Source organism: Pseudomonas sp. Sample_20, assembly GCF_004307585.1.
GTDB lineage: Bacteria > Pseudomonadota > Gammaproteobacteria > Pseudomonadales > Pseudomonadaceae > Aquipseudomonas > Aquipseudomonas atacamensis.
On record NZ_RCOA01000024.1, the window covers coordinates 1 to 56,328 of the forward strand.

At 60.5% G+C, this 56,328-nt stretch carries 53 protein-coding genes and 2 pseudogenes (1 of these 55 only partly in view); 31 read left to right on the forward strand and 24 right to left on the reverse strand.

Translation table 11 applies throughout. The features are described from left to right. The first annotated feature begins 101 nt into the window (after positions 1-101). Positions 102-1,421: an MFS transporter gene (locus D8U70_RS06545; protein WP_024014128.1), complete on the forward strand. Its 1,320-nt coding sequence runs from the start codon at positions 102-104 to the stop codon at positions 1,419-1,421. A 135-nt stretch (positions 1,422-1,556) separates the two neighbouring features. Continuing rightward, entirely contained in the window at positions 1,557-2,186 is a 630-nt protein-coding gene (locus D8U70_RS06550) for a flavin reductase family protein (protein ID WP_071173402.1), read from the forward strand. Here the strand turns inward: D8U70_RS06550 and D8U70_RS06555 are convergent, their stop codons facing one another. Next, positions 2,187-2,429 (reverse strand): hypothetical protein, encoded by a 243-nt coding sequence (locus tag D8U70_RS06555; protein WP_041479831.1) that lies wholly within the window; start codon positions 2,427-2,429, stop codon positions 2,187-2,189. Positions 2,430-2,472: 43 nt separating this feature from the next. Next, positions 2,473-2,826, reverse strand: a complete 354-nt coding sequence (locus D8U70_RS06560) for an antibiotic biosynthesis monooxygenase family protein (protein WP_016773446.1) — start codon at positions 2,824-2,826, stop codon at positions 2,473-2,475. Between the two features lie 396 nt (positions 2,827-3,222). Between D8U70_RS06560 and D8U70_RS06565 the strand changes: the two genes are divergently transcribed. Then, positions 3,223-4,152, forward strand: a complete 930-nt coding sequence (locus tag D8U70_RS06565; RefSeq protein ID WP_016773445.1) for an AraC family transcriptional regulator — start codon at positions 3,223-3,225, stop codon at positions 4,150-4,152. 124 nt (positions 4,153-4,276) lie between these two features. Here the strand turns inward: D8U70_RS06565 and D8U70_RS06570 are convergent, their stop codons facing one another. Both D8U70_RS06570 and D8U70_RS06575 read right to left on the reverse strand, forming a co-directional pair. Further along, the gene (locus D8U70_RS06570; RefSeq protein ID WP_177433951.1) at positions 4,277-5,725 is read right to left on the reverse strand and encodes an aldehyde dehydrogenase family protein; all 1,449 of its coding nucleotides are present in this window, start codon (positions 5,723-5,725) and stop codon (positions 4,277-4,279) included. Continuing rightward, positions 5,725-7,362 carry a 5-guanidino-2-oxopentanoate decarboxylase gene (locus D8U70_RS06575; RefSeq protein WP_130928529.1) on the reverse strand — a complete coding sequence of 546 codons (1,638 nt, stop codon included), beginning with the start codon at positions 7,360-7,362 and terminating at the stop codon, positions 5,725-5,727. Before D8U70_RS06575 ends, D8U70_RS06570 begins: the two co-directional genes overlap by 1 nt. Positions 7,363-7,580: 218 nt before the next feature. Here D8U70_RS06575 and D8U70_RS06580 point away from each other — a divergent pair, with 218 nt between their 5' ends. Beyond that, positions 7,581-8,462 carry a LysR substrate-binding domain-containing protein gene (locus D8U70_RS06580; protein WP_073471919.1) on the forward strand — a complete coding sequence of 294 codons (882 nt, stop codon included), beginning with the start codon at positions 7,581-7,583 and terminating at the stop codon, positions 8,460-8,462. A 194-nt stretch (positions 8,463-8,656) separates the two neighbouring features. On the opposite strand, the gene D8U70_RS06585 is transcribed toward D8U70_RS06580, so the two are convergent. Next, on the reverse strand, positions 8,657-9,271 hold the full coding sequence (locus D8U70_RS06585) for an NAD(P)-dependent oxidoreductase (RefSeq protein ID WP_122706474.1): 615 nt from the start codon (positions 9,269-9,271) through the stop codon (positions 8,657-8,659). Positions 9,272-9,316: 45 nt separating this feature from the next. Then, positions 9,317-10,195 (reverse strand): MBL fold metallo-hydrolase, encoded by an 879-nt coding sequence (locus D8U70_RS06590; RefSeq protein ID WP_073471915.1) that lies wholly within the window; start codon positions 10,193-10,195, stop codon positions 9,317-9,319. Positions 10,196-10,308: 113 nt separating this feature from the next. Here D8U70_RS06590 and D8U70_RS06595 point away from each other — a divergent pair, with 113 nt between their 5' ends. The 3 genes and pseudogenes from D8U70_RS06595 to D8U70_RS27940 form a co-directional block, all read left to right on the forward strand. Then, positions 10,309-11,214, forward strand: a complete 906-nt coding sequence (locus tag D8U70_RS06595) for a LysR family transcriptional regulator (protein WP_206663044.1) — start codon at positions 10,309-10,311, stop codon at positions 11,212-11,214. Positions 11,215-11,354: 140 nt separating this feature from the next. Next, positions 11,355-11,531, forward strand: coding sequence for a hypothetical protein (locus D8U70_RS27710; protein ID WP_016773438.1), 177 nt, complete (start codon positions 11,355-11,357; stop codon positions 11,529-11,531). Between the two features lie 10 nt (positions 11,532-11,541). Then, a pseudogene (locus tag D8U70_RS27940) lies at positions 11,542-11,655 on the forward strand (metal ABC transporter ATP-binding protein); the annotation flags it as partial. A 7-nt stretch (positions 11,656-11,662) separates the two neighbouring features. Here the strand turns inward: D8U70_RS27940 and D8U70_RS06605 are convergent. After that, positions 11,663-12,553 (reverse strand): helix-turn-helix domain-containing protein, encoded by an 891-nt coding sequence (locus D8U70_RS06605; RefSeq protein WP_071173409.1) that lies wholly within the window; start codon positions 12,551-12,553, stop codon positions 11,663-11,665. Between the two features lie 175 nt (positions 12,554-12,728). Here D8U70_RS06605 and pobA point away from each other — a divergent pair, with 175 nt between their 5' ends. Further along, the gene (pobA, locus tag D8U70_RS06610) at positions 12,729-13,922 is read left to right on the forward strand and encodes a 4-hydroxybenzoate 3-monooxygenase (RefSeq protein ID WP_130928513.1); all 1,194 of its coding nucleotides are present in this window, start codon (positions 12,729-12,731) and stop codon (positions 13,920-13,922) included. A 78-nt stretch (positions 13,923-14,000) separates the two neighbouring features. Continuing rightward, positions 14,001-15,518 carry an MDR family MFS transporter gene (locus D8U70_RS06615; RefSeq protein ID WP_071173411.1) on the forward strand — a complete coding sequence of 506 codons (1,518 nt, stop codon included), beginning with the start codon at positions 14,001-14,003 and terminating at the stop codon, positions 15,516-15,518. A gap of 132 nt (positions 15,519-15,650) precedes the next feature. Here D8U70_RS06615 and D8U70_RS06620 read toward each other — a convergent pair whose 3' ends face one another. The 4 genes from D8U70_RS06620 to D8U70_RS06635 all read right to left on the reverse strand — a co-directional run bounded on the left by D8U70_RS06620 (position 15,651) and on the right by D8U70_RS06635 (position 19,702). Continuing rightward, positions 15,651-16,499 carry a cache domain-containing protein gene (locus D8U70_RS06620; RefSeq protein WP_122706482.1) on the reverse strand — a complete coding sequence of 283 codons (849 nt, stop codon included), beginning with the start codon at positions 16,497-16,499 and terminating at the stop codon, positions 15,651-15,653. Positions 16,500-16,748: 249 nt separating this feature from the next. Then, positions 16,749-17,606, reverse strand: a complete 858-nt coding sequence (locus D8U70_RS06625) for an ATPase (protein WP_076563987.1) — start codon at positions 17,604-17,606, stop codon at positions 16,749-16,751. A gap of 116 nt (positions 17,607-17,722) precedes the next feature. Next, positions 17,723-18,715 carry an NAD-dependent epimerase/dehydratase family protein gene (locus D8U70_RS06630; RefSeq protein ID WP_073471899.1) on the reverse strand — a complete coding sequence of 331 codons (993 nt, stop codon included), beginning with the start codon at positions 18,713-18,715 and terminating at the stop codon, positions 17,723-17,725. A 99-nt stretch (positions 18,716-18,814) separates the two neighbouring features. Next, positions 18,815-19,702 (reverse strand): LysR family transcriptional regulator ArgP, encoded by an 888-nt coding sequence (locus D8U70_RS06635; RefSeq protein WP_076563989.1) that lies wholly within the window; start codon positions 19,700-19,702, stop codon positions 18,815-18,817. Positions 19,703-19,798: 96 nt separating this feature from the next. Between D8U70_RS06635 and D8U70_RS06640 the strand changes: the two genes are divergently transcribed. The 9 genes from D8U70_RS06640 to D8U70_RS06680 all read left to right on the forward strand — a co-directional run bounded on the left by D8U70_RS06640 (position 19,799) and on the right by D8U70_RS06680 (position 33,410). Then, the gene (locus D8U70_RS06640) at positions 19,799-20,401 is read left to right on the forward strand and encodes a LysE/ArgO family amino acid transporter (RefSeq protein WP_016773432.1); all 603 of its coding nucleotides are present in this window, start codon (positions 19,799-19,801) and stop codon (positions 20,399-20,401) included. A gap of 176 nt (positions 20,402-20,577) precedes the next feature. Continuing rightward, positions 20,578-21,174, forward strand: a complete 597-nt coding sequence (locus D8U70_RS06645) for a Fe-Mn family superoxide dismutase (protein WP_016773431.1) — start codon at positions 20,578-20,580, stop codon at positions 21,172-21,174. A gap of 329 nt (positions 21,175-21,503) precedes the next feature. Then, complete coding sequence (locus D8U70_RS06650; RefSeq protein ID WP_073473122.1) at positions 21,504-23,555, forward strand: bifunctional diguanylate cyclase/phosphodiesterase; 2,052 nt, start codon at positions 21,504-21,506, stop codon at positions 23,553-23,555. 146 nt (positions 23,556-23,701) lie between these two features. Next, positions 23,702-25,054: an imelysin family protein gene (locus tag D8U70_RS06655; protein ID WP_130928514.1), complete on the forward strand. Its 1,353-nt coding sequence runs from the start codon at positions 23,702-23,704 to the stop codon at positions 25,052-25,054. Positions 25,055-25,330: 276 nt separating this feature from the next. Beyond that, positions 25,331-26,758: a di-heme oxidoredictase family protein gene (locus D8U70_RS06660; RefSeq protein WP_130928515.1), complete on the forward strand. Its 1,428-nt coding sequence runs from the start codon at positions 25,331-25,333 to the stop codon at positions 26,756-26,758. A 27-nt stretch (positions 26,759-26,785) separates the two neighbouring features. Continuing rightward, a complete protein-coding gene (locus tag D8U70_RS06665) occupies positions 26,786-27,850 on the forward strand; it encodes an imelysin family protein (protein WP_122507745.1) in 1,065 nt (354 codons plus the stop codon). Positions 27,851-27,864: 14 nt separating this feature from the next. Beyond that, entirely contained in the window at positions 27,865-28,965 is a 1,101-nt protein-coding gene (locus D8U70_RS06670; protein ID WP_071173419.1) for a DUF1513 domain-containing protein, read from the forward strand. A 256-nt stretch (positions 28,966-29,221) separates the two neighbouring features. Beyond that, the gene (locus D8U70_RS06675) at positions 29,222-30,370 is read left to right on the forward strand and encodes an efflux RND transporter periplasmic adaptor subunit (RefSeq protein WP_130928516.1); all 1,149 of its coding nucleotides are present in this window, start codon (positions 29,222-29,224) and stop codon (positions 30,368-30,370) included. A 13-nt stretch (positions 30,371-30,383) separates the two neighbouring features. After that, entirely contained in the window at positions 30,384-33,410 is a 3,027-nt protein-coding gene (locus D8U70_RS06680; protein WP_016773425.1) for a multidrug efflux RND transporter permease subunit, read from the forward strand. Between the two features lie 254 nt (positions 33,411-33,664). On the opposite strand, the gene D8U70_RS06685 is transcribed toward D8U70_RS06680, so the two are convergent. From D8U70_RS06685 to colR, 5 genes are all read right to left on the reverse strand, one after another. After that, entirely contained in the window at positions 33,665-33,892 is a 228-nt protein-coding gene (locus tag D8U70_RS06685; RefSeq protein WP_016773424.1) for a hypothetical protein, read from the reverse strand. 2 nt (positions 33,893-33,894) lie between these two features. Next, positions 33,895-34,611 (reverse strand): lipopolysaccharide kinase InaA family protein, encoded by a 717-nt coding sequence (locus D8U70_RS06690; protein WP_024014147.1) that lies wholly within the window; start codon positions 34,609-34,611, stop codon positions 33,895-33,897. A 3-nt stretch (positions 34,612-34,614) separates the two neighbouring features. Beyond that, the gene (locus tag D8U70_RS06695) at positions 34,615-35,283 is read right to left on the reverse strand and encodes a class I SAM-dependent methyltransferase (RefSeq protein ID WP_110646279.1); all 669 of its coding nucleotides are present in this window, start codon (positions 35,281-35,283) and stop codon (positions 34,615-34,617) included. Between the two features lie 149 nt (positions 35,284-35,432). Beyond that, positions 35,433-36,716, reverse strand: a complete 1,284-nt coding sequence (locus tag D8U70_RS06700) for a HAMP domain-containing sensor histidine kinase (RefSeq protein WP_073473133.1) — start codon at positions 36,714-36,716, stop codon at positions 35,433-35,435. Then, a complete protein-coding gene (colR, locus tag D8U70_RS06705; RefSeq protein WP_016773421.1) occupies positions 36,706-37,389 on the reverse strand; it encodes a two-component system response regulator ColR in 684 nt (227 codons plus the stop codon). The genes D8U70_RS06700 and colR overlap by 11 nt, the downstream gene beginning before the upstream one ends. Before the next feature lie 209 nt (positions 37,390-37,598). Here colR and D8U70_RS06710 point away from each other — a divergent pair, with 209 nt between their 5' ends. Continuing rightward, the gene (locus tag D8U70_RS06710; RefSeq protein ID WP_123443728.1) at positions 37,599-38,342 is read left to right on the forward strand and encodes a phosphatase PAP2 family protein; all 744 of its coding nucleotides are present in this window, start codon (positions 37,599-37,601) and stop codon (positions 38,340-38,342) included. Between the two features lie 189 nt (positions 38,343-38,531). Here the strand turns inward: D8U70_RS06710 and groL are convergent, their stop codons facing one another. The 4 genes from groL to D8U70_RS06730 all read right to left on the reverse strand — a co-directional run bounded on the left by groL (position 38,532) and on the right by D8U70_RS06730 (position 42,055). Then, positions 38,532-40,178 (reverse strand): chaperonin GroEL, encoded by a 1,647-nt coding sequence (gene groL / locus D8U70_RS06715; RefSeq protein ID WP_016773419.1) that lies wholly within the window; start codon positions 40,176-40,178, stop codon positions 38,532-38,534. 50 nt (positions 40,179-40,228) lie between these two features. Next, positions 40,229-40,522 carry a co-chaperone GroES gene (locus D8U70_RS06720; RefSeq protein WP_007916610.1) on the reverse strand — a complete coding sequence of 98 codons (294 nt, stop codon included), beginning with the start codon at positions 40,520-40,522 and terminating at the stop codon, positions 40,229-40,231. 259 nt (positions 40,523-40,781) lie between these two features. After that, entirely contained in the window at positions 40,782-41,258 is a 477-nt protein-coding gene (locus D8U70_RS06725; RefSeq protein WP_016773418.1) for an FxsA family protein, read from the reverse strand. Positions 41,259-41,329: 71 nt separating this feature from the next. Continuing rightward, positions 41,330-42,055 (reverse strand): DUF2470 domain-containing protein, encoded by a 726-nt coding sequence (locus D8U70_RS06730; RefSeq protein WP_130928517.1) that lies wholly within the window; start codon positions 42,053-42,055, stop codon positions 41,330-41,332. A gap of 163 nt (positions 42,056-42,218) precedes the next feature. On the opposite strand from D8U70_RS06730, the gene D8U70_RS06735 reads away from it, so the two are divergent. Continuing rightward, on the forward strand, positions 42,219-42,977 hold the full coding sequence (locus D8U70_RS06735; protein ID WP_041479858.1) for an SDR family oxidoreductase: 759 nt from the start codon (positions 42,219-42,221) through the stop codon (positions 42,975-42,977). Continuing rightward, positions 42,958-43,083 (forward strand): annotated as a pseudogene (locus tag D8U70_RS28170) (metal ABC transporter ATP-binding protein); the annotation flags it as partial. The gene D8U70_RS06735 and the pseudogene D8U70_RS28170, both read left to right, overlap by 20 nt. Positions 43,084-43,102: 19 nt before the next feature. Here D8U70_RS28170 and apbC read toward each other — a convergent pair. Further along, positions 43,103-44,197, reverse strand: a complete 1,095-nt coding sequence (apbC, locus tag D8U70_RS06740; RefSeq protein WP_024014150.1) for an iron-sulfur cluster carrier protein ApbC — start codon at positions 44,195-44,197, stop codon at positions 43,103-43,105. Between the two features lie 320 nt (positions 44,198-44,517). Between apbC and metG the strand changes: the two genes are divergently transcribed. The 8 genes from metG to D8U70_RS06780 all read left to right on the forward strand — a co-directional run bounded on the left by metG (position 44,518) and on the right by D8U70_RS06780 (position 51,317). Beyond that, positions 44,518-46,569 (forward strand): methionine--tRNA ligase, encoded by a 2,052-nt coding sequence (metG, locus tag D8U70_RS06745; protein ID WP_130928518.1) that lies wholly within the window; start codon positions 44,518-44,520, stop codon positions 46,567-46,569. A 114-nt stretch (positions 46,570-46,683) separates the two neighbouring features. Further along, positions 46,684-47,253, forward strand: a complete 570-nt coding sequence (locus D8U70_RS06750; RefSeq protein WP_130928519.1) for an Rnf-Nqr domain containing protein — start codon at positions 46,684-46,686, stop codon at positions 47,251-47,253. Further along, entirely contained in the window at positions 47,250-48,254 is a 1,005-nt protein-coding gene (gene rsxB / locus D8U70_RS06755; protein WP_130928520.1) for an electron transport complex subunit RsxB, read from the forward strand. The genes D8U70_RS06750 and rsxB overlap by 4 nt, the downstream gene beginning before the upstream one ends. Then, positions 48,241-49,224, forward strand: coding sequence for an RnfABCDGE type electron transport complex subunit D (locus D8U70_RS06760; protein WP_130928521.1), 984 nt, complete (start codon positions 48,241-48,243; stop codon positions 49,222-49,224). Before rsxB ends, D8U70_RS06760 begins: the two co-directional genes overlap by 14 nt. Beyond that, positions 49,221-49,826, forward strand: a complete 606-nt coding sequence (locus D8U70_RS06765) for an RnfABCDGE type electron transport complex subunit G (RefSeq protein ID WP_130928522.1) — start codon at positions 49,221-49,223, stop codon at positions 49,824-49,826. The genes D8U70_RS06760 and D8U70_RS06765 overlap by 4 nt, the downstream gene beginning before the upstream one ends. Beyond that, positions 49,823-50,395 (forward strand): Rnf-Nqr domain containing protein, encoded by a 573-nt coding sequence (locus D8U70_RS06770; RefSeq protein WP_130928523.1) that lies wholly within the window; start codon positions 49,823-49,825, stop codon positions 50,393-50,395. Before D8U70_RS06765 ends, D8U70_RS06770 begins: the two co-directional genes overlap by 4 nt. Then, positions 50,392-51,030, forward strand: coding sequence for an endonuclease III (gene nth / locus D8U70_RS06775; protein WP_130928524.1), 639 nt, complete (start codon positions 50,392-50,394; stop codon positions 51,028-51,030). The genes D8U70_RS06770 and nth overlap by 4 nt, the downstream gene beginning before the upstream one ends. 107 nt (positions 51,031-51,137) lie before the next feature. Next, positions 51,138-51,317: a hypothetical protein gene (locus D8U70_RS06780; protein WP_016773409.1), complete on the forward strand. Its 180-nt coding sequence runs from the start codon at positions 51,138-51,140 to the stop codon at positions 51,315-51,317. An 88-nt stretch (positions 51,318-51,405) separates the two neighbouring features. On the opposite strand, the gene D8U70_RS06785 is transcribed toward D8U70_RS06780, so the two are convergent. After that, positions 51,406-52,032 carry a response regulator transcription factor gene (locus D8U70_RS06785; RefSeq protein ID WP_016773408.1) on the reverse strand — a complete coding sequence of 209 codons (627 nt, stop codon included), beginning with the start codon at positions 52,030-52,032 and terminating at the stop codon, positions 51,406-51,408. A gap of 432 nt (positions 52,033-52,464) precedes the next feature. On the opposite strand from D8U70_RS06785, the gene D8U70_RS06790 reads away from it, so the two are divergent. Continuing rightward, positions 52,465-53,178 carry a hypothetical protein gene (locus D8U70_RS06790; protein ID WP_122706510.1) on the forward strand — a complete coding sequence of 238 codons (714 nt, stop codon included), beginning with the start codon at positions 52,465-52,467 and terminating at the stop codon, positions 53,176-53,178. 124 nt (positions 53,179-53,302) lie between these two features. Here D8U70_RS06790 and D8U70_RS06795 read toward each other — a convergent pair whose 3' ends face one another. Both D8U70_RS06795 and D8U70_RS06800 read right to left on the reverse strand, forming a co-directional pair. After that, positions 53,303-54,520: an argininosuccinate synthase gene (locus tag D8U70_RS06795; protein WP_007953201.1), complete on the reverse strand. Its 1,218-nt coding sequence runs from the start codon at positions 54,518-54,520 to the stop codon at positions 53,303-53,305. A gap of 129 nt (positions 54,521-54,649) precedes the next feature. Beyond that, the gene (locus D8U70_RS06800) at positions 54,650-55,564 is read right to left on the reverse strand and encodes an OmpA family protein (RefSeq protein WP_073473165.1); all 915 of its coding nucleotides are present in this window, start codon (positions 55,562-55,564) and stop codon (positions 54,650-54,652) included. Positions 55,565-55,724: 160 nt separating this feature from the next. On the opposite strand from D8U70_RS06800, the gene pyrC reads away from it, so the two are divergent. Further along, a protein-coding gene (gene pyrC / locus D8U70_RS06805) for a dihydroorotase (RefSeq protein ID WP_016773405.1) crosses the window boundary here: on the forward strand, positions 55,725-56,328 show its 5' portion. It continues 443 nt past the right edge of the window; 604 of the gene's 1,047 nt are visible here — the first part of the coding sequence; it begins with the start codon at positions 55,725-55,727; its stop codon lies off the right edge, out of view.

Below are 56,328 nucleotides of genomic sequence, written 5' to 3' on the forward strand. Positions count from 1 at the left end.
CTCTAAACCGGCCCCTCACCCCTTGGCACACCTCCTGCTATAGCCCTGACAGGCTGCGTTCCGACGCGCTCCACAAAAACAATTAAACGAAGGATCCTTCAATGGATAACTCCAACGCCCTGCCCCTTGGGTCGGCTGCCGTGCCGGCCAAACCGAGAACCACCGCCAGCCGGATCAAATCGATCTTCAGCGGCTCTGTCGGCAACATGGTCGAGTGGTACGACTGGTATGTGTATGCCGCCTTCTCCCTGTACTTCGCGAAAACCTTCTTCCCCGCCGGCTCCACCACCGCGCAACTGATGAACACCGCTGCGATCTTCGCCGTGGGCTTCCTGATGCGTCCGATAGGTGGCTGGCTGATGGGCATGTACGCCGACAAGGTCGGGCGCAAGAAAGCGCTGATGGCCTCGGTGTACCTGATGTGCTTCGGCTCGCTGCTGATTGCCCTGAGCCCGAACTATGAAACCATCGGCATCGGCGCGCCGATCCTCTTGGTATTCGCCCGCCTGCTGCAAGGCCTGTCGGTCGGTGGCGAGTACGGCACCTCGGCGACTTATCTGTCCGAGATGGCGACCAAGGAACGTCGCGGCTTCTTCTCCAGCTTCCAGTACGTGACCCTGATCTCCGGCCAGCTCATCGCCCTTGGCGTATTGATCGTGCTGCAAAACATGCTGACCACCGAACAGCTCTACGCGTGGGGCTGGCGTATCCCGTTCGCCATCGGTGCGCTGTGTGCGGTCGTGGCGCTGTACCTGCGTCGCGGCATGGAAGAAACCGAATCGTTCACCAAGAAAGAGAAGTCCAAGGAAAGCGCGATGCGCACCTTGATGCGCCACCCGAAAGAGCTGTTGACCGTGGTCGGCCTGACCATGGGCGGCACCCTGGCGTTCTACACCTACACCACCTACATGCAGAAATACCTGGTGAACACGGTCGGCATGAGCATCTCCGACTCGACCACCATTTCCGCCGCCACGCTGTTCCTGTTCATGTGTCTGCAACCGATCATCGGTGGCCTGTCGGACAAGATCGGCCGGCGTCCGATCCTGATCGCGTTCGGCGTGCTCGGTACGATTTTCACCGTGCCGATCCTGATGACCCTGCACACCATCCAGACATGGTGGGGCGCGTTCTTCCTGATCATGGCGGCGTTGATCATCGTCAGCGGCTACACCTCGATCAATGCGGTGGTCAAAGCCGAATTGTTCCCGACCGAAATCCGCGCCCTGGGCGTTGGCCTGCCGTACGCGTTGACCGTGTCGATCTTCGGCGGCACTGCCGAATACATCGCGCTGTGGTTCAAGAGCATCGGCATGGAAACCGGTTACTACTGGTACGTCACGGCGTGCATTGCCGTGTCGCTGCTGGTGTACATCACCATGAAAGACACCCAGAAGCATTCGCGGATCGTCACTGACTGATAGGGCTACTTCGCTGGCAGGCCACAAAATCTGTGTCCTGCCACGAACCCTACGGGGTCTCGCGTCTGGCTGGAAATATGCGCTGGGTCCTTGCACTATGGCTGCATCCGAATGCAGCTCAGGAATCCGCTCCCCATGCCCGATGACATCCACTTCTACGAACCCGCCAACGGCCACGGCCTGCCTCACGATCCGTTCAACGCCATCGTCGGCCCGCGCCCCATCGGCTGGATTTCCTCCCAGGATGCCGAAGGCCGGCTCAATCTCGCGCCATACAGTTTCTTCAACGCCTTCAACTACGTGCCGCCGATCATTGGTTTTTCCAGTGTCGGGCGCAAAGACAGTCTGAACAACATCGAGCAGACCGGGGAGTTCGTCTGGAACCTCGCCACGCGCCCGTTGGCCGAGCAGATGAACCAGAGCTGCGCGATGGTCGCGCCTGAGGTCAATGAGTTTGAACTGGCAGGGCTTACGACCGTGGCGTCAAAGGTGATTTCGGTGCCACGGGTCGCCGAGAGTCCGGTGTCCTTCGAGTGCAAGGTCACACAGATCATCCAGCTGCAACGCGCCGATGGCGAAACCGTGCCGAGCTGGCTGATCCTCGGCGAGGTGGTCGCGGTGCACATCGCCAAATGGCTGCTGAAGGATGGCATCTACGACACCGCCGCCGCACAACCGATTTTGCGCGGCGGCGGGCCGGCGGATTATTTCCAGCTGGGGCCTGAGGCGCTGTTCAAAATGTGGCGCCCGGGCGCACAGAAGTAATTACCAGATCAGCTCGGCGTCGTCAGTGACGCCCTTGAGCTTGTCCAGCTCGTTGATGGCTGCGTCATCGGCAGCAATGGCGCCGGGGAACACTTGCTCATTGAGCAACTTGTGAAAGCGTGGGGCGCCGCCATCGACCAGGGCCTTTACCGCGATCGCCGCGTAATAACCCTTGTTGCCGCCCAGCTCGACGGGGACGACTGCGGAGACTGCTTCGAAGCGTTCAAACTCTTTACGTGCCATGTCGCGGATCCTGGCTCAATCAAATAAGCCGGACATTAAACCCTCAACCGGCAAGTTTGTGTATCGGCGCGGCGCATTGACCGAGGGCCTGAGCGGCGGAAACGTCCCTGAAGGTGTGGAAGTCGAGGCTGTTGACCACCAGGTCCTGCACCAGCTCGGCGAAGACTTCCATTGACGGACTGTTGAAATACGTCGTCATCATCTGTTGGCTGCTCCAGTAGCCGCTGACCAGCCACAGGTCGGCGTCGCACTGCGATTGTTGCAGGGAAAAACTCAGGCAGCCGGGCGCCGCGCGCGAGACCTCGATCAACGCGCTCAGGCGCACGCCGAGTTCCGCCGAACGCCCGGCCTGGGCACGAACGAAGGCCATATGACTGACAGGCATTTGCTTGGACATGATCAACCCTCCATGAAATCGCGTGGCAGCCGGGGGACGGGCTGCGACTGAAGCAAAGATTAAGGGCCGGGCCGGCTGCGCCGTTAGTCGATTCCTGCCTTCGCGTTGCACAATCCTGCGAGACTGCGCAGACGACCTGTAACAACCTGTAAACCCGCGCAACACGTCTGTCATACGCGTTTTGTGTAGGAGCTGCCGAAGGCTGCGATCTTTGGCTTTTGCCTTGAAGATCAACGATCGCAGCCTTCGGCAGCTCCTACGGAATCGACTGGCGGGAGACCTGCGCGCACCTGCGGGCAGAATCAGGCAAGCATTTGGCAGAATGTGTCTACCGCTGCTGCTTGCACAAACATATGCTCTGCTGCATTCCCCCCTCACTTGCCGAGGATGCCGTGCATGACGTCATTCGATCGTTTTCAAGCCGAACCCAGCGCCGATATGGAAAAGCAGCGCGCGGAGCTGGCGGCGATCATCCGCCGCAACACCAGCGACGATGGCAGCTACCAGACTGCCATCGGCTCACTGGTGATGTCGCGTCACACCCAGTCCCATGACTTTGCCCCGGTACTCGCGCAGCCGGCGCTGTGCATCATGGCGCAGGGGCGCAAAGAGGTCCGCCTGGCCGACGAGTTCTTCAACTACGACCCGCTGAATTATCTGGTGGTGTCGGTTTCGATGCCGCTCAGCGGCCGCGTGGTCAACGTCTCGCCAGAGGAACCGATCCTCGCCGTGCGCCTGGATATCGACCCGACCGAAATCACCGCGCTGATCGCCGACGCCGGCCCGATGGGCGTGCCGACGCGGCCGACCGGGCGTGGTCTGTACGTGGAAAAAATCGACAGCGCCATGCTCGACGCGGTGCTGCGTCTGGCCCGGCTGCTCGACGCGCCGAAAGACATCGCCATGCTCGCGCCGCTGATTCGCCGGGAGATTCTCTATCGCCTGCTGCGTAGTCCGCAGGGTCATCGTTTGTATGAGATTGCGATTGCCAACAGCCAGAGCCATCGCATCAGCCAGGCCATCAAATGGCTCAACGGCAACTTCGAGCAACCGCTGCGCATCGATGATCTGGCGCGGGAAGTGAACCTCAGCGTGTCGACCCTGCATCACCGCTTCAAGGCGATGACCGCGATGAGTCCGTTGCAATATCAGAAGCAGCTGCGCCTGCAAGAGGCGCGGCGGCTGATGTTGACCGAAGGCCTGGAAGCTTCGGCGGCGGGGTATCGGGTGGGCTATGAAAGTCCGTCCCAGTTCAGCCGTGAGTACAGCCGCCTGTTTGGCGCGCCGCCGTTGCGGGATCTGGCGCGGTTGCGGCTGTCGGTCTGATCCGGAATCTGAAGTGGGGCTTATGGCGCTTTCGCGAGCAGGCTCGCTCCCACAGGGAAATGCATTCCAATGTGGGAGCGAGCCTGCTCGCGAAGGGGTCAGTCCAGGCGCTACATATCTATGATCAGACCGCGCGGATCACATGCTTGATCTCCTGAAACGCCGCCAACCCCCAAGGCCCCAGTTCGCGGCCGACACTGCTCTGCTTGTACCCACCCCATGCCGTCTGCGGGAAGATCACCTGTGGCGCATTGATCCACACCAGCCCCGCCTGCAAGGCGTTGGCCACGCGATCCGCCGTTGCAGCATCGCGCGTCACTACACTCGCGACCAGGCCGAACTGCGTGTCGTTGGCCAGCGCAATCGCCTCGCTCTCACTGGCGAAACTGCGCACACACACCACCGGGCCGAAAATCTCTTCACGCCATAACGCGCTGTCCAGCGGCACGTCGGTGAACACCGTCGGTTGCAGAAAATAACCGCGCGGCAAATGCGCCGGACGATTACCGCCGCACACCAACCTCGCCCCGGCGCTCAAACCGCGATCAATATGCCCAAGCACCCGCTGGTACTGCGCCTGATTGACCAGCGCGCCCATCTCCACATCCGCATCAAACGGATCGGCGACTCGAATCGCCTCCGCACGTTTTTGCAGGCGCTGAAGAAATTCATCCATCAATTCCTCGGCAACCAGCACCCGACTGGTGGCCGAGCACATCTGCCCGGCGTTGAAGAACGCGCCGCCACAGGCCAATTCCACCGCCAGTTGCAGATCGGCATCCGCCAGCACCAGCAAGGAAGATTTGCCACCCAGCTCCAGGCTCACACCCTTCACGGTTTCAGCAGCGCGTTGCATCACCTGCACGCCAACCGCATTGCTGCCCGTGAAAGAGATCTTGGCGATACGTGGATCCGCCGACAACGGCGCGCCCACCGCCAGACCAGTGCCGCAGACCAGATTGAACACGCCGTCGGGCAACCCGGATTCAGCGATGATCGCGGCCAGTTCCAGCTCCGGCAGCGGCGTCACTTCAGAAGGTTTCAGCACCACGCAGCAACCGGCGGCGAGCGCTGGCGCCAGTTTCCACGCGGTGGTGACCATGGGGAAATTCCACGGCACGATCAGCCCGACCACGCCGCAGGGTTCACGCCGCAAGCGTGCGCTGAAATCCTCGCTGGGCAGCGGCACGGTGCTGTCCTGCCCGGCGTCGAAGCCTTCGGCGAGTCCGGCGTAATAGTCGAAAGTGGCGATCACGTCATCGACATCGATGGCCGCTTCGAACTGCGGTTTACCGTTGTTGCTCGACTGCAGGTTCATCAAGTGATCGCGACCGTTGCGCACGCCGTTGGCAATGTTGCGCAGGATCGCAGCGCGTTCGGCGCCGGACGTCTGCGACCAGTTTTTGAACGCCTCGGTCGCCGCGCTGATCGCCTGGTCGACGGCGTGTTCGTCACCGCCATTGACGGTGGTCAGCAGCGCTTCGGTAGCGGGGTTGATCACCCGCAGATGTTCGCGGCCCGACGACCATTGACCGTTGATGTAGAGCCCGTCGAGTGTGGTTGGAAAACTCATCATTGGGCCACCGCCTGCATCCACTGGTTCTGGTCGATTTCAATCAGCGTCGGGCCTTGCCGGTCCGTCGCTTTACGCAGCGCTGCGCGCAATTCGTCGATGCTGCTGATGGCTTGCGCGGCGCAACCCAGGCCCTTGGCCACGGCGACGAAATCCGGGGTGTAGATGTCCACGCCGACCGGTTCGATGGCGCGGTTGACCATGTACTTTTTGATCTCCTCGTAACCCTGGTTATTCCACAGCAGCACGATCACCGGCACCCGCGCTTCAACGGCGCTGGCCAGTTCCGGCAGGGTGAACTGCAAGCCGCCGTCGCCGATCAGGCACACCACTGGCGGTCGCGCGCCGTTATCGAGTTGGCCGCCGAGCCACGCACCAATCGCCGCCGGCAACGCATAGCCGAGGGTGCCGTAACCGGTGGATGCGTTGAACCAGCGACGCGGACGCTCGGGATTGAAGGTGAGGTTGCCGGTGTACACCGGTTGCGTGGAATCGCCGACGAACACCGCGTCAGGCAGCTCGTGCAACACGGTTTCGAGGAAACGCGTCTGCGCCAGCGCCGGTGCATCCCAGCTCGCCGCCAATTCATTACGCAGACGCGCGGCGCGAACCTGGCCCCAATCATTGCGGCGCTCGACCAGCGGCTTTTGCATCAGCGTGCTGAGCAAGGCTTGCGCGGCGTTGCGCGAATCAGCGACCAGTGCGATGTGCGGCGGGTAGTTGCGCACGGTCTGATCGGCATCGATGTCGATGCGCAGCAGCTTGCCGGGAATCTCGAAGCCGCCGGCGAAGGTCACGTCGTAATCGGTCTCGGCCAGCTCCGTGCCGATCGCCAGCACCACGTCGGCTTCAGCGACCAGTGCGCGGGTGGCGACCAGGCTTTGCGTCGAGCCGATCAACAACGGATGGCTGGTCGGCAGCATGCCTTTGGCGTTGATGGTCAGCGCCACTGGAGCGTCGAGCAATTCGGCGAGTCGGGTCAGCTCCGGTGCCGCGTCGATAGCACCGCCGCCGGCGAGAATCAGTGGACGTTGCGCGGTGGCGAGCAGTTCGCTCATGCGAGCCACGGCAGCCGGTGCGGCGCCGGCACGGTCGATATTCACCGGCAGGCTGGCGAGCAACTCATCGGCCTCTTCCACCAGCACGTCCAACGGAATTTCGATGTGCACCGGACGCGGTCGACCGGCCTGAAACAAGGCAAACGCACGCGCCAGCACCACCGGCAGTTCGGCAGCGGACATCAGCGTGTGCGAGAACGCTGCGACGCCGCCGACCAGTGCGCTCTGGTTCGGCAGTTCATGCAACTTGCCGCGCCCACCGCCCAACTGACTGCGCGACTGCACGCTGGAAATCACCAGCATCGGAATCGAATCGGCGTAAGCCTGGCCCATGGCCGTGGTGATATTGGTCATGCCCGGGCCGGTGATGATGAAGCACACACCGGGTTTGCCGCTGGTGCGCGCGTAGCCGTCAGCCATGAACCCGGCGCCCTGTTCGTGACGTGGCGTGACGTGGTTGATGCTTGAACGCGCGAGGCCTCGATACAGCTCAACGGTGTGCACACCGGGAATGCCGAACACCTGCTCGACCCCGTAATTCTCCAACAGCTTGACCAGTACTTCGCCGCACGTTGCCATGTTGATTGCCCTTTCATTCACTGAACACTCCCTGTGGGAGCGAGCCTGCTCGCGAATAAGCGGTCCAGCCAACATCCGTGTCGAACCTTGAACCGTCTTCGCGAGCAGGCTCGCTCCCACAGGGTCCGTGGAGTGCCCATTGGAACGGTGCGCAACTGGCAGCAACAATCGATTAAAAGTCATACTAGCCATGTCCCCACGTCATACCTCGGATCGCCATGAAACGCCTGCCCCCCCTGCCCGCTCTGCATACGTTCTGGATCACAGCGCAATGCTGCAACTTCACTCGCGCCGCCGAGCAGTTGCACATCACCCAGGGCGCGGTGAGCCGGCAGATCGCCGGGCTCGAAGAACAGCTCGGTTATCCGCTGTTCATTCGTCTGGCCCGAGGTCTGGCGCTGACGGCCGAAGGCCGCGAATGGCTGCCGCGAGTGGAAAAGGTCTTCGGGCTGATCAGTGAAGCGACCGAGCAGATCGGTCTGACGCGGCAAACCTTGCAACTCAAGGCACCGAGCTGCGTGATGCGCTGGCTGCTGCCGCGTCTGCTGCAATGGCAGAAGGAACGCCCGGACGTGCCGGTCAAATTGACGGCCTCGCTGCAACACGGGGTGGACTTTCAGCGCGAGCAATTCGACGCCGCGGTGATCTACGGCCCGCCGCCGGACCATTCGCCAGGCGCGCTGCATCTGTTCGACGAGCAACTGACACCGGTCTGCTCGCCGCAATTGCTCAAGGGTTCGCCGGCGCTGAACTCACCGCAGGATTTGCAAGAGCATCTGTTATTGCACCCGACCCACGACATTCAGGACTGGTCGGTATGGCTTGATGCAGCGGGATTGCGCCTGGACAACCTTGGCAGCGGGCAGCATTTCGAAACGCTGGATCAGGCGATGTCGATGGCCTCGCACGGGACCGGGGTGGCGATCGGAGACTGGTCGCTGATTGGCGATGATCTGAACGCAGGACGGCTGGTGATGCCGTTTGCGTTGAAGGTGAAGACGGGGTTGGCATATTACGTGGTGGTGCCTGCCGCAGCCGAACCCTCGCCGCAACTTGAGGAGCTGATGCTCTGGCTGGTTGAGCAGGCTCATTTGCGCTGAAGCCTCTCCCCTCACCCTAGCCCTCTCCCCAGGGAGAGGGAACTGATTGGGGATACTCAAGAGATTCATCGACCTGACACAGCCACGCCGAATCCACAATCGACACGGTCGTTCAGGTCAATGCGTGACCCAAGACAACTCGGTCGGCTCCCTCTCCCCCGGGAGAGGGCTGGGGTGAGGGGAAAAGGCTTGACTCAATACCCGACCGTATAACGCTGCCGCAGATGCTTCGGCGTCTCCACTTCGTCAATCAGCGCAATCGCGTAATCGGCAAAGGTGATCCAGCTGCGTCCTTCGGCACTGACCAACAGATGATCCTTGCCGACGCGATACTGGCCGCTGCGTTCACCCTCGACAAACTCCGCCGACGGCGACAAAAAGGTCCAGTCCAGTTCCTGCTCCTGACGCAGCGCATCAAGAAACGCCGCCCCTGCGCTCGCCTCGGCTTTGTATTCGGCCGGGAAACCGGCACTGTCGATCACCCGCGTGTCATCCGGCAGCAACAGCGAACCGGCGCCGCCGACCACCAGCAAGCGCTTCACGCCCGCCTGCTTCACCGGTCCGACAATCGCCGAGGCCGGGACGGTGGCGAAGTGCGCTGCGCTGATCACCACATCGTGACCGGTCAGCGCCGCTTGCAACGCCGCCGAATCCAGCACGTCGAGGCTCTTGCTGACGACACCGGCGCGATCACCGACCTTTGAGGTATCGCGGGCAATGGCGGTGATGCTGTGGCCGCGACGCAGGGCTTCTTCCAGCAGTTGGCTACCGGCACGGCCGGTGGCACCAATGATTGCGATCTTGCTCATGACATTCTCCAGTTGGCTTGAAAATGCTGCGTGTTCAGGTTCGGCTTACCACTGCATCTCGCCCTTGGCGACTTTCGCGCTGAGTTCCAGCGAGCTTTCCTCGCCCAGCTGCGGGTAGCGTTTTTTCATCGCTGCGATCAGTGCAGCAGAGTCTTTGGCCTTGGCGGTTTCGGCATCGAAGGCCTTGATGTAATCGGCAGTGAATTTCACGCTGGCCAGCGAGCGGCTGCTGTCACCCAGAAAATGGCCGGGCACCACGGTTTGCGGTTTCAGGCTTTCGATGGTGTGCAGGGTGTACAGCCAGTCGGCGTGGGATTGCGCGGTCTGGGTGTCGGCCATCCACACATGAATGTTCTCGGCGACCACCACGCCCCCGACCACCGCTTTCAGCGACGGGATCCATACGAAGCTGCGATCCGGTTGCTTGCCGTCGAGGCCGATCACCTGCAATTGCTTGCCTTCGAGGGTCAGGCTGTCGCCCTTGAGCACGTCCGGGACGATGGTTTTCGCCGGCACGTCGGCGCCCATTTTCGGCCCCCAGTACGCCAGCTTGCCGTCGACGGTGTGCTTGATGTGATCGACGGTCGGCTGCGAAGCCAGCACTTTTGCCTGCGGAAATGCTTTGGTCAGGGTGTCGAGGCCGAAGTAGTAATCCGGGTCACCGTGGCTGATGTAGATGGTGGTCAACTGTTTGCCACTGGCGCGGATCTTCTCCACCACCTGTTCGGCCTGGGATTTGCCGAATTGCGCATCGACCAGAATCGCTTCTTTCTCACCGCTGACCAGCACCGAGCTGACCGGGAAAATCGCCTGGGTGCCCGGGTTGTAGACATCAAGGCTCAGCTCGGCGGCGGATGCATGGGCGGCAAAGCCGAAAAATGCTGCGGCGAGCAGAACGCGTTTGAAGGGGGTGAAGCCGATCATTTGTTGCTCCGGATTACGAATGCCAGTCTGGCGATGCAACAGAGCTTAGTTGCCAGACTCAGTACAAAAAATGCGATGCTTGGACATAGTTTGTTTCTGAAAGCGGGCAAATCATGGATCGGCTTCAAGCAATGCGGGTATTCGTCACGGTGGTGGACCTGGGCAGCCAGTCGGCGGCGGCCGATCACCTCGACCTGTCGCGGCCAGTGGTGTCGCGCTATCTGGCGGAGCTGGAAGACTGGGTCGGTGCGCGGCTGATGCACCGCACCACGCGCAAATTGAGCCTGACCGCCGCCGGCAGTGAAATCCTCCCGCGCTGCCGGCAGATGATCGACCTGTCGCACGACATGCAGGCCGCCGTCAGCGAACCCGATGACGCGCCGCGCGGACTGCTGCGGATCAGCGTCAGCACCTCGTTTGGCCAAGCGCAACTGGCCGATGCGATGGCGGCATACGTCAGGCTTTACCCCGGCGTGAGCATCGATCTGCAGATGCTCGACCGCACGGTGAATCTGGTCGATGAACGCATCGATCTGGCGATTCGCACCAGCAATGATCTTGATCCGAATCTGATCGCCCGGCGCCTGACCGTGTGCCGCTCGGTGGTCTGCGCAGCGCCGGCTTACCTGCTTGAGCATCCGGCGCCGCAAACGGTTGAGGATTTGAGCCGACATAACTGCCTGACCCATTCCTATTTCGGCAAGAGCCTGTGGCATTTCGAGGAGGATGGCGAACCGGTTTCGGTACCGGTGCAGGGCAATATCAGCGCCAACGAGGCCAGCACCCTTCTGCGCGCAACCCTGGCCGGCGCGGGCGTGGCGATGCTGCCGACCTACCAGGCTGGCGTGCATATTCACAGCGGCGAACTGCTGCGTTTGCTGCCACATGTCGAACCGCGCCAGATGAATATCTACGCGGTGTACGCCTCACGCAAACACATGCCGGCGGCCCTGCGCAGCATGCTCGACTTTCTGGTTCAGCGTTTCCCGGAGAACCCAGCCTGGGATGTGGGATTGTAAAAGTCAAAAGATCGCAGCCTTCGGCAGCTCCTACATTTGGAATGCGTTTCCACTGTAGGAGCTGCCGAAGGCTGCGATCTTTTGATCTTGTTCTATGCTCAAAGTAATACCGCAAGGTAGACGTTCAGAGGTCGAACACCATGAACATCAAAACAAAAAGATACGCCGCCATCTTCATCACCTGCGCCGCCACGCTGGCGCTGTACGGCACCGCTGCCTGGCGGGTCGAGCAGTTGCGCCAGCTGCCGCGCGAGTATGCGAGCTGCAACTATGAGCGGTGTATTCCGCACAATGCCACGCTGAACGCATTGCGCTGATAGACCTGCGCTGGAATGCAACCCTGTGGGAGCGAGCTTGCTCGCGAAAGCGGTGGGTCAGTCAGCCTGTTTGTTGGATGACACTCCGCCTTCGCGAGCAAGCTCGCTCCCACAGGTGTTGGGTGGTGCTTTTAAGGTTGTTGCTCGGCCTTCAAGCGGTCGCGGAATGCCTTTGGCGAAATTCCCACCCGGCGGCGGAACAGGCGCGTGAAATTGGTCGGATCGGAAAACCCCAACAGCTCCGACATCTCGTAAATCGTCATGCTGGTGTAGGTCAGCAGGCGCTTGGCTTCCAGCAACTGACGCTCGTGCATGATCTGCAACGCCGGTTGCCCGGCCAGTTCACGGCAGGTGCCGTTGAGGTGCGACACGGAGATGCCCAGGCGATGGGCGAGGTCTTCGACCTTGACGTGCTGGCGGTAAGTCTCTTCCACCAACTGAATGAAACCGTTGAGGTATTCGCGCTGGCGTTGCGGCCGTTGGCTGGCCTTGTGCCGAACGATCGCCTGGCGGCTGACCCAGACCATGATCACGCTGACCAGCGAATGCATGAGCATTTCCCGCGCCGGTTGATGGCCGTTGTACTCGGCCTGCAACGCTGAAAACAGGCTGTTGAGATAATCGCCATCCTTGCCGGCCGGGTAGTTTTCCGCCCGAGCCAACGCGTGTACCGAATCGCCCAGTTGCGCCTGCAAATGCTTGATCAGCGGCGTGGCCAAGGTAACGATGAAGCCTTCAACATCCTCGGAAAAACGAAACCCGTGCACCGACAACGGTGGCAGCACCTGAATCGCTGGCGTCTCGAGTTGCGTGCGCTGGCCTTCGATTTCGAGCTCTGCCTGACCTTTGAAAACGAACAGCAGCTGGCACAGATCCGCATGGCGGTGAGGTTTGATTTCCCATTGGTGTTCGCGACTGCGCGAGGAAATGGTTTCACAGTGCAGCAAGTCCGGGGTCGGCCAGTCCAGGCTTTCACCATAGAGCTTGAACACCGGAATAGAAGGCAGGGCAGGCTTGTTCATACTTCAATCCAGGCCTCTGGTTTTTGGGCGATAATCGCACCGATTGGCAGAATGTACAGGTATCGGCTCAGTTTTCACCTTCAATTGACAGACCCGCAAGGGAAAAATGCAAGCACTCGATCCATAAAATCATTCACCGGCTGTTGCTGCGTGAAGCTTGCGAGTCATAAAAACAATGAAAATCCTGAAAACCCAAGTCGCCATTATCGGCGCCGGTCCTTCCGGACTGCTTCTCGGCCAGTTGCTGCACAACGCTGGCATCGACACCCTGATCCTCGAACGCCAGACGCCCGATTACATTCTTGGGCGCATCCGTGCCGGTGTGCTTGAACAAGGCATGGTAGAGCTGCTGCGTGAGGCCGGCGTCGGTCAGCGAATGGATGCCGAAGGTCTGGTTCATGGCGGCTTTGATCTGGCGCTGGACGGGCGTCAGGTGCACATCGACCTGCACGCGCTGACCGGCGGCAAAACAGTAATGGTCTACGGCCAGACCGAGGTCACCCGCGACCTGATGGCCGCTCGTCGGGAGGCCGGCGCGCCAACAATTTATCAAGCGAGCAATGTCGTTCCCCATGACATGAAAAGCGACGAAGCTTTTGTCACCTTCGAAAAGGACGGTGAAAGCTGGCGCGTTGATTGCGATTACATCGCCGGTTGCGATGGTTTCCATGGCGTCGCGCGGCAGTCGATTCCGGCCGATTGCCTGAAGATTTTCGAGCGGGTCTACCCGTTCGGCTGGCTGGGCATTCTCGCCGACACACCGCCGGTCCACGACGAATTGGTCTACGCCCGCCACGAACGTGGCTTCGCTTTGTGCAGCATGCGTTCAGCCACGCGCACCCGCTATTACCTGCAAGTGCCGGCGGATGAAAACGTCGATGACTGGAGCGATCAGCGTTTCTGGGATGAGCTGAAAAAGCGCCTGCCGGATGCCCTCGCGGAAAAACTGGTGACCGGTCCTTCGATCGAAAAAAGCATCGCGCCGCTGCGCAGTTTTGTCGTCGAGCCAATGCAGTACGGGCGCATGTTTCTCGTCGGCGACGCCGCCCATATCGTCCCGCCGACTGGCGCCAAGGGCTTGAACCTGGCTGCCAGCGATGTCAGCACGTTGTTCAATATTCTGCTGAAGGTCTATCGCGAAGGCCGCACCGATCTGCTGGAAAAATACTCGGAGATCTGCCTGCGCCGGGTGTGGAAAGCCGAACGGTTTTCCTGGTGGATGACGTCGATGCTGCATCGCTTCGACGAGCACGATGAATTCAGCCAGCGCATCAGCGCGTCGGAACTGGACTACTTTGTCAGCTCGCAAGCAGGGCAAAAAACCATTGCAGAAAATTACGTCGGGCTTCCGTACGAGGCTATCGAATAGCCTGCTATCGACTTACACTGGCGAGCACTTACCCGCTCGCCTTGTCCATGCGGGTCAATCACTGCCCGCAGGTTTTCCGTGACCACTCTCAATCAGCCTGAAACGCCCAAACCGGCCATTCGCAGCGTGCTGGTCGCCTTGATGATGGCGATCTTCCTCGGTGCGCTGGACCAGACCATCGTCGCCGTGTCGATGCCGGCGATCTCCGCGCAATTCAAGGACGTCAGCCTGCTGGCCTGGGTGATTTCCGGCTACATGGTGGCGATGACCGTGGCGGTGCCGATCTACGGCAAGCTCGGCGACCTGTACGGGCGACGCAAACTGATGCTGTTCGGCATGGGCCTGTTCACCCTCGCCTCGCTGTTCTGCGGCATGGCGCAGAGCATGGAACAGCTGGTGCTGGCGCGGATCCTTCAGGGCATTGGCGCCGGCGGCATGATCTCGGTGAGTCAGGCGATCATCGGCGACATCGTCCCGCCGCGTGAACGCGGCCGCTATCAGGGTTACTTCAGCAGCATGTACGCCGTGGCCAGCGTTGCCGGTCCGGTGCTTGGCGGCTACATGACCGAATACCTGTCGTGGCGCTGGGTGTTTCTGATCAACCTGCCGCTGGGCCTCGGCGCCTGGTGGGTGGCTCGGCGCAATCTGCGCGGCTTGCCGATTCCGCAGCGTAAACCGGTGATCGATTACCTCGGCACGGTGCTGATGATCATCGGCCTGACCGCGTTGCTGCTCGGCATCACTGAAGTCGGCCAGGGTCATTCATGGCGCAGCAGCGAAGTGCTCGGCCTGTTCGCTTGTGCCGTGGTGGTATTGGCGCTGTTCGTCTGGCATGAGCGCCGGGCGCGGGAGCCGTTGCTGCCGATGCACCTGTTCGCCAACCGCAATGCCCTGTTGTGCTGGTGCACGATTTTCTTCACCAGTTTCCAGGCCATTTCGCTGATCGTGCTGATGCCGCTGCGCTTTCAAAGCGTCACCGGCGCTGGCGCCGACAGCGCGGCGTTGCACTTGCTGCCACTGGCGATGGGCTTGCCGATCGGCGCCTATTTCGCCGGCCGCCGCACCTCGATCACCGGACGCTACAAACCGCAGATTCTCACCGGGGCGATCCTCATGCCGATCTCGATTCTCGGCATGGCCTTCAGTCCGCCACAAGCAACGCTGCTCAGCGGTCTGTTCATGTTGCTCAGCGGCATCGCTGGCGGCATGCAGTTCCCGACCTCACTGGTCGGCACGCAAAACTCGGTGGAACAACGCGACATCGGCGTCGCCACCAGCACCACCAACCTGTTCCGCTCACTGGGCGGTGCGGTGGGCGTGGCGCTGATGTCGGCGCTGCTGCTGGCGTTGCTGCACGATTCCAGCTTCGCCCATCTGGCAAACAGTTCGCTGATCAGCGAGGGGCATTCGGGCAACGTTCTGCTCGATGGCCTGAACGCAGCCCCCGGCGAAGCGCAGAACGCTTTGCGCGCGGAGCTGCTGGTGACCTTCCGCCACTTGCTCTGGGTCAGCACGGCAGTGTCGTTGCTGGGGCTGGCAGCGGCGATTGCCATGCCGAACAACCTGCTGCGCGGGCGGGAGCACGGCGCGAAATGAGCCTTTTGCGCTGATCGTTCCCACGCTCTGCGTGGGAATGCCTCAACGGACGCTCTGCGTTCGGCCTTGGATGGGACGCAGAGCGTCCCGGGCTGCATTCCCACGCGGAACGTGGGAACGATCATCGCGCGCTCAAGGGCTGTAGTAACCTACCGCGACGAGGAAGTGCCCGACCTTTTTCAGGTACGCATGCTTGTCCTCGATCTTGCCGGTCACCGGGTTTTTCCAGCGGTATTCGTATTCGCCTTCATCCTGTTTGCCGATCAGCGCCAGAATCGGCTCGCCCACCGGTTTGCCTTCCGGATCCTTGACCTTGCCAAAATCAGTGTTGATCAAGCGTAGATTGGTGCCGTGGGCGACATACCGCTGGTTGTTCAGATCGACCACGAAGACATACAGGTCATCCTGCAGATATCCGCCCTTGAGCGAGTTGATCGCAACCAGCGTGCCCTTCTCGTCCTTGCTCAGATCCGTCGCGGCTTTGTCCAGCAAGGCCTTGGCCTGCTCAGCCGAAGCCCGTGGCAAGTAGTAACCCACCGCGAGAATGCGCTGCCCGACGCGCTGGTAGAACACATGCTTGCGCTCGACCTTGCCGTCGGCCCAGTTCTGCCAGCGGTATTCGGCCTGCTGGATACCGTTGCCTTCCGGCACTTTCAACGCATCCTTGAACGCCTTCTGCAGATCCGGCCCGAGCACTTCGCTGACATCGCGGCCGATCAGCGCCGATGACGGCCCGCCACTGGCAAGCATGACGCCTTTGGTGTCGAGGACGAACACGTAGCGATCCTTGTCGACGAACTCACCCTGGCGGCTGAAGGCGGCGAACGCCTTGTCACCATTGTCGTGGTAGTAGGCCAAGGCTTTTTCCAGCAGGGCAATGGCGGCCTGACTGTCATCCTTGGCGGCGGTGGCGGCGCTGGCCTGGCCGAAGCCGGCCAACAACATCAGGCCGAGCCAGGCCACTTTATGCAAAAACCCCATAGCGCATCCCTCGTTCTTTTTGGTGTTTCAAGAGCGTAGACGGCTTGGGCTGATGTACGAGTATTCAGAATGATGCAGGGGATTACAGGCCGCTGTGGTGAGGGTATTTATTCCCGTTCGGCGGCGCAGCCGGCGCATCCGGCTGACGCGTTTTACCTGAAGATCAGGACTGCCAGCCTTGGGGCTGCTTCGCAGCCCAGCGGGGATAAATCCCCTCGCCACAAAGCCCTCCAGGCAACAGATCAGTCGCTACGGGCGGGAATTGATCTGCTGCTGGAGATTCTGGATCTGCGCCTGCAAGGTATTCAGGTTGCGGGTCATCTGCGCGCGGAATGCATCGAACTCGGCAGTATTGCCGCCACCCTGTGGCGCTGCCGGGCGGTTGTCCTGCTGACTTTTCAGCACCACGATGTCCTGCTCCAGACGATCGATCGCCGCGCTCGGATTGCCCTGTTTCTTCAGCGCGGCGATATCCGCGCCGAGGCTTTTGAATTGGGCATCGAAAGCTTTCAACTGCGCATCGACCTTGCTGGTATCGGCCGGGGTGCTTTTAATGGTCGCCAGCTCGGCGCTCAAGGCTTTGACCTGAGCCTGCAACTGCGTATTGGCGTTCTGTTGTTCGGTGGTCTGCGCGGTCATCTGCGCCAGACGCTTGTCCAGTTCGCTGGCCTGCCCGGCCACGCCTTGCTGCTGCTTGCTCTGGTCGAGCAGCTTGCCTTCGAGTTGCTTGATTTGCAGCTTCAGCGCTTCGCTGTCGCTGCTGACGTTGCTCTGGCTGGCGACGACCTTGCCGGAAATATCCTGCAGGCGCCCCGCCGCTTCTTCGCTGATGCGGGCGAAGCTTTCCTGGGTGGCGACCAGTTGCTGCTCCATCAGCGAGATCTGCTGGAAGCTCCACCAGGCCAGACCGATGAAGGCAAAAAACAACGCGCCGACCAGCGCCCACAGCGGCCCGGTGCTGGCGGCCTTGACCTTGACCACTGGCGCGCTGCGCGAATGCACGGAAGTGCGGGGGCCGGGCGCGATGTCATCGTCATCGAACGGGTCGGCGCGCAGGCTTGGCACGTTGTCGAAATCGTCGTCGTGGGCATCGTTTCGCATGGACATTGAGGCAACCTTTGGCAAACGCGGTGATGGCTAAATGCTGCGAAGTATAACCGCCGCAGCCGCAGGCATTGACCCTCAACCCGCAAGGCGGTTCATTGCCGCCCGGCCGAATCGTTTCAACGGATGTCCTGGGCTTTCCACCACGCGCAGAACTCATCGAGGGCCGCCCACAGGCTGACTTTCGGATCGTAGTCGAGATAATGCCGGGCGCGGCTGATGTCGAGGGTGAAGTTTTTTTTCATGACCTGCATGCCCAGGCGCGACAGGGTCGGCTCAGGGCGTCCCGGCCAGAGCATGCACGCGCCTTCGTTGAGCGCCGCGACGCTGTACGCGAGACCGTAGGAGCGATATTTGCGCACCTGATCGACGTCCATCCGCCGCATCACGTAATTGACCACATCCCACAGCGGCACCGGCGAACCGTTGCTGATGTTGTAGGCCTTGCCCAGCGCCGAACCTTGCGCCAACAGGCTGCTGAGCATGGCTTCGTTGAGATTTTGCACGCTGGTGAAATCGACCTTGTTCAAGCCGTCGCCGATGATCGCCAGCCGGCCCTTGCGCTGCATCTTCAGCAGGCGCGGGAAGATGCTCATGTCGCCGGCACCGGTGACGAAACGCGGGCGCAGGGCGATGGTTTCCAGACCGAATTCCTGGGCACCGAAGACTTTCTGCTCGGCCAGATATTTGGTCGCGGCGTAGGGATGCTTGAAGCGTTTGGGCACTTGCTCTTCGGTCAGACCGAGATGGTCGCGGCCATCGAAATAGATCGACGGCGACGACAGATGCACCAGCCGCCGCACCCGCTGCTTGAGGCACGCTTCGACGACGTTTTCGGTGACTTCGACGTTGCCCTGATGAAAGTCCTGATAACGCCCCCACACGCCAACCGCACCGGCGCAATGCACCACGGCTTCGACGTCACGGCACAGGTCGTGCACCAGATCGGCGTCGGTCAGATCGCCCGGCACGAACTCGGCACCGCGGCGCACCAGATGCTCGACGCTCTCGGCCCGGCGACCGTTGACCCGCACTTCAAGGCCCTGCTCCAGGGCGAAACGCGCAAAGCGCCCGCCAATAAAGCCGCTGGCGCCGGTAACCAAAATCTTCATCAAAAACTCCAGGGAAGCAGCTGCAAGCTTCGAGCTTTCAGCTGCAAGTTGAAACGGTGCGTGTTCTTGCCGCTTGCAGCTTGACGCTTGTTGCTGCGTTCAAGCCACTAGCCATTGCTTTGAGGAGCGCAGCAGTTGTTCGGTCAGTAGATTGAGCAACTGGCCGCCATTGCGCCAATGATGCCAGTACAGCGGCACGTCGATCGGTTTATCTGGCAGCAATTCGCGCAGCACCCCGCGTTGCAATTGCTCGCGCACCTGCAACTCTGGCACCAAGCCCCAGCCCAGACCGGCTTCGGTCAGGCGAATGAAGCCTTCGGAAGACGGGCATAAGTGATGCTCGAACGCGCCGTCGACGCCCAACAGCGCCAGATAGCGATGCTGAAGGAAATCGTCCGGGCCGAACACCAGCGCCGGGGTGCGCGGCAGCTGTTCGGCGCGTACGCCATCGGGAAAATGCCGGGCGATGAAGGCCGGACTGGCCAAGGCGCGATAACGCATGGCGCCGAGCAATACGCTGCGTGCGCCGGCCACCGGCCGCTCGCTGGCGCACAGGCACGCAGCCACTTCACCGGCACGCATGCGCTTGAGGCCGACGGTCTGGTCTTCGACGATCAGGTCGAGCAACAAATGCTGCTCGGCGCAGAAATCGCCGACGGCCTCGGCCCACCAAGTGGCGAGGCTGTCGGCGTTGAGGGCGATGCGCAGGCGATCGGGCAGGCCTTCTTCGTCCAGCGCCGGCACCACTGATTGCAGGTCGCGCTCGAGCAGACGCACCTGCTGCACATGGTTGAGCAAGCGTCGGCCGATCTCGGTCGGCGATGGCGGTGTTTCACGCACCAGCACTGGCTGGCCGACCCGCGCTTCAAGCAATTTGATGCGCTGGGAGATCGCCGACTGCGACAGGCCCAGCACCTGTGCGGCGCGATCGAATCCGGCCTGCTCGACCACAGCGGCGAGCGCGGAAAGCAATTTATAGTCGAACATCAGTTTTCCTAATGGGCGATCAGCACTATTGGTTTTTCTTATACAGCGTCACACCGGAGAATAGCCAGCAAGCACTCTCTTTCAAGGATCTCTCCCATGTGGCAAAGCTACGTAAACGGCCTGCTGGTGGCGTTCGGCCTGATCATGGCGATCGGCACGCAGAACGCTTTTGTCCTGGCGCAAAGCCTGCGCCGTGAACACCATTTGCCGGTGGCGGCATTGTGCGTGGTGTGTGACGCAATTCTGGTCGCGGCCGGGGTGTTCGGCCTGGCGACGATCCTCGCGCAGAACCCGACCCTGCTGGCGATCGCCCGTTGGGGCGGCGCGACGTTTCTGATCTGGTACGGCAGCCAGGCGCTGCGCCGGGCCTGCTCGAAACAGAGCCTTGAGCAAGGCGAAAACCAGACCGTGCGTTCGCTGCGCGCAGTGATGCTTAGCGCCCTGGCGGTGACCTTGCTCAACCCCCACGTTTATCTGGATACGGTATTGCTGATCGGCTCGCTGGGCGCGCAGCAATCGGTGCCGGGCGCTTATGTGGTCGGCGCGGCGAGTGCATCGTTGCTGTGGTTTTTCACCCTGGCCCTCGGCGCGGCGTGGCTGGCACCGTGGCTGGCCCGCCCGAGCACGTGGCGCATTCTCGATCTGGTGGTGGCGTTGATGATGTTCGCCGTGGCCGCGCAGTTGATCATCGCCGGATGAATAATTGCCAAAGGCTCTGGAACCTCTATCCCACACAGTTGTTGCGTGGTTAAGGCGTGACCCCGGTGCTATGATCCGAACCCTGCGCCGCAAAGAGTAAAAACTCGCCGGTGCATTTCCGGCCGCCCGTGATCGGCCTTGCGCTCACCGCAACAGACCTGATTAGGAGAATCATCATGGCTTTCGAATTGCCGCCGCTGCCTTACGCACACGATGCCCTGCAGCCGCACATCTCCAAGGAAACCCTGGAGTTCCACCACGACAAGCACCACAACACCTACGTCGTGAACCTGAACAACCTGGTGCCAGGCACCGAGTTTGAAGGCAAGACCCTGGAAGAAATCGTCAAGACTTCTTCGGGCGGCATCTTCAACAACGCCGCTCAGGTCTGGAACCACACCTTCTACTGGAACTGCCTGGCGCCAAACGCCGGCGGTCAACCAACCGGCGCCCTGGCAGATGCCATCAACGCAGCGTTCGGTTCGTTCGACAAGTTCAAGGAAGAATTCAGCAAAACCTCGATCGGCACCTTCGGTTCCGGCTGGGGCTGGCTGGTGAAAAAGGCTGACGGTTCCCTGGCCCTGGCCAGCACCATCGGCGCCGGCAACCCGCTGACCAGCGGCGACACCCCGCTGCTGACCTGCGACGTCTGGGAACACGCTTACTACATCGACTACCGCAACCTGCGTCCGAAGTACGTTGAAGCGTTCTGGAACCTGGTCAACTGGAAGTTCGTGGCCGAGCAGTTCGAAGGCAAGACCTTCACCGCTTAAGCTTCGCGCCAGACGAGAAACCCGGCTTCGGTCGGGTTTTTTTATGCCCGGCGCATGGCGTTTCTCGCACGATAAAAGCAGCTTCGCGCCGTTTGCCGCCAGCCCCCAGCCGACTACCATCACAGGCAAGAAAAAATCTTTGACCCAGTGCTCAAGTTGAAGGCAACTGCAACCGACACAGTTAATTCAGAGCTATTACTCAAATGACGACATTGCGGCCAGGATCACGGCGACTTTTCCCGTGCCCGATTGTCCCTTTGACTGCCAACCCGGGATTGCCAATACTCATGGCAACTTGACGCTACCCGCACGGAACAAGGAATAACCCTTTGAAGCTGGAACTCAAGAACAGCTTGTCGGTGAAGTTGCTCCGGGTCGTGCTCCTGTCGGCATTGATCGTAGGCGTAGTCTTGAGCTGCGCGCAGATTGTCTTCGATGCCTACAAGACCCGTCAGGCGGTTGCCGGCGACGCCGAGCGCATCCTCGACATGTTCCGCGATCCATCGACCCAGGCCGTGTACAGCCTGGATCGGGAAATGGGCATGCAGGTGATCGAAGGGCTGTTCCAGGACGACGCCGTGCGTCAGGCCTCGATCGGCCATCCCAACGAAGCCATGCTGGCGCAGAAATCCCGCGAGCTGCAGCATTCCAACAGCCGTTGGCTGACCGACCTGATTCTTGGCCAGGAACGCACCTTCACCACGCAATTGGTCGGCCGTGGCCCCTACAGCGAATATTACGGCGACCTGAGCATCACCCTCGACACCGCCACTTATGGCGAAGGGTTTATCGTCAGCTCGGTGATCATTTTCATTTCCGGGGTGTTGCGGGCACTGGCGTTGGGCCTGGTGCTGTATCTGGTCTATCACTGGTTGCTGACCAAACCGCTGTCACGAATCATCGAGCACCTCACCGAGATCAACCCCGATCGTCCCAGCGAGCACAAGATTCCGCAGATCAAGGGCCACGAAAAAAACGAACTGGGCCTGTGGATCAACACCGCCAACCAGTTGCTCGAGTCCATCGAACGCAACACCCACCTGCGCCACGAAGCGGAAAACAGCCTGCTGCGCATGGCCCAGTACGACTTCCTCACCGGTCTGCCGAACCGCCAGCAATTGCAGCAGCAACTGGACAAGATTCTCGTCGATGCCGGCAAGCTGCAGCGCCGCGTCGCGGTGTTGTGCGTCGGCCTGGATGACTTCAAGGGCATCAACGAGCAATTCAGCTACCAGACCGGTGACCAATTGCTGCTGGCCCTGGCCGATCGTTTACGTGCCCACAGTGGTCGTCTTGGCGCGCTCGCTCGCCTCGGCGGCGATCAGTTCGCGCTGGTGCAGGCCGACATTGAACAGCCTTACGAAGCAGCAGAACTGGCGCAAAGCATTCTCGATGACCTCGAGGCGCCCTTCGCCCTCGACGATCATGAAATCCGCCTGCGCGCGACTATCGGCATCACCCTGTTTCCGGAGGACGGCGACAGCACCGAGAAGCTGTTGCAGAAAGCCGAGCAGACCATGACCCTGGCCAAGACCCGCTCGCGCAATCGTTATCAGTTCTACATCGCCAGCGTCGACAGCGAGATGCGCCGTCGTCGCGAGCTGGAAAAAGATTTGCGCGATGCGCTGATCCGCGACCAGTTCTACCTCGTCTATCAGCCGCAGATCAGCTATCGCGATCACCGCGTGGTCGGCGTCGAAGCGCTGATTCGCTGGCAACATCCGGAACACGGTCTGGTGCCGCCGGACCTGTTCATTCCGCTGGCCGAACAGAACGGCACGATCATCGCCATCGGCGAGTGGGTGCTCGATCAGGCCTGCAAGCAATTGCGCGAGTGGCACGATCAGGGTTTCGTCGATCTGCGCATGGCGGTCAATCTGTCCACCGTGCAACTGCACCACGCCGAGCTGCCGAGGGTGGTCAACAACCTGTTGCAGATGTACCGCTTACCGCCGCGCAGTCTGGAACTGGAAGTCACCGAAACCGGCCTGATGGAAGACATCACCACCGCCGCCCAGCATCTGCTCAGCCTGCGCCGCTCCGGTGCGCTGATCGCGATCGACGACTTCGGCACCGGCTACTCGTCCCTCAGTTATCTGAAAAGCCTGCCGCTGGACAAGATCAAGATCGACAAGAGCTTCGTTCAGGACCTGCTCGATGACGACGATGACGCGACCATCGTTCGCGCGATCATTCAACTGGGCAAGAGCCTGGGCATGCAGGTGATTGCCGAAGGCGTGGAAACCGCCGAGCAGGAAACCTACATCATTTCCGAGGGTTGCCACGAAGGTCAGGGCTACCACTACAGCAAACCGCTGCCGGCGCGGGAGCTGGGTATTTACCTCAAGCAGGCGCAACGCAGCAACGCGGCGATTCTCTGAAAGCGAGAGATCGCGCCATCACACCTGCCTAAATAAGAAATATTTCCAAGCACGCCTTTACACATAATGCGAAAGATTTGCATTATGTCGCAGTTTTGCGCGCCACCGGCGCCAGTCCACTCAACTACCGAAGCAGGATGTTCGCCATGATTCGTATGCCTCTGGCTACCGCCAGTCTGCTGGCCATCGCTATTTCCCTCGCCGGTTGCGGCGAAGGCAAGGACAAAGAAAAAGCCTCCGAAATGACTCCGGCTTCCAGCAGCGCTGCTCCAGCCCCTGCCGCTGCACCTGCTCCTGCCGCCGGTAAAGTTGACGATGCCGCCGCCAAGGCTGTGGTCGCGCACTATGCCGACATGGTCTTCGCCGTTTACAGCGATGCCGAATCCACCGCGAAAACCCTGCAGAGCGCGGTCGACGCGTTCCTCGCCAAGCCGAACGCCGACACCCTCAAAGCCGCCAAGGCTGCCTGGGTCGCCGCACGCGTGCCGTACCTGCAGAGCGAAGTATTCCGCTTCGGCAACACCATCATTGACGATTGGGAAGGTCAGGTTAACGCCTGGCCGCTGGACGAAGGCCTGATCGACTACGTCGACAAATCCTACGAGCACGCACTGGGTAACCCGGGCGCCAGCGCCAACATCATCGCCAACACCGAAGTGCAGGTCGGCGAAGACAAAGTCGACGTGAAAGAGATCACCCCGGAAAAACTCGCCAGCCTCAACGAGCTGGGCGGTTCCGAGGCGAACGTTGCCACCGGCTACCACGCGATCGAATTCCTGCTCTGGGGCCAGGATCTGAACGGCACCGGCCCTGGCGCTGGCAACCGTCCGGCCTCGGACTATCTGGAAGGCGCCGGCGCCACCGGTGGTCATAACGAGCGTCGTCGTGCCTACCTGAAAGCCGTGACCCAACTGCTGGTGAGCGACCTGGAAGAAATGGTCGGCAACTGGAAGCCGAACGTGGCCGACAACTACCGCGCCACCCTGGAAGCCGAGCCAGGCGAAACCGGCCTGCGCAAAATGCTCTTCGGCATGGGCAGCCTGTCGCTGGGTGAACTGGCGGGCGAACGCATGAAGGTTTCCCTGGAAGCCAACTCCCCCGAAGACGAGCAGGATTGCTTCAGCGACAACACCCACTACTCGCACTTCTACGACGCCAAAGGCGTGCGTAACGTTTACCTGGGCGAGTACACCCGTGTTGACGGCACCAAGATGACCGGCGCCAGCCTGTCGTCGCTGGTGGCCAAGGCCGATCCGGCTGCCGACACCGCGCTGAAAGCCGATCTGGCCGCGACCGAAGCGAAGATCCAGGTCATGGTCGATCACGCCAACAAGGGTGAGCACTACGACCAGTTGATCGCTGCCGGCAACACCGTTGGCAACCAGGTGGTTCGCGACGCCATCGCCGCGCTGGTCAAGCAGACCGGCTCGATCGAAGCCGCTGCCGGCAAACTGGGCATCAGCGACCTGAACCCGGACAGCGCCGATCACGAATTCTGATTGCAGCGTCCGCTCAAAAAGAGGCGACCTTCGGGTCGCCTTTTTCATTATTGGCACACCACTATCCCTGTGGGAGCGAGCCTGCTCGCGAAGGCTTGATCCGGCGCAGCATTTTCAGCGCGTCGGGCGCCGCTTTCGCGAGCAGGCTCGCTCCCACAGTGTTGGCATGCGCTTCAAGGCTTGCGCGTTATCAAGCAAACGATAATTCCTCTTATTCAAACTCCCCCGCCCTGTTAGACTTTGCGCCTTTGTTTTCGCCCGTTTGCAGGATGTCTGATGCTGTCGTTGCCGCTTCGCTTGTCCGCACTGTTGCTGGCCCTGGGCCTGAGTGCCTGCGATGACGCCCCGCGTTTCACCAAGGCCGAGCCGGGGGAAGCGCGTTCGGGCGGTGCGGCGACTGTGCGCAAGAGCGATCAGAACGCCTTCTCCCTGCCATCGGCCAACCTGCCGCCGTCGCGGCGCGTGGACTTCAGTGTCGGCAACAGTTTCTTTCGCAGCCCGTGGGTGATCGCGCCGTCGACCACCACGGCGCGCGACGGCCTCGGCCCGCTGTTCAATACCAACGCCTGCCAGAACTGCCACATCAAGGACGGTCGCGGGCATCCGCCGGCACCTGATGCAAGCAATGCAGTGTCGATGCTGGTGCGCCTGTCGATTCCCGACGCGCCGCAATACGCCAAAGTCATCGAACAGCTCGGCGTAGTGCCGGAGCCGGTGTATGGCGGGCAGTTCCAGGACATGGCCGTGCCCGGCGTCGCCCCGGAAGGCAAGGTGCGGGTCGACTACACGCCGGTGCCGGTACGCTTCAAGGACGGCACTGAAGTCGAGTTGCGCAAACCGACCCTGCAGATCACTCAACTCGGTTACGGCCCGATGCACCCGGACACGCGTTTTTCCGCGCGGGTGGCGCCGCCGATGATTGGTCTGGGCCTGCTCGAAGCCATCCCTGAGCAAGCGATCCTCGCCAACGCTGCCGCGCAAGCCAAGGAGAACAACGGCATCAACGGCCGGCCCAACCGTGTCTGGGATGACCAGTTGCAGAAAACCGTCGTCGGCCGGTTCGGCTGGAAAGCCGGGCAGCCGAATCTCAATCAGCAGAACGTTCACGCGTTCTCCGGTGACATGGGCCTGACCACCAGCCTGCGGCCGTTCGACGATTGCACCGAGGCGCAGACTGCCTGCAAACAGGCGCCGAACGGTAATGGCCCGGACGGCGAGCCGGAAGTCAGCGACAACATCCTGCGGCTGGTGCTGTTCTACAGCCGCAATCTCGCAGTGCCGGCGCGCCGTGGCGTCAACGATCCACAGGTGCTGGCCGGCAAGAATCTGTTTTTCCAGGCCGGTTGCCAGTCGTGTCACACGCCGAAATACACCACTGCCGCCGATGCCGCCGAACCGGAATTGGCCAATCAGGTGATTCGTCCATACAGCGACTTGCTGCTGCATGACATGGGCGAAGGCCTGGCGGACAACCGCACGGAATTCAAGGCCTCCGGCCGCGACTGGCGCACCCCGCCGTTGTGGGGGATTGGTCTGACGCAAGCGGTCAGCGGTCACACCCAGTTTTTGCATGACGGCCGCGCACGCAACCTGCTCGAAGCGGTGCTCTGGCATGGCGGCGAAGCGACGGCGGCGCAGCAGCAGGTTTTGTCTTTCAATGCCGAGCAGCGCGCTGCGTTGCTGGCGTTTCTGAACTCACTTTAAATACTGAAAAAACATCGGGAGCCCGACATGTTCCGTCCCAAGTTACTGTTCACCAGCCTTGCCGCGCTCGCCCTCGGCGCCTGCTCGCCGCAGGACCCGCAAGCGGTCACTTCGGCGGCGATCGCCAAATCGGTGATCCTGCCGACCTACACTCGCTGGGTCGAAGCCGACAAGCAACTGGCAGTCAGCGCCCTCGCCTACTGCCAGGGCAAAGAGACCCTGGAAACCGCCCGTGCCGATTTCCTTCACGCGCAGAAAGCCTGGGCCGAACTGCAACCGCTGCTGATCGGTCCGCTGGCCGAAGGCAATCGTTCGTGGCAAGTGCAGTTCTGGCCGGACAAGAAAAACCTCGTCGGCCGTCAGGTCGAGCAACTGGTCGTCGCCCAGCCGCAGATCGACGCCGCCGCGCTGGCCAAATCCAGCGTCGTGGTGCAGGGACTGTCGGCTTACGAATACATCCTCTTCGACGCCAAGCCTGACGTCGCCAACGATGCGCAGAAAGCCAAGTACTGCCCGCTGCTGATCGCCATCGGCGAACGCCAGAAGCAACTGGCCGAAGAGATCCTGCAGGGCTGGAACAACACCGACGGCATGCTCGCGCAGATGAGCAAGTTCCCCAACCAGCGCTACGCCGACTCCCACGAAGCGATCGCCGATCTGCTGCGCGTACAAGTGACGGCACTGGATACCCTGAAGAAAAAACTCGGCACGCCAATGGGCCGTCAGAGCAAAGGCGTGCCGCAGCCGTTCCAGGCGGATGCGTGGCGCAGCCAGTCGTCGCTGACGGCGCTGGAAGCCAGCCTTGCCGCCGCCAAAACCGTCTGGGAAGGCGTCGACAACAAAGGCCTGCGCGGTCTGCTGCCGGCCGAGCAGAAGCCGTTGGCCGACAAGATCGATGCCGCTTACGCCGCTTCGCTGAAACTGTTCGACAGCACCCAGCGTTCGCTCGGCGAAATGCTTGAAGACGACGCCGGTCGCCAGCAACTCAACGATATCTACGACAGCCTCAACGTCGTCCATCGCCTGCATGAAGGCGAGCTGGCCAAGGCGCTGGGCATCCAACTGGGCTTCAACGCCAACGACGGTGACTGATGAGGGCGAGTGCCATGCTGCGACGTCAGGTTCTGACTTTAGGTAGTGCACTGCTGGGAGCAGTGACGCTGGGCGGCTGGACGCTGTTCAAACGCAAGGATCAGAGCCCGCTGTTGCTGTCGGCGCGCGACGATACTGACGGCAAGCATTACGCCGTCGGCTATCGGCTCGACGGTACGCGGGTGTTCGCTACCCACGTCGGCCAGCGTTGTCACGACATCATCAATCATCCGACGCAGCCGCTGGCGCTGTTCGTTGCGCGACGTCCGGGAACCGAGAGTTACCTGATCGACCTGCGCGACGGCACGTTGCTGCAGACCGTGACCTCGCAGCCGAACCGGCACTTCTATGGCCACGCCGTGGTGCACAAGGACGGCGAATACCTGTATGCCACCGAGAACGACACGAGCGATCCCGGCCGTGGCCTGCTCGGCGTGTACAAATTCGAGGGCGAACGGCTGGTGCACACAGGCGAGATCTCTACCCACGGCCTCGGCCCGCATCAGGTGTCGTGGATGCCCGACGGCGAGACGCTGGTGGTGGCCAACGGCGGGATTCGCACCGAGGCGGAGAGCCGCGTCGATATGAACCTTAACGCCATGGAGCCAAGCCTGGTGCTGATGCAGCGCGACGGCACATTGCTGAGCAAGGAAACCCTCGCCCAGCAGATGAACAGCGTGCGCCACCTGGGCATCGCCAGTGACGGCACCATCGTCGCCGGCCAGCAATTCATGGGGCCGTCCCACGAGCGCTCGGAGCTGTTGGCGATCAAGCGACCCGGGCAAGCGTTCGTGGCGTTCCCGGTAGCGGAAGATCAGTTGCAGGCGATGGGGCACTACACCGCCAGCGTCGCGGTGCACAGCGACCTGCGTCTGGTCGCGTTGACAGCGCCGCGCGGCAATCGCTTCTTTATCTGGGATCTGGACAGCGGCGAACTGCGCCTCGATGCGCCTTTGCCTGATTGCGCCGGCGTCGGTGCGGTAAAGGATGGCTTTGTCGTGACTTCGGGTCAGGGCCGTTGCCGTTACTACGATTGCCGGCAGGAACAGCTGCTGGCCAAGCCGCTGGAATTGCCGGCGGGGCTCTGGGACAACCATCTGCACTTGATGGCCTGATACCCGCTCATTTTTGAGATGGCCCCCCATCCTGTGGCGAGGGGATTTATCCCCGTTGGGTGGCGCAGCCGCCCTTAAAACTGCAATTGCGGTATGACTGAAGGATTCAGGGGGCCGCTTCGCAGCCCAACGGGGATAAATCCCCTCACCACAGGATTGTGTCCCGCTGCACCTGTAAACACTGCCAGTTGGAATCCCCACCTGACTCGGAGTAATGTGCCCGCCTGTCTCATGATTTATCCAAGGAACTGGACATATGCTGCGTCGCCGCATGCTGATCATGTTGGGTGTTGTTTTGCTGCTCGTCCTGGTGCTGGGCGGATACAAAGCCTTTTCGATCTACACGATGATCCAGGGCTTTTCCAAGCCCAAGCCGCCGATCAGCGTCGCCGTGGCCACTGCCGGCGAACAGCCGTGGCAGATGCGCCTTCCCACCGTCGGCACGCTCAAGGCCCTGCAAGGTGTCGACTTGAGTCTGGAAGTCGCCGGCACCGTCACTGAACTCAAATTCGAATCCGGGCAGAAGGTCAAGGCCGGGCAACCGTTGCTGCAACTCGACAGCGCCGTAGAGACCGCTCTGCTGGAAACCGCCAAGGCTGATCTGGGCCTGGCGCAACTGGACTTCGGCCGTGGCGCGCAACTGGTCGACAGCCGCGCGATCTCCAAAGGCGAGTACGACCGCCTCTCCGCCGTGCTGCAAAAGAACAAGGCCACGGTCAATCAGCTCAACGCGTCGCTGGCGAAAAAGCGCATCCTCGCGCCATTCAGCGGCACCATCGGCATCCGCCAGGTCGACGTAGGCGACTACCTCGCCAGCGGTACCAAAATCGCCACGTTGCAGGATTTGAGCAGCCTCTACGCTGACTTCTACGTGCCGGAACAAGCGGTGCCAAAACTCGCTATCGGCCAGCCCGTGCAGTTCACCGTCGCCGCTTATCCGGGGCAGAACTTCGTCGGCAAGATCAGCGCAATCAACCCGATCGTCGAAAGCACCACGCGCAATATCCTCGTCCGCGCCACCCTGGCCAACCCCGACGGCAAGCTGCTGCCGGGGATGTTCGCCAGCCTTGAAGTGCTGCTGCCCGATCCGCAGAAGCACATCGTCGTGCCGGAAAGCGCGATCACCTACACCCTGTACGGCAACTCGGTTTATGTGGTCGGGCAGAAGAAGGCCGAGGACGGCAGCGTCGCCAAGGATGAAAACGGCCAACCGCTGCTGATCGCCGAACGTCGTTTCGTCGAAACCGGTGAACGCCGCGATGGCCTGGTGATGATCAACAAGGGCGTGCAGAGCGGCGAACAAGTGGTGACGGCTGGCCAGATCAAACTGGACAACGGCGCCCACATTGCCATCAGCGACGACAAGACCCTCGGCGAGCAGAACAGTCCGCCTCGCGCCGACTGATCAAGGAATCCCCATGGCTTTTACCGATCCGTTCATCCGCCGCCCGGTGCTCGCCACCGTGGTCAGCCTGCTGATTGTGCTGCTGGGCTTTCAGGCCTGGAGCAAGCTGCCGCTGCGCCAGTACCCACAAATGGAAAACGCCCTGATCACGGTGACCACGGCTTATCCCGGGGCCAACGCCGAAACCATTCAGGGCTACATCACCCAGCCGATGCAACAGAGCCTGGCCAGCGCCGAGGGCATCGATTACATGACCTCGGTCAGCCGGCAGAACTTCTCGGTGATTTCGATCTACGCGCGCATCGGTGCCAACACCGACCGCTTGTTCACCGAACTGCTGGCCAAGGCCAACGAGGTGAAGAACAAGCTGCCGCAGGACGCCGAAGACCCGGTGCTGAGCAAGGAATCCGCCGACGCTTCGGCGCTGATGTACATCAGTTTCTTCAGCAAGGACCTGAGCAACCCGCAGATCACCGACTATCTGTCGCGGGTCATCCAGCCAAAACTGGCGACGCTGCCGGGCATGGCCGAAGCGGAAATTCTCGGCAATCAGGTGTTCGCCATGCGTCTGTGGCTCGACCCGGTGAAACTCGCCGGCTTCGGCCTCAGTGCCGCCGACGTGACCGCTGCGGTGCGCCAGTACAACTTCCTCTCCGCTGCCGGCGAGGTGAAAGGCGAGTACACCGTCACCAGCATCAACGCCAACACCGAACTGAAATCCGCCGAGGCCTTCGCGGCGATTCCGCTCAAGGTCGATGGCGACAGCCGTGTGTTGCTGCGTGATGTCGCGCGGGTGGAAATGGGCGCGGAAAACTACGATTCGATCAGCTCGTTCGGCGGCACGCCGTCGGTGTATATCGGCATCAAGGCCACCCCCGGCGCCAACCCGCTGGACGTGATCAAGGAAGTGCGCAAGCTGATGCCCGAGCTGGAAGCGCAGCTGCCGCCGAACCTGAAAAGCGAAATCGCCTACGACGCGACACTGTTCATTCAGGCCTCCATCGATGAGGTGGTGAAAACCCTGTTCGAAGCGGTGCTGATCGTCATCGTCGTGGTGTTCCTGTTCCTCGGCGCGCTGCGTTCGGTAGTGATCCCGGTGGTGACCATTCCGCTGTCGATGATCGGCGTGATGTTCTTCATGCAGATGATGGGTTACTCGATGAACCTTCTGACGCTGCTGGCCATGGTGCTGGCCATCGGTCTGGTGGTGGACGATGCGATCGTCGTGGTGGAAAACATCCACCGACATATCGAGGAAGGCAAGACGCCGTTCGACGCAGCGCTGGAAGGCGCGCGGGAAATTGCCATGCCGGTGGTGTCGATGACCATCACCCTGGCGGCGGTGTATGCGCCGATCGGTTTCCTCACCGGGCTGACCGGGGCGTTGTTCAAGGAGTTCGCCCTGACCCTGGCCGGCGCAGTGGTGATTTCCGGCGTCGTCGCCCTGACGTTGTCGCCGATGATGTGCGCGTTTCTGCTGCGCCACGAAGAGAATCCCAGCGGCCTGGCCCATCGTCTCGACCGAGTCTTTGAAGGCCTCAAGCGCCGTTATCAAAGCATGCTCCACGGCACACTCAATACCCGGCCGGTGGTGCTGGTGTTTGCGGTGATCGTGCTGTGCCTGATTCCGGTGTTTCTCAAGTTCACCAAGTCGGAACTGGCCCCGGACGAGGATCAAGGCATCATTTTCATGATGGCCAGCGCACCGCAGCCGACCAACCTCGACTACCTGAGCACCTACACCGACGAATTCATCACCATCTTCAAGGAGTTTCCCGAGTACTACTCATCGTTCCAGATCAACGGCTACAACGGCGTGCAGGCCGGTATCGGCGGCTTCCTGCTCAAGCCATGGAACGAGCGCAGCCGCACGCAGATGGAAATCCTCCCCGAGGTGCAGAGCAAACTGGAGAGCATTCCCGGCCTGCAGATCTTCGGTTTCAACCTGCCCTCCCTGCCCGGCACCGGTGAGGGTCTGCCCTTCGAATTCGTGGTCAACACGGCCAATGACTACGAGCTGCTGCTGCAAGTCGCCGAGCGCATCGAGAAACGCGCCATGGAGTCAGGCAAGTTCGCCTTCGTCGACCTCGATCTGGCATTCGACAAGCCGGAAGTAGTCGTGGATATCGACCGCGACAAGGCCGCGCAGATGGGCGTGTCGATGCTTGACCTCGGCAGCACGCTGGCGACCTTGCTCGGCGAGGCGGAGATCAACCGCTTCACCATCGACGGGCGCAGCTACAAGGTCATCGCCCAGGTTGAACGGGCCTACCGCGACAACCCGGACTGGCTGAACAATTACTACGTGAAAAACACCCAGGGCGAATTGCTGCCGCTGTCGACCTTGATCAAGGTCAGCGACCGCGCACGGCCGCGCCAGCTCAATCAGTTCCAGCAGCTCAACGCGGCGAAGATTTCCGGTTTCCCGCTGGTGAGCATGGGCGAAGCCATCGACACCGTGCTGCAGATTGCCCGCGAAGAAGCACCGGCCGGGTTTGCCTTCGACTACGGCGGTGCCTCGCGCCAGTACGTGCAGGAAGGCAGCGCATTGTGGGTCACGTTTGCCCTGGCGTTGGCGATCATCTTTCTGGTGCTGGCCGCACAGTTCGAAAGCTTCCGCGATCCGTTGGTGATTCTGGTGACCGTACCGCTGTCGATCTGCGGCGCGCTGATCCCGTTGTTCCTCGGCTGGTCGAGCATGAACATCTACACCCAGGTCGGGCTGGTGACGCTGATCGGCCTGATCAGCAAGCACGGCATCCTGATCGTCGAATTCGCCAACCAGTTGCGCAAGGACAAGGGCCTGAGCGCCCGTGAAGCGGTGGAGGAAGCGGCAGCAATTCGCTTGCGCCCGGTGCTGATGACGACGGCGGCAATGGTGTTCGGCATGGTGCCGCTGATTCTGGCCACCGGTGCGGGCGCCGTAAGCCGCTTTGATATCGGCATGGTGATTGCGACGGGGATGTCGATCGGCACGTTGTTTACGCTGTTCGTGCTGCCGTGTGTTTACACCTTCCTCGCTAAGCCAGATGCCAGATAATGCACATTTCCCTGTGGGAGCGAGCCTGCTCGCGAATGCGGTATTTTGATCGTTCCCACGCTCTGCGTGGGAATGCAGCTCGGGACGCTCCGCGTCCCATTGGAACGCGGAGCGTCCTTTGAGGCGTTCCCACGCAGAGCGTAGGAACGATCAAGCAAGATCAAAAGATCGCAGCCTTCGCCAGCTCCTACACAATCCGTATTCCAAAAAAAGGCCTCGCAACTGCGAGGCCTTTCATTTGGGCTTGAATCGTGTCAACTGGCTGGCCTCATCCCTTGGGACAGTCCGAACATGAACAACAGCAAATCATGATCGGGCTGGGTCGCCACGGAGGCTTTCGCCACCCGTGGAACCGAACAATGAGCGTCGTTCCCGGACGCTCCTATGACCTGCATGCGCGGCTGCTCCCAGGCAGCCACCGCCAGTGAAGCAACTGCCAAGGCCCCGACCAGGAACAAACCTCGTGCAATTTCGAGTTTCATCGCTATAAACCTTTGATAGCGCTGCCAAACGCCGTCTCATAAAAGTAGACGAGTTTTTTCCAGTCGGCATCGCGGAACGACGAATGGCGACGCAGTTGCTTCATGTCATGCTGCGCGGCGCGATAGGGTGTCAGACGCTGACGGCACTTCTCCAGATCGATCAACGCCACTTCAACCTGCGCCGCTTCACCTTCACCGGTGACGCGCACGAAAACGTGTTTGATGTAGATGCAGCTGTGCTGCCAGCGGCCCTTGTGCATGCGCGCCAGGTTCTCGGCGAGGTCCTTGAGGACTTTCTCGTAGACCACGTCGCCACATTGATCGCGACCACCGGCAGCGGCCAGCCAGTGTTCCAGTTCCTGGAAACCGTCGAGGGATTTGGTGACGAGCAGCGCGCGCCACTTGTGTTGCGGATCCGGTTGCGCGCCGCAAAAAACGATCTGCGGAACACGCACGCCGAGTTTGCTTACGCCGGTCAGCGCATCGAGTTCACGCAATACGGTCGGGCGACCGAAGGGGTGCAACCAACTGCGATAGATGTGCCCGGTCTGGCGCTTGGCGTACAAAAGCTGACCGTCACGGTCGACGATGCGCTGCACCCCGCTTTCGCCACCACGGCGCACATTGGGCTCTTCAACCCATTCGCCGCGCTGGTTCCAGTAATAATCGAAACGATCCTGGGGAGCGACATCCGCTTCAACCGCTGCTTGCACTGCCATCCTCTACCTCTTGCGTAATACGTAAACTCGCCACATCGCATAGAGCGGTATGAAGTCCAGTTGTTCCTGAATGCGGAAACCCGCCTGTTCAAATTCTTTCTCGATCATTGCCGCCGGAATCAGAAATCGATTCTGGTAATCATGACTTGGCCGATCCCGCTCGGCGCGCTTGCGCTTCCAGGCCTTGAAATTGCCGTCAACCCACAACGAAACAATCACGCTGTCACGGGTCACCCGCTCGAACTCGCGCAGGATCACCCGACGGTGCTCGGCCTCGCCGATGTGGTGCAACAGACGCATGCAAAAGATGCTGTCGACCGAGTTATCCGGCAGAGCGATATCGAATGCCGAGGTGTGCAGCGGTTGTACACGCTTGACCACATCGGCCGGTTGTCCCTGCAGCGCGGTCTTGATCATCGACTCGGAATTGTCCGCGCCGATGATCACCCGGTTGGGCTTCTCCGCGAGCATTGGCCAGAAACGCCCGGCACCGCAGGGCAGATCCAGCACCAGCCCGGGATCTCCCGCCAGCGCCAAGGCCTTGCGACCGACTTGCTCATCGCGCCAGTGCGACAGGCGGCGACCGAGGCTTTGCTGGTGCTTGCGCAGATATCGTTGTGCGTGTTGGTCGTCGTATTTTTCGGAAAAATCGAGCTTGATCGGGCCGGCCATCATCTGGACTCCTGTTCTGATGACGCCACCTTAAGCAGCGGCGTGTCAGCGTCAGGTCATCCAATTGTGAAAATTCTGTCAGGTAAATCTGCAAAGTATTACAACGTTATACAGGATTTAGACAGGTGGGCGGGAGTAGCCTCGAGCCACTATTTGCTGGCATTCACGCCAAGATCTACCTCGAATCGGCAGCCATTGGGCTCCATCGTGCTCAAACTGACCGTCCAGCCCTGGTTTTCGCAGATGCGCTGGACCAGCGACAGGCCCAGGCCGAGACCCTCGCCACGTTTCTCGCTACCGCGCACAAACGGTTCGAACATCGCCTCGCGTTTTTCCTCGGGAATACCTACCCCCGAGTCCTCGACGACAAAACCGTTGGCAGTGAGGGTAAGGCGAATAAAACCCTCTTCGGTGTAATGCAGTGCGTTACGCAGCAAGTTGCCCATCACCGCATTGAGCAAGGTCGCGTTGTAACGTCTGTCCGGTGGATCGCCCGGCTCGAACATCAGCTTCAGGCCCTTGCGCTCGATCGGCTCGCGCCACAGGCACAGCAGGCTCTCGGCGACTTGCGTGAGGTTCTGCTGCGGCGCGGCGCCAGCCTCTTCGTTTTGTGCGCGCGCCAGCATCAGGAAGGTCTGCACCAGTTCGCGCATCTCCTCGCTGGCCCGGGCAATGCGCTCGACCTGGGCGCGACCGCGCTGATCGAGACCGGGGTTTTCCAGCAGCAGTTCGCAGGAACTGGCGAGGACCATCAGCGGCGTGCGCAATTCGTGGCTGACGTCGCTGGTGAACAAACGCTCGCGGTTCAGCGCCTGACGCAAGCGCCCCAGCGTGGCATCGAACGCCACCGCCAGTTCACCGACTTCATCCGCTGCATAATCCGGCGCCAGGGGCGGCGCCAGCCCGAGCAACTGGTCGCGATGCCGGACCTGCCGCGCCAGGCGCACCACCGGCGCCATCACCTTGCGCGCGAGCACCCAGCCCAGGAACACCGCCAGCGCCAGACTGAGCACGAAGCCCACCAGCACCACGGCAAACAGCACGCGCTCGCGCTCTTCGAAATCGCTTTGGTCCTGCAATAGTACGTAGCGTCGACCATCCACCACCTCGACCATGGCGTGATAGGACAGCTGCTCGCGAAAGACCTCGTGGAAACCGGCATCGAGGTGACGCAGATCCTTGGGCAGGTCGAAATCCCCCGGCCCGCCACTGAAATAGAACAACTGATCCGGCTCAGGCCGGTGGCTCCAGTCGGAGACGTTGTCCATCAGCAGCAAGCGTTGCAGGTCGCCGCCCAGCCCCGCAGAAATCAGTTTCTCTTCCACCAGGTGCACCGTTGCAACGATGCCCATGGCGAAGGCGCCGGCGACCAGTGCGCTCATCAGCGCAAAAGCGATGATGATCCGCTGGGAAAGACTCTGCTTAAACTCCATCTCGCCCCTCGGCCAAGCGATAACCGACACCGTGCACGGTGTGCAGCAGTGGCTTGGCGAATGGCTTGTCGATCACCTGGCGCAATTGGTGAACATGGCTGCGCAGGCTGTCGCTGTCCGGGCAGTCATCGCCCCACAGCGCTTCCTCGAGAATCTCCCGACGCAGCACGTGCGGACTCTTCTGCATCAACACCGCGAGCAGCTTGAGACCGACCGGGTTGAGCTTGAGCAGCTTGCCTTCGCGGGTCACTTCCAGGGTGTCGAGGTCGTAACTCAAGTCACCGACCTGCAACGCCCGGCGACCGCCGCCCTGAGCGCGGCGCATGACCGCTTCGACGCGGGCGGCCAGCTCGGACAGCGCAAACGGTTTGATCAGGTAATCGTCGGCGCCGGACTTGAAGCCCTGCAGCCGGTCGTCGAGTTGGTCGCGGGCGGTCAGCATGATCACCGGCGTATCGCGCCGGGCATCTTCGCGCAGGCGTTTGCACAAGGTGTAGCCGTCGATGCCGGGCAGCATGATGTCGAGCACGATCAGGTCGTAATGCTCGGTCGCCGCCAGATGCAGACCGGACAAGCCGTCTTGTGCGCAATCGACGGTATAGCCTTTCATGCCCAGGTAATCGGCCAGATTGGCCAGGATGTCACGGTTGTCTTCGACCAGCAGAATTCGCATGGACATCTCCTCCGAACGGGGTAACGGCCGTCTTGGCCCGCGCAGCTTACGGCCAAGTGTGGCTCAGGGCTAGGGGCGTTTTTCGATAAACCTGCGCTGCGCGCGCTGCGACGTTTTTTTCACTTTCGGTTAACAAATCGCCGACGCCAGCGCGCGCAGACTCCGCGCGATTACGCTCTCTCCTCCGTTCATCGACCAAGGAACCTGCCATGGTGCCGACCTCTGCCCTTCCCGCTTCAAGACCGCTGAACTGGTGGTTGTGTCTGGGCATTCCCGCAGCGGCGGCGATCATTCTGCTGTTGCTCGAACTGACCGATCTGGACATGGTTCTGGCGCAAATGTTCTACGACCCGGTCGCCGGGGATTTCATCGGGCGGCACAGCTATTTTCTTGAAGACATCCTGCATGACCGGGCGAAACAGCTGGTGATCGGCTTCTCGGTGTTTGCCATTCTGGGTTTCATCGGTGCGTTTTTCATCGAACGGCTGAAACCGTTCAAGCGTGAACTCGGTTGCCTGGTGCTGTCGCTGGGGCTGGCGACTTCGTTTGTCACTCCAGTCAAAGCCGTCACTGCCGTGCAATGCCCGTGGAGCCTGGAGCAATTCGGCGGTCACGAGACCTACAGCAAACTGATGGAGCATCGCCCCGCCACGGACAAGCCGGGACGTTGCTGGCCGGGTGGCCATGCGGCAACCGGGTTTACGTTGTTTGCGTTGTTCTTCGTGTTGCGTGACCGCCGCCCGCGACTGGCGCGGCAGGCGTTTGTGTTCGCCTTTGCGCTGGGTTCGGTGTTCTCGATCAGTCGCATGATGCAAGGCGCGCACTTCTTTTCGCACAACGTGTGGACGGCGATTTTCTGCTGGCTGATTTGCCTGGGGGCTTATTACTGGGTGCTGTATCGCCCGGCTGGCAAGACTTCGACAGCGATGAATACACAGCCGATCAACGCCTGAAATAAACAACCTGTGGGAGCGAGCCTGCTCGCGAATTGTCGGCTCAACTGGCTTGCATGTCGGATGACAGACCGCTTTCGCGAGCAGGCTCGCTCCCACAGGGGCTATCAGTGAGCTTCGGAATTCGGGCAATAAAAAACCCCGCTGACTTTCGCCAGCGGGGTTTAGCGTTACAGGGCCAGGGCTGGCTTACATCATGCCGCCCATGCCACCCATGCCGCCCATGTCTGGCATACCGCCGCCAGCTGCACCTTCTTTCTTCGGTGCGTCGGCAACCGCTGCTTCGGTGGTCAGGATCAGACCGCCGATGGAGGCTGCAGCTTGCAGAGCCGAACGGGTTACCTTGGTTGGGTCCAGGATACCCATTTCGATCATGTCGCCGTATTCGCCGGAAGCAGCGTTGTAACCGAAGTTACCTTTGCCGTTCTTCACTTCGTTGACGACTACGCTTGGCTCGTCACCGGAGTTGGCAGCGATCTGACGCAGCGGCGCTTCAACAGCGCGACGCAGCACGGCGATACCGACGTTCTGGTCAGCGTTGTCGCCGGTCAGCTCGGTCAGTGCTTCCAGAGCACGGATCAGCGCCACGCCACCGCCAGGTACCACGCCTTCTTCAACGGCTGCGCGGGTTGCGTGCAGGGCGTCTTCAACACGGGCTTTCTTCTCTTTCATTTCAACTTCGGAACCAGCGCCAACCTTGATCACTGCAACGCCGCCGGACAGCTTGGCCAGACGCTCTTGCAGTTTTTCACGGTCGTAGTCCGAGGAAGTTTCGGCAACCTGGGCGCGGATCTGAGCGATACGGCCTTCGATGTCTGCCTGCACGCCAGCACCGTCAACGATGATGGTGTTTTCCTTGGACAGGGTGACGCGCTTGGCGTTACCCAGGTGCTCCAGGGTGGTGCTTTCCAGGCTCAGACCGATCTCTTCGGAGATAACGGTACCGCCGGTCAGAACAGCGATGTCCTGCAGCATGGCCTTGCGACGGTCGCCGAAGCCCGGTGCCTTGACGGCAGCGACTTTGACGATGCCACGCATGTTGTTCACAACCAGAGTCGCCAGGGCTTCGCCTTCAACGTCTTCGGCCACGATCAGCAGTGGGCGGCCGGCTTTGGCAACGGCTTCCAGCACTGGCAGCATTTCGCGGATGTTCGAGATCTTCTTGTCGACCAGCAGGATCAGCGGGCCGTCGAGCTCGGCAACCATGGTGTCCGGCTTGTTGACGAAGTATGGCGACAGGTAGCCACGGTCGAACTGCATGCCTTCTACAACCGACAGTTCGTTTTCCAGGCCCGAGCCTTCTTCAACGGTGATCACGCCTTCTTTACCGACTTTTTCCATGGCTTCGGCAATGATGTCGCCGATGGAGTTGTCGGAGTTGGCCGAGATGGTGCCGACCTGAGCGATGGCTTTGAAGTCAGCGCATGGCTTGGACAGGGCTTTGAGCTCTTTGACAATGGCGATGGTCGCCTTGTCGATACCGCGTTTCAGGTCCATCGGGTTCATGCCGGCAGCGACGGCTTTCAGGCCTTCGTTGACGATCGACTGAGCCAGAACGGTAGCGGTGGTAGTACCGTCACCAGCGTCATCGTTGGCACGGGAGGCAACGTCTTTGACCAGCTGCGCGCCCATGTTTTCGAAGCGGTCATCCAGTTCGATTTCTTTGGCGACGGAAACGCCGTCCTTGGTGATGGTCGGAGCGCCGAAGCTCTTCTCGATAACCACGTTACGGCCTTTCGGGCCCAGGGTCGCTTTTACCGCGTCAGCCAGAACGTTGACGCCTTTGAGCATCTTGGTACGGGCGGCATCGCCGAACTTAACTTCTTTAGCAGCCATGATCGATATTCCTTAAATACTTTGTAGTAGCGGGAAAATGAACGGGGATATCAGCCTTCGATAACCGCGAGGATTTCGTTCTCGCTCATTACCAGCAGGTCTTCGCCATCGACTTTCACAGTGTTGCTGCCGGAGTAAGGACCGAACACAACCTTGTCGCCTTCCTTCACGGACAGTGCACGCACTTCACCGTTTTCCAGAGCTTTGCCCGGGCCTACAGCGAGAATCACACCGTGGTTGGCTTTTTCAGCAGCCGAACCTGGCAGGACGATACCGCCAGCGGTTTTCTTTTCTTCTTCGCTGCGACGGATGACGACGCGGTCATGCAGAGGACGAAGCTTCATTGTCGATCTCTCCTAATTGTGGTTTTCATCGGCCGGTGTAGTCCCGGCGGGTTTAACGAATCCGGCCTGCGCCGGTTGCGGTCCGTCGAGCGAACCGCGCAAGTCTGTCCGGTTTGAATACCGGAAACCTTTCGGTGACCGATACATAGGGGCGTACAAGCCGATTACAAGGGCTGGCGGAAAAAATTTTTCATCGCCACACAGTAAAAAAACGCCATAAACGAGCACGGCACCCGCAGGTGCCGTGTCGATGCTGATGTCACTTGTTGTCGCGGTGTTCGAACTCGCCTTCGATCACATTCGGCTCTCGACCGAGCGGCTCGCGAGGGGCCGGGCCGCCACGGGGTTGCAGGTCGTCGGCGAAGGCACGCTGGCGCATCGCCTGGTCTTCAGCACGCTGGCGCATTTTGTTCGCCAGCAGACGACGGGTGACCGGCAACAACATCACCAGACCGACCACGTCACTGATGAAGCCGGGAATGATCAACAGGCCACCGGCCAGTGCCAGCATCAGGCCTTCGAGCATGGTCTGCGCGGGCAATTCGCCGCGATTCAGGCTTTCCCGGGCACGCAATGCGGTGGCCAGACCGGCGACGCGCAGCACGAACACACCGAACATCGAGCCGAGAATGATCAGCAGCAGGGCCGGGAAGAACCCGATAGAGCCTGCCACTTTGACGAATACGAACAGCTCCAGCACTGGAAACAGCAGAAAGAGCAACAGAAAAGGGCGCATCAATGTTTCCTCAACGCAAGAAATGCCTTGCAGTAAGCCTTAGATGACGTCGCCCTTGCGTGAATTCAAGCTTAACTTTGCGCTTTTTTTGGCCAGGACTGCGCGTGAGCCAGAGAAACCAAGGCCTCACGCACTTGTGTCGGCGTATTACATGGCGCCGCGAAGGGCAACCAATAGACGGCCTGACCAATGCGCAGGTGCATGCCTTCGCTGTCGATCCCGGCCAGTTGCGCCGGCGTGCTGTTGGGCAGCCCGGCGAGCGCGACGTAATGGGCGATGGCCTTGGCGTGATCGCTGTTCATGTGCTCGACCATGCTGATTTCAGCCTTGCCGGCGAACGGGTTGGCCAAGGTCAGATCGTCGATCCAGTGGATCGCACCAAAGCCGCCGATGTAGCGATGGCGCACCGGATCGAGCACCCAGAAATCGAAATCGTGGGCCTGGTGATAATTCTGCGAGTCGGGGAAATAGCGGTAATAGCGTTCGGCGGCAGCGTCGATGGCTGCCGGTTCTGCGAGCTTCTGCGCTTCGGCCAGATAAGTCAGCCGCCCGACCGCCTGCACATCGTCGGCCTCGCGCTCGCCCACCAGCATCGAACACTTCGGATCTTTCTGCAGGTTATGCGTGTGCTGGGCGATGCGGCTGATCAGAATCAGCGGCCGGCCCTGCTCGTCCAGGCAATACGGCACGACGGAGCCAAAGGGAAAACCCGGCATCGATTTGGAGTGGGTCGACAGCACTCCACGGTATTCCTTGAGAAGCAATTCTCGGGCATTCTTCGCCACTTCAGCGCTCAATTTGTGACTCCTTAAATGGGTTCCGTCTAGAAAACGGACAGGCGCGCAGCGAAAAGTAACCGGCGCGCATCGGGCAAATGTTCGTGTGCAACCAGGCCTGACCGGTGCCGATCGAGCGTTGCCGACAACAAAAACAACTCAGACCTGCCAGCGGGACATGCGAATGCAACTCAACGACAAAGTAATCATTATCACCGGCGGTTGCCAGGGTTTGGGCCGTTCCATGGCCGAGTATTTCGCCGGCAAGGGCGCGAAACTGGCCCTGGTCGATCTGAATCAGGAAAAACTCGACGCCGCCGTGGCCGCCTGCAAAGCCAAGGGTGTCGAAGCGCGCAGCTACCTGTGCAACGTCGCCAACGAAGAACAGGTCGAGCACATGGTCGCGCAAGTGGCCGAAGACTTCGGCGCCATCCACGGCCTGATCAACAACGCCGGGATCCTGCGCGATGGTCTGTTGCTGAAGGTCAAGGACGGTGAGATGACCAAGATGAGCCTGGCCCAGTGGCAGGCGGTGATCGACGTAAACCTGACCGGCGTGTTCCTCTGCACCCGTGAAGTCGCAGCGAAGATGGTCGAGCTGAAGAACAGCGGTGCGATCATCAACATTTCGTCGATCTCCCGTGCGGGCAACGTCGGCCAGACCAACTATTCCGCAGCCAAGGCCGGCGTCGCAGCGGCGACCGTGACCTGGGCGAAGGAGCTGGCGCGTTACGGCATTCGTGTCGCGGGCATCGCACCGGGCTTCATCGAAACCGAGATGACCCTGGGCATGAAGCCGGAAGCGCTGGAAAAGATGACGTCGGGCATTCCGCTCAAGCGCATGGGCAAGCCTGAGGAGATCGCCCATTCGGCGGCGTATATCTTCGAAAACGACTACTACACCGGGCGGATTCTGGAGATGGATGGCGGCTTGCGAATCTGACTGCCAACACAAAACAACTGTGGGAGCGAGCCTGCTCGCGAAAGCGGTGGGTCAGCCAACATCTTCGTTGACTGACACTCCCTCTTCGCGAGCAGGCTCGCTCCCACATTTCATCCAGCGTTTATTCAATCGTCACTGATGGTGATATTCGGCATCGCCGGCGTGGCCGCTTCCTGCAAGACAATGCGCGCGCCGACGTGGCGGGCCAGTTCCTGATAGACCATGGCGATCTGGCTGTCCGGCTCGGCGATTACGGTTGGCTTGCCGCCATCGGCCTGTTCGCGGATCAGCATCGACAGCGGCAGCGAAGCCAGCAACTCTACGCCGTACTGGGTGGCCAGTTTCTCGCCACCGCCTTCACCGAACAGATGCTCGGCATGCCCGCAGTTCGAGCAGATGTGCACGGCCATGTTTTCCACCACGCCCAGCACCGGAATGTTGACCTTGCGGAACATTTCCACGCCTTTGCGTGCGTCGAGCAGCGCCAGATCCTGCGGCGTAGTGACGATCACCGCACCCGCCACCGGGACTTTCTGCGCCAGGGTCAGTTGAATGTCGCCGGTGCCTGGTGGCATGTCGATGACCAGATAATCCAGATCGCCCCACGCGGTTTGCGTGACCAGTTGCAGCAGCGCCCCGGAAACCATCGGCCCGCGCCAGACCATCGGCGTGTTGTCGTCGGTCAGGAATGCCATCGACATGACTTCCACGCCGTGGGCCTTGAGCGGCACGAACCATTTCTGATCCTTGACCTCGGGCCGGGTGCGCTCGGGAATGCCGAACATGATGCCCTGGCTCGGGCCGTAGATATCGGCGTCGAGGATGCCGACTTTGGCGCCTTCGCGGGCCAGCGCCAGCGCGAGGTTGGCAGCCGTAGTGGATTTGCCCACGCCGCCCTTGCCGGAAGCGACGGCGACGACGTTCTTGACGTTGGCCAGCCCGGGAATCTGCGCCTGGGCCTTGTGCGCGGCGATCACGCTGGTGACCTCGACGCGGGCGATGACCACGCCGTCGAGGTTTTCGATGGCCAGTTGCAGCAATTGCGCCCAACCGCTCTTGAACAGGCCGGCGGCGTAGCCGATTTCCAGCTGCACATTGACGCGGTCACCGATGATCTCGATGTTTTTCACGCAACCGGCGCTGACCGGGTCCTGGTTCAGGTAGGGGTCGGTGTATTGGCTGAGGACGGCTTCCACCGCTGCGCGAGTGACGGCGCTCATGGGCAACTCCGATAACAAGACTGGAAAGAATGGCGGCTATCGTACGCTGGACACCGATTTGAGGCGAACAGATTACTTGCGCTGAAAAGCCACTGTGGTGAGGGGATTTATCCCCGTTGGGCTGCGCAGCCGCCCCAAAACTTCCGCCCCCGGTACGTCAGGAGCTGCGTGTGTAACGATATCCACGACTGCTGCGCAGCCGAACGGGGATAAATCCCCTCACCACACGAGCTCTCAAAGTACCCAGTGGCGCAGGGGTGAAAAATATGCGCCGGCGCTTTATAGTGGCCGACCTCCGTTTCATCAAGTAGCGAAGCCCCATGTCCGAGCCACGCAAGATCCTCGTCACCAGCGCCCTGCCCTACGCCAATGGTTCGATTCACCTTGGCCACATGCTGGAATACATCCAGACCGATATGTGGGTGCGCTTCCAGAAGCATCGCGGCAACCAATGCATCTATGTCTGCGCCGACGACGCCCACGGTTCGGCGATCATGCTGCGCGCGGAGAAGGAAGGCATCACCCCGGAACAACTGATCGCCAACGTGCAGGCTGAACACAGCGCCGACTTTGCCGACTTCCTCGTCGATTTCGACAATTTCCACTCCACTCACGCCGAAGAAAACCGTGAGCTGTCGAGCCAGATCTACCTCAAGCTGCGTGACGCCGGGCACATCGCCCAGCGCTCGATCACGCAGTATTTCGACCCGGAAAAGAAAATGTTCCTGGCCGACCGCTTCATCAAGGGCACCTGCCCGAAATGCGGCACCGAAGACCAGTACGGCGACAACTGCGAAAAATGCGGCGCGACCTACGCACCGACCGACCTGAAGGATCCGAAGTCGGCGATCTCCGGCGCCACCCCGGTGCTCAAGGATTCCCAGCACTTCTTCTTCAAGCTGCCGGATTTCCAGCAGATGCTCCAGGCCTGGACCCGCAGCGGCACCCTGCAGGACGCCGTGGCCAACAAGATCGCCGAATGGCTGGACGCCGGCCTGCAGCAGTGGGACATTTCCCGCGATGCGCCGTATTTCGGTTTCGAGATTCCGGGCGAACCGGGCAAGTATTTCTACGTCTGGCTGGATGCGCCGATCGGTTACATGGCCAGCTTCAAGAACCTCTGCAACCGCACGCCGGAGCTGGATTTCGACGCGTTCTGGGGCAAGGATTCGACTGCCGAGCTGTACCACTTCATCGGCAAGGACATCGTCAATTTCCATGCGCTGTTCTGGCCAGCCATGCTCGAAGGCTCCGGCTACCGCAAGCCGACCGGCATCAACGTGCACGGCTACCTTACCGTCAATGGTCAGAAAATGTCCAAGTCGCGCGGCACCTTCATCAAGGCCCGCACTTATCTCGATCATCTGTCGCCGGAATACCTGCGCTACTACTACGCGGCCAAGCTCGGCCGTGGCGTCGATGACCTCGACCTGAACCTCGAAGACTTCGTGCAGAAGGTCAACTCCGACCTGGTCGGCAAAGTGGTCAACATCGCCAGCCGTTGCGCCGGATTCATCCACAAGGGCAACGGCGGTCTGCTGGTCGACAACAATGCCGCGCCGGAGCTGACCGAGGCTTTCCTCGCCGCCGCGCCGAGCATTGCCGACGCCTACGAGGCCCGCGACTTCGCCCGCGCGATGCGTGAAATCATGGCCCTGGCTGACCGCGCCAACGCGTGGATCGCCGACAAGGCTCCGTGGTCGTTGAACAAGCAGGAAGGCAAGCAGGATGAAGTCCAGGCGATCTGCGCCACCGGCATCAACCTGTTCCGCCAGTTGGTGATCTTCCTCAAACCGGTACTGCCGCTGCTGGCCGCTGATGCCGAGGCGTTCCTCAACGTCGCGCCGCTGACCTGGAATGACCACACCACCCTGCTGGCCAATCACCAGCTCAACGAATTCAAACCGTTGATGACCCGCATCGACCCGGTAAAAGTGCAAGCCATGACCGACGCCTCGAAAGAAGACCTGACCGCCAGCCAGACCGACACCGGCGAAGCCAAGCCTGCGGGCAACGGCGAACTGGCCAAGGATCCGCTGTCGCCGGAAATCGATTTCGACGCCTTTGCCGCCATCGATTTGCGCGTCGCTTTGATCGTCAAGGCCGAACACGTCGAAGGCGCGGACAAGCTGCTGCGCCTGACCCTCGACATCGGTGACGAGCAACGCAACGTGTTCTCCGGGATCAAGAGCGCCTACCCGGACCCGTCCAAACTCGACGGTCGTCTGACCATGATGATCGCCAACCTCAAACCACGGAAAATGAAGTTCGGTATTTCCGAAGGCATGGTGATGGCAGCCGGTCCCGGCGGTGAAGAGATCTATCTGCTGAGCCCGGACAGCGGCGCCAAGCCAGGTCAGCGCATCAAGTAAGACGTTGCCGCAAAACGATCCCACCGACGTGCTCTGCATGCCGGTGGGATTTTTCATATCTGGCCCGATAGTGCCTACCCTTAAGAGACACCCGCCCGTTTCGCTGGCAGAACCATGACCGAACTCGTGTTAACGCTGATCAGTGCTGCGCTACTCAACAACTTGGTGTTGCACTGGCCGCTAGGCGTCGCTCCGCTGCTGGCGGGCAACCGACGCCAGGTGCATGCGCTGGGGTTGGCGACGTTGTGCCTGATGGTGGTGGTCGGCGTTATCGGTCAGGCGATCTGGCAGTGGATACTGCTGCCGTTGCAGCTTGAAGCGCTGCGCCTGTTCGTGTTTCTGCCGTTGAGTGTGTTGATGATCGCGCCGCTGCTGAAACTGCTGGCGCGCGGGCTGCCGGATTGGCCGTTCGACGGATTGTGGCCGCTGCTGCTGGGCAATGCTGGCGTACTCGGGCTGGCGTTGATCAATGCGCAAAATGATCAAGGCCTGCTGCACGCGACAGCATTGAGTATCGGCGCCGGGCTGGGTTTCTGGCTGGTGTTGAGTGTGTTCTGCGACCTGCGCGAGCGCACGGCCGACAACGATATTCCCCTGCCCTTTCGCGGCCTGCCGATCGATCTGATCAGCGCCGGACTGATCGCAGTGATTTTTCTCGGATTCAGTGGATTGATCAAAACATGAGTCTGCTTCAACGCATCGATGCCCTGCTGCCGCAGACCCAATGCGGCAAGTGCGGCCATCCCGGATGCAAACCCTATGCGCAAGGCATTGTTGACGGCGAGCCGATCAACAAGTGCCCGCCGGGCGGCGAAGAAACTATCGCTGCGCTGGCCGAGCTGTTGAAAATACCGGTCCTGGAACTGGATATCAGCCGTGGCCCGGCACCGCCGCAAGTCGCCTTCATCCGCGAGGCCGAATGCATCGGCTGCACCAAGTGCATTCAGGCCTGCCCGGTCGACGCCATCGTCGGCGCGGCAAAACTCATGCACACGGTGCTGATCGACGAGTGCACCGGTTGTGATCTGTGCGTTGCGCCGTGCCCGGTCGACTGCATCGAAATGCACCCTTTGCCTGCGAACACGATCCCAGTGGTTGGCGGTCTCGCATTTGATCTTGAAGAACAGCGCGCCCGCGCGATCAAACGTGACCATGCGCGCCAGCGTTTCGAGCGCCGCAACCAGCGCCTGCTGCGTGAAGAACAGCAAAAGCAGGCCGAACGTGAAGCGCGAGCCGCGCGTGCGGCACAACCGCAAGTCTCGACCGCCGATCCGGTGCAGGCTGCACTTGAGCGGGTGCGCGCACAAAAAGCCGCTAACGCCGATGCGGCGCTGAAGAAGGCCAAGGTCGATGTGGCGATGAGTCGGGCTCAGTTGCATAAATCGCTGAAAGCTTTCGGCCATCCGCCGACGTTCGAACAGCAGTCGCAACTGATCGTCCTGCAGCAACAATTCGAAGCCGCCGAGCAAGCACTGGCGAAGCTGGAAAGCAGCCAACCGGTGATTCCCGCCGTCTCTGCTCCGAGCAACGACGCGGAGTTGAAACGGGCGAAGATTCAACTGGCCATGCGCCGCGCCGAGTTGAAAAAGGCTCAGGCAGCGGAGGCTGCGCCGGAGCAGATCGCAGCACTGGAGCAAGCCGTGACTGACGCCGAGCGCCGGGTGCAAGATCATGCCACCCCTTGAGGCAGCGGACGATCGCCTGCAACAGGCGATGAATACCGTGCTGCTCGCAGCGCTGCCGGGGCTGCTCGCTTTGTTCTGGCTGTATGGCTGGGGCGTGTTGATCAATCTGCTGTTGGCGGTTGCCAGTGCTTTGCTCGTCGAAGCCGGGGTCGCCCATCTGCGTCGGCAAGCGGTGCAAGCGGCACTGCGTGATGGCAGCGCGCTGGTCAGTGCAATGTTGCTGGCCGTTGCGCTGCCGGCTTATTGCCCTTGGTGGCTGACCGTCACGGCGACCGTTTCAGGCTTGTTGTTCGGCAAGCACCTGTACGGCGGGGTTGGTAAAAACCCGTTCAACCCGGCGATGCTTGGCTTTGCCCTGAGCATGGTGCTGTTTCCGCAAGCGATGACCCATTGGCCCGGTCATGGCCTCGATTTCCTCTCGGCGTTGCAACAGGTTTTCAACCCGGCTCCAGCACCGGACGCCTGGGCGCAGGCCACGGCACTGGACAGTCTGCGCATCAATAAAAGCCTGACCATCGATGAGCTGTTCGCCAGCAACCCGGCCTTCGGCCGCTTCGGCGGGCGCGGTGTGGAATGGGTGAATCTGGCGTTTCTGCTCGGCGGTCTGTGGCTGTTGCAGCGGCGGATCTTTTCCTGGCACGCACCGATGGGGATGCTCGCCAGTCTGTTCGTCATCAGCCTGTTGTGCTGGAACGGCTCGGGGTCGGATTCCCATGGTTCGCCGCTGTTTCACCTGCTCAGCGGCGCGACCATGCTCGGTGCATTTTTTATTGTGACCGAGCCGGTGTCCGGCGCGAAAAGCGCCCTTGCCCGCCTGCTGTTCGGTGTTGGCGTCGGCCTGCTGACTTATCTGATTCGCACGTGGGGTGGTTACCCGGACGGCGTCGCGCTTGCGGTATTGCTGATGAATCTTCTGGTGCCGACACTCGAACGCTTCGCCCTCAGCCGCCAGTCGAAGGTGAACGCGTGAACCGCTCAGCGAGTGTCGCGACGGTGGTGCTGCTGGCACTCGTTGGCGTGAGTGCGACATACGTGTTGCAGCGCAGCAGTGCACCGCAGATTGCCAGCGAGCAGCGCTTGCTCGACAGCCGAAAATTGCTTGATGTCATGCCTGCCGCGCTCTACGACAATCAGCCGCTGGAGCAACCGCTGACGCTCGCCGAGCCTGCTTTGCGCCATAGCACGCTGTCAGGCGGCTATCGAGCGACCCGCTCCGGACAGACAGTTGCGGTGCTGTTGCGCAGCCGCAGCGAAGGTTACGCAGGCACTCTGGAACTGCTGATAGCCATCGATGCAAACGGCAGAGTTCTAGGCGTGAAAACCCTTGAGCAGCGCGAAACGCCAGGATTGGGTGGTTACATCGGTGAATGGCCGAATGCCTGGCTTCAGGCCTTCCTCGGCAAATCCCGTACTGAGCCGACAGACGCCGGTTGGGCGCTGAAAAAGGATCAGGGGCAGTTCGATCAAATCGCTGGTGCGACCATAACCTCCCGTGCCGCCATCAACGCGATTCACGACGCACTGCGTTATTTCGATGAGCATCGGGCGTTGCTGTTAGGAACTCGCTTATGAAACGCACGGTAAGTTTATTGATGCTGGTGCCGCTATTGGGCGCCACACAAACATTTAGCGCTGCACTGGGGATAACCTTGATGCTGGGCGCGGTACTCGGTGTATTTGCCGTCTGCATGTCGCCGCTGCGCGAGCGCCTGACGGGCACCCGTGCCTTGCTCGCCAGCCTGATACTTGCTGCGACGTTGACCAGTTGCGCGGATATTGTGGCGCAACGCTGGTTTTTGCCATGGCAGCAGACGTCTGAGCTCTACATAGGGCTGATCGCCTTGCACTGCGTCGTGCTTGAATACCACGGTGCCTTCCGCGAGCCCGTCGCTGTCAGCTTCAAACGCTGCGCCTTGTTCGGCGCGCTCATGCTGGTGGTCGGCGGGCTGCGCGAGATCATCGGTTATGGCAGCCTTGGCCGAGTTCTTTCGGAGCATTGGCAAGGTCTGGTTTTGTTCCCCGATGGGCTGCATCTGTTTACGCTGGTCCCCGGCGCTTTCGTTTTACTGGGCCTGCTTCTCGCCGTACGTCAGGCGTGGACACGCCGCAACTCTGTCATCAAGGAAACGCATCGCCCATGAATGCTGCAAAACGTCTTGAGATATTTCGCCGACTGCACGAAGACAATCCCGAGCCGAAAACCGAACTGGCCTACTCTTCGCCGTTCGAGCTGCTGATTGCGGTGATTCTTTCGGCGCAGTCCACCGATGTCGGCGTCAACAAGGCGACCGCCAAACTCTTTGCCGTCGCCAACACACCCGCCGCGATTCATGCGCTGGGTGTCGAGGGGCTGTCGGAGTACATCAAGACCATCGGCCTGTACAACAGCAAGGCGAAAAACGTCATCGAAACCTGCCGTTTGCTGGTTGAACGCCACGGCGGTGAAGTTCCGCAAACCCGGGAAGAACTGGAAGCCCTGCCGGGTGTCGGACGCAAGACCGCCAACGTGGTGCTCAACACCGCTTTCCGTCAATTGACCATGGCAGTCGACACGCACATTTTTCGCGTCAGCAATCGCACCGGCATCGCGCCCGGGAAAAATGTGGTGGAAGTTGAAATGAAGCTGATGAAGTTTGTACCGAAAGAATTCCTGCTCGACTCCCATCACTGGCTGATTTTGCATGGCCGCTATGTTTGCCTGGCGCGTAAACCGCGCTGTGGCAGCTGCCGCATCGAAGATTTGTGCGAATACAAACACAAAACTTCTGACGATTGAGCCGTCATCGGTTTTTCGTATCCATCGATTGAAAAAATCTTTTTTACCCGCCGCAGTAATGTCGATATAAGGAGCGCCAAAGGCAGTCTTAGCCGGGAGTTGACTTCATGAGTACCGACAAAGAGCAACTGGATGTAGAAGAAGATTTTATTGCCGTCGAGGCCGATGAGGTCGAACCGGTGGTAGAGGTGGCGAAGACCAACCTCAGCAAGCGTCGCACAATCGACAACCTGCTTGAGGAGCGCCGACTGCAAAGGCAATTGGCCGATTACGATTTTGATCTGTGATACCTGAAGGCCTCCCGAAGCGGAGGCTTTTCATTTTCTGCGACAACCGAGCTTGATCGGCCCATGACGGTCTCAGCTGTCGAATCGTTCAAACCAGGCCGTTGCGCTGCGCCAACTCGATCAGATCAACCAGAGACCGCGCATTGAGTTTCAGCAACAGGCGAGTCTTGTAAGTGCTAACAGTCTTGTTGCTCAAAAACATGCCGTCTGCGATTTCCTTGTTGGTCTTGCCGCGCGCCAATTGCTGCAACACCATCATTTCCCGCCCGGACAGACGATCAACCATGTCCGCCTCACTCGCATTGCCCAGACTGGTACGCACGGTGTGCAGGGCCTGATTGGGGAAATAGCTATAGCCGGACAGAACTGCCTTGATCGCACTCAGCAGTTCGGTCAGATCCTGCTGCTTGCACACATAACCCGCTGCACCCGATTGCATGCAACGCATTGAAAAATGTCCGGGAGCCTGGGAAGTCAGCACCAGCACTTTCACCGGCATGGCGGTGGAAGTCAGGCGAGCAATAACTTCCAGCCCATCGAGTTTGGGTATTCCAATATCCAGAATGACAAGATCCGGTATTTGTTCACGAGCAATTTGTAGTGCATCAACGCCATTATCCGTTTCTGCAATGACTTCGTAGCCATGCCGTTCCATCAGCATACGTACCGCAAGTCGAATGACGGGGTGGTCATCCACGATCAGCACTTTATTCATGGGCAAGTCCAGTTTTCGCTGTTCGAATTTTTAGAACACGCACGATATCCCAGTCACTTGCTTCAAGGCATGGCAACTTTTACACGCATTTGCATCGAGAGACATTCCCTACAGGCATTGAGGATAATTCCCACAAATAGGTCCCGTCGCATCCATTGCAACTGCTTCCCGTCCTTCAAGACCACAGCGAATTTCCGTTTACTGCGCACACGTCCTACGCAGCTCCGAATTCCAACCGAGCCATTTGAAGTTTCCTGGACCACTCTTGGCGGCTGCCGATTCGACATATGACGTAACGAACCGCCGCTACTGCATATTCGACGCACCGGCAGCCCTTCTATAAAACTTGAAACAACAGCCTGAAACTTCAATGAAGGCTTTTGCTATATATAGAAATATTCAACATCAAACAAACAACATAGAACTTGAATCATGCTCAAGATAACGAAAAAGATCACTAACCCAATGACCGTCATAGCGATATTCGCCATTATCTCGGAAACTTCAGCGGCGGTATCGCTGCCGTTTCTCGACAACAAGGACCGGGAGATTTATGTCTGGTTTCTGATCAGCTTTCCGTTTTACTTGTTATTTCTTTTTTTTATCACGCTCAACTTCAACCACCGCTCACTCTACTCGCCCTCGGATTTCGGCAAGGACAAAAATTTCCTGAAGGCGGCTGAACATTCGGAACGCGACAGCGAACGAAAAGTACCGTTGCGAAAAACCGATGGATCGTGCGCTTTCGAGATAACCAGCTGCGTGGTGTCCAGCAACACTGGGAGCGGCGGATTTCAGCGTCCATGCAGGATTCACAACGCGCCTGACCCACCAACCGATATTGATGTCCAAGCGAACCCCGTGGTGCAGACGATCAAACTGTCACCGCTGATAAGCGAACTGAACATCATCGACGCCCGGGACGTTGACGCGTCCAGGGAGTTCGATGCGATTCTCGACACTCTTCGGAGCGCCGGTAAAAAAAATCCGCGAGTGCTGGTTTTTCTGTCGAATCATGTTTCGGACTCTCTGGCGCATACTTCGCTGCAACAGATCAAACAGGCGAAGAAAAGCTCAGGTGCAACACTGTGTGTCGTTTACAACCTGTGCACACAGACAGTTACCCTGCTGGGGCGAACCAGCTGACAGGCGCGGCACATCCCGCAAGCGGGCAGACAAGAGAAACGGCCTGATGAACCCGATGAAAATTCCGAAAAAAAAGGCGGCCCTGAACTGGCCGCCTTTTTTATTGCGCGTGGGTCTGAGCCACTTAGAACAACTTGCGGCCCTTGTTGGCAGCAATGCGCATGCGCAGCGCGTTGAGCTTGATGAAGCCCGCCGCATCGGCCTGGTTGTAAGCGCCGCCATCTTCTTCGAAGGTGGCGATGTTGGCGTCGAACAGCGAATCGTCGGACTTGCGACCGGTGACGATGACGTTGCCCTTGTACAGCTTCAAGCGCACTACGCCGTTCACGTTGACCTGCGAAGCATCGATCATCTGTTGCAGCATCAGACGCTCAGGGCTCCACCAGTAGCCGGTATAGATCAGGCTGGCGTACTTGGGCATCAGCTCGTCTTTGAGGTGAGCGACTTCGCGGTCCAGAGTGATCGATTCGATGGCGCGGTGGGCGCGCAGCATGATGGTGCCGCCCGGGGTTTCGTAGCAGCCACGGGACTTCATGCCGACATAACGGTTTTCGACGATGTCGAGACGACCGATGCCGTGCTCGCCGCCGATCTTGTTCAGCGTCGCCAGTACGGTGGCCGGGGTCATTTCGACGCCGTCCAGCGCGACGATGTCGCCGTTGCGGTAGGTCAGTTCCAGGTACTGCGGAGTGTCGGGAGCCTTCTCCGGGGAGACGGTCCAGCGCCACATGTCTTCTTCGTGCTCGGTCCAGGTGTCTTCCAGCACGCCGCCTTCATAAGAGATGTGCAGCAGGTTGGCGTCCATCGAGTACGGAGATTTTTTCTTGCCATGGCGTTCGATCGGGATCGCGTGCTTCTCGGCGTAGTCCATCAGCTTCTCGCGGGACAGCAGGTCCCACTCGCGCCAAGGGGCGATGACTTTCACGCCTGGCTTGAGCGCGTAGGCGCCCAGTTCGAAACGCACCTGGTCGTTGCCCTTGCCGGTGGCGCCGTGGGAAATGGCGTCGGCGCCGGTTTCGTTGGCGATTTCGATCAGGCGCTTGGCGATCAGCGGACGGGCGATGGAAGTACCCAGCAGGTACTCGCCTTCGTAAACGGTGTTGGCGCGGAACATCGGGAACACGAAATCACGCACGAATTCTTCGCGCAGGTCGTCGATGTAGATTTCTTTGACGCCCATGGCCTGAGCCTTGGCGCGGGCCGGCTCGACCTCTTCGCCTTGACCGAGATCAGCGGTGAAGGTCACCACTTCACAGTTATAAGTATCCTGCAGCCACTTGAGGATCACCGAAGTGTCCAGGCCGCCGGAATACGCCAGAACGACCTTGTTTACGTCCGCCATGCCATCACTCCACGGGGTTCTACGGAAAGCCGGGGAGTCTACCGCTCAAACGCGATAATTTACAGAGGCGCGACAGCTTAAGACGACAAAGCGACAGAATCTGTCGAGAGCGCGACGATGACCGGCGGGTCAGGAAGTCGCTGCGGCCGTGGCCGGCGTACTCGCTTGCGGCGCCGGAGTCGGGGCGGTAGTCGGAGCGACGCGCGACAATTTCACGTTTACCCGACGGTTCTTCGCACGATTGGCTTTGCTGGTGTTCGGCACGATCGGATACTGCTCGCCGTGGAAACGCACGGTGATCTGCGATTCCTGAATGCCGTTGGCCTTGAAGAAATCCACCACCGCCAGCGCGCGGCGGCGCGACAATTCGCGGTTGGTCAGGCGATTGCCGCTGTTGTCGGAATGACCGTCGAGGTCAATGTGGTTCACCGTCGGGTCGGCCTTCATGTATTCGAGCATCACTTGCAGCTTGGCCTTGGCAGCCGGGTCCAGCTCGACGCCTTCGCCGGGGAAGCCGATCTGCGACTGCTTGATCTGGTCGAAATTCTGCGGCAGCAATTTCGCCACGCAGCCTTGATAGTCGTTGAACGCCTTGCTGAATTTCACCGGCAACAAACGCACTTCGGAGACGCGGCCATCGCCAGACGCACGGCGTACCACCGGGCTGCGACCGTCCAGCAGACCGCTGATCAATCCCCCGGCCTGAGATTGCGAGCTGTTGAACAACACATTGCCGCTGCCCAGACGCACAGAGCCCAGATTGATGTCGCCACGCCCTGGCTGCCAGGGTGCAGCGGCAGCGAGCAAGGTCGCCGAACCGCCGCCGAGCATGGCGTTGTAGGCATTCAGGCGAAAGATCGCCTGCTCACCGGCCTTGCGCACGAACTCGCCCGAGCCGAAATCGGTGATCGGCTGGGTCAGGCGGCATTCGAACTGGTCGCCGGCGACCGTCCACTCAATGTTCTCCAGACGGGTCTGGTAAGTCAGCGCCATCGCGGGAAGGCTGGCAAACACACTGAGCAGGGCTAAATAACGCTGGCGCACGGGAGGCTCCATTGGCTTGTGAAACACAAACACCGATTCACACAATGTTTACGGCATACCTCCGGGATATCGGACGCTTGTGGCAAAACTTGATAGCGGGTGCCTGCAAGAGTCTTTTCCGGTAGCATTCGCCTCAGTTTGACCCGCCTGGAATCCCCTCATGTCCGACCGCCTGACCCTGCTGCGTCCCGACGACTGGCACATTCATCTTCGCGATGGTGCCGTGTTGACCAATACCGTTGCCGATGTGGCCCGCACCTTCGGGCGCGCGATCATCATGCCGAACCTGGTACCGCCGGTGCGCAACGCCGCTGAAGCCGACGGCTATCGTCAGCGCATTCTCGCTGCCCGCCCGGCCGGCAGTCAGTTCGAGCCGTTGATGGTGCTGTACCTCACCGACCGCACCCAACCGGAAGAAATTCGTCAGGCCAAGGCCAGCGGTTTCGTCTACGCCGCCAAGCTGTACCCGGCCGGCGCGACCACCAACTCCGATTCCGGCGTGACCAGCATCGACAAGATCTTCCCGGCGCTGGAAGCCATGGCCGAAGTCGGCATGCCGCTGTTGATCCACGGTGAAGTCACCCGTGGCGACGTCGATGTATTCGACCGCGAAAAGATTTTCATCGACGAGCACATGCGCCGCGTGGTCGAGCGTTTCCCGACACTGAAAGTGGTGTTCGAACACATCACCACTGGCGACGCCGTGCAGTTCGTCAACGAGGCTTCGGCCAACGTCGGCGCGACCATCACCGCGCATCACCTGC

Coding starts and splice junctions, on each gene's coding strand:
- D8U70_RS06545 (WP_024014128.1), top strand. CDS start 102: ATGGATAACTCCAACGCCCTGCCCCTTGGGTCGGCTGCCGTGCCGGCC.
- D8U70_RS06550 (WP_071173402.1), top strand. CDS start 1,557: ATGCCCGATGACATCCACTTCTACGAACCCGCCAACGGCCACGGCCTG.
- D8U70_RS06555 (WP_041479831.1), bottom strand. CDS start 2,429: ATGGCACGTAAAGAGTTTGAACGCTTCGAAGCAGTCTCCGCAGTCGTC.
- D8U70_RS06560 (WP_016773446.1), bottom strand. CDS start 2,826: ATGTCCAAGCAAATGCCTGTCAGTCATATGGCCTTCGTTCGTGCCCAG.
- D8U70_RS06565 (WP_016773445.1), top strand. CDS start 3,223: ATGACGTCATTCGATCGTTTTCAAGCCGAACCCAGCGCCGATATGGAA.
- D8U70_RS06570 (WP_177433951.1), bottom strand. CDS start 5,725: ATGAGTTTTCCAACCACACTCGACGGGCTCTACATCAACGGTCAATGG.
- D8U70_RS06575 (WP_130928529.1), bottom strand. CDS start 7,362: ATGGCAACGTGCGGCGAAGTACTGGTCAAGCTGTTGGAGAATTACGGG.
- D8U70_RS06580 (WP_073471919.1), top strand. CDS start 7,581: ATGAAACGCCTGCCCCCCCTGCCCGCTCTGCATACGTTCTGGATCACA.
- D8U70_RS06585 (WP_122706474.1), bottom strand. CDS start 9,271: ATGAGCAAGATCGCAATCATTGGTGCCACCGGCCGTGCCGGTAGCCAA.
- D8U70_RS06590 (WP_073471915.1), bottom strand. CDS start 10,195: ATGATCGGCTTCACCCCCTTCAAACGCGTTCTGCTCGCCGCAGCATTT.
- D8U70_RS06595 (WP_206663044.1), top strand. CDS start 10,309: ATGGATCGGCTTCAAGCAATGCGGGTATTCGTCACGGTGGTGGACCTG.
- D8U70_RS27710 (WP_016773438.1), top strand. CDS start 11,355: ATGAACATCAAAACAAAAAGATACGCCGCCATCTTCATCACCTGCGCC.
- D8U70_RS06605 (WP_071173409.1), bottom strand. CDS start 12,553: ATGAACAAGCCTGCCCTGCCTTCTATTCCGGTGTTCAAGCTCTATGGT.
- pobA (WP_130928513.1), top strand. CDS start 12,729: ATGAAAATCCTGAAAACCCAAGTCGCCATTATCGGCGCCGGTCCTTCC.
- D8U70_RS06620 (WP_122706482.1), bottom strand. CDS start 16,499: ATGGGGTTTTTGCATAAAGTGGCCTGGCTCGGCCTGATGTTGTTGGCC.
- D8U70_RS06625 (WP_076563987.1), bottom strand. CDS start 17,606: ATGTCCATGCGAAACGATGCCCACGACGACGATTTCGACAACGTGCCA.
- D8U70_RS06630 (WP_073471899.1), bottom strand. CDS start 18,715: ATGAAGATTTTGGTTACCGGCGCCAGCGGCTTTATTGGCGGGCGCTTT.
- D8U70_RS06635 (WP_076563989.1), bottom strand. CDS start 19,702: ATGTTCGACTATAAATTGCTTTCCGCGCTCGCCGCTGTGGTCGAGCAG.
- D8U70_RS06640 (WP_016773432.1), top strand. CDS start 19,799: ATGTGGCAAAGCTACGTAAACGGCCTGCTGGTGGCGTTCGGCCTGATC.
- D8U70_RS06645 (WP_016773431.1), top strand. CDS start 20,578: ATGGCTTTCGAATTGCCGCCGCTGCCTTACGCACACGATGCCCTGCAG.
- D8U70_RS06655 (WP_130928514.1), top strand. CDS start 23,702: ATGATTCGTATGCCTCTGGCTACCGCCAGTCTGCTGGCCATCGCTATT.
- D8U70_RS06660 (WP_130928515.1), top strand. CDS start 25,331: ATGCTGTCGTTGCCGCTTCGCTTGTCCGCACTGTTGCTGGCCCTGGGC.
- D8U70_RS06665 (WP_122507745.1), top strand. CDS start 26,786: ATGTTCCGTCCCAAGTTACTGTTCACCAGCCTTGCCGCGCTCGCCCTC.
- D8U70_RS06670 (WP_071173419.1), top strand. CDS start 27,865: ATGCTGCGACGTCAGGTTCTGACTTTAGGTAGTGCACTGCTGGGAGCA.
- D8U70_RS06675 (WP_130928516.1), top strand. CDS start 29,222: ATGCTGCGTCGCCGCATGCTGATCATGTTGGGTGTTGTTTTGCTGCTC.
- D8U70_RS06680 (WP_016773425.1), top strand. CDS start 30,384: ATGGCTTTTACCGATCCGTTCATCCGCCGCCCGGTGCTCGCCACCGTG.
- D8U70_RS06685 (WP_016773424.1), bottom strand. CDS start 33,892: ATGAAACTCGAAATTGCACGAGGTTTGTTCCTGGTCGGGGCCTTGGCA.
- D8U70_RS06690 (WP_024014147.1), bottom strand. CDS start 34,611: ATGGCAGTGCAAGCAGCGGTTGAAGCGGATGTCGCTCCCCAGGATCGT.
- D8U70_RS06695 (WP_110646279.1), bottom strand. CDS start 35,283: ATGGCCGGCCCGATCAAGCTCGATTTTTCCGAAAAATACGACGACCAA.
- D8U70_RS06700 (WP_073473133.1), bottom strand. CDS start 36,716: ATGGAGTTTAAGCAGAGTCTTTCCCAGCGGATCATCATCGCTTTTGCG.
- colR (WP_016773421.1), bottom strand. CDS start 37,389: ATGCGAATTCTGCTGGTCGAAGACAACCGTGACATCCTGGCCAATCTG.
- D8U70_RS06710 (WP_123443728.1), top strand. CDS start 37,599: ATGGTGCCGACCTCTGCCCTTCCCGCTTCAAGACCGCTGAACTGGTGG.
- groL (WP_016773419.1), bottom strand. CDS start 40,178: ATGGCTGCTAAAGAAGTTAAGTTCGGCGATGCCGCCCGTACCAAGATG.
- D8U70_RS06720 (WP_007916610.1), bottom strand. CDS start 40,522: ATGAAGCTTCGTCCTCTGCATGACCGCGTCGTCATCCGTCGCAGCGAA.
- D8U70_RS06725 (WP_016773418.1), bottom strand. CDS start 41,258: ATGCGCCCTTTTCTGTTGCTCTTTCTGCTGTTTCCAGTGCTGGAGCTG.
- D8U70_RS06735 (WP_041479858.1), top strand. CDS start 42,219: ATGCAACTCAACGACAAAGTAATCATTATCACCGGCGGTTGCCAGGGT.
- apbC (WP_024014150.1), bottom strand. CDS start 44,197: ATGAGCGCCGTCACTCGCGCAGCGGTGGAAGCCGTCCTCAGCCAATAC.
- metG (WP_130928518.1), top strand. CDS start 44,518: ATGTCCGAGCCACGCAAGATCCTCGTCACCAGCGCCCTGCCCTACGCC.
- D8U70_RS06750 (WP_130928519.1), top strand. CDS start 46,684: ATGACCGAACTCGTGTTAACGCTGATCAGTGCTGCGCTACTCAACAAC.
- rsxB (WP_130928520.1), top strand. CDS start 47,250: ATGAGTCTGCTTCAACGCATCGATGCCCTGCTGCCGCAGACCCAATGC.
- D8U70_RS06760 (WP_130928521.1), top strand. CDS start 48,241: ATGCCACCCCTTGAGGCAGCGGACGATCGCCTGCAACAGGCGATGAAT.
- D8U70_RS06770 (WP_130928523.1), top strand. CDS start 49,823: ATGAAACGCACGGTAAGTTTATTGATGCTGGTGCCGCTATTGGGCGCC.
- nth (WP_130928524.1), top strand. CDS start 50,392: ATGAATGCTGCAAAACGTCTTGAGATATTTCGCCGACTGCACGAAGAC.
- D8U70_RS06780 (WP_016773409.1), top strand. CDS start 51,138: ATGAGTACCGACAAAGAGCAACTGGATGTAGAAGAAGATTTTATTGCC.
- D8U70_RS06785 (WP_016773408.1), bottom strand. CDS start 52,032: ATGAATAAAGTGCTGATCGTGGATGACCACCCCGTCATTCGACTTGCG.
- D8U70_RS06790 (WP_122706510.1), top strand. CDS start 52,465: ATGCTCAAGATAACGAAAAAGATCACTAACCCAATGACCGTCATAGCG.
- D8U70_RS06795 (WP_007953201.1), bottom strand. CDS start 54,520: ATGGCGGACGTAAACAAGGTCGTTCTGGCGTATTCCGGCGGCCTGGAC.